A 57,671-nucleotide genomic window follows, 5' to 3' on the forward strand; every position below is an offset into this window, starting at 1 on the left:
TTGACGTTCTGCTATGCAAACGCTTACAGTTTTGTTTTTATCTTATACAATAAAGGTACCAAATCGAAAGAGGTGGCCAAAATGAGTACGAAAAAAGTATATAGTTTCTTATCACAAGCATTCATATTTTCAGCTATTATGTTAGTTTCTAATATTATTGCAACGCATTTACCAATTCCGATGCCTTCATCGGTGATCGGATTAGTTATTTTATTTAGCCTATTATGTTTAAAAGTTATTAAATTGGAACAAGTTGAATCACTCGGAACGGCTTTAACAGGTATTATCGGATTCCTTTTCGTTCCATCAGGTATTTCGGTTATTAATTCTCTCGGTGTAATGGGACAATATTTTGTACAAATTTTAACTGTAATTGTTGTCGCAACAATTATTTTACTCGCTGTAACAGGATTATTTGCACAATTTATTTTAGGAAAAGACGATAAAGAAATAGAAGATACGAAAGAATTGAAAGTAGTAAATAAAGGACGCAAGCACGGAAAAGTTGCGTAACCAATTTAGTATATATTGCTAGGAGGGAATGAACATGGCAAGCACAATGACTCCATATTTCGGAATCGTCGTTTCATTAATCGCATACGGAATCGGAACATTATTATTTAAGCATTCAAAAGGATTCTTCTTATTCACACCATTATTCGTAGCGATGGTATTAGGGATTGTCTTTCTAAAAGTAGGTAACTTTACTTTTGAAGAATATAATACTGGCGGAAAAATGATTAGCTTCTTCTTAGAACCAGCAACAATCGCGTTTGCAATTCCATTATATAAACAAGTGGATAAGTTAAAAAAATATTGGTGGCAAATTTTATCGGCTATCGTGGTTGGATCTATTTGCTCAGTAATTGTCGTGTTTATTGTTGCAAAAGCAATTGGTTTAGATACAGCAGTAATGAATTCAATGTTACCACAAGCAGCAACAACAGCAATTGCATTACCAATCTCTGAAAGTATTGGTGGTATACCAGCAATTACATCGTTTGCAGTTATTTTTAATGCAGTTATTGTATACGCATTAGGAGCATTATTCTTAAAAACATTTAGAGTAAAACATCCAATTGCAAAAGGTTTAGCACTTGGAACAGCAGGTCACGCATTAGGAGTGGCAGTAGGAATTGAAATGGGTGAAGTAGAGGCAGCTATGGCAAGTATTGCTGTAACAGTAGTTGGGGTTGTAACTGTAGTTGTCATACCGATGTTTATGCCATTCATTGGATAGTAAAACTTACTTAAAAAAACGAGAAAAGCAAGCTATTTGTAGGACAGATTTCTACTGATAGCTTGCTTTTTATGTTACAGTAGTGGTAAGACCTATGTTAATAAAATGTAAGTTTCCTTAAATCTTCATTAATACTGTGTAGAATACGTTTTGAATTAGGTCATTGTATTGTAAAATAAGAAGTAAGCTACTATAGGATCTGCTAAGAGAGACCTATAATAAGCTTATAAAAATCTTTATATGAATGAATAATTAAAGGTAGAGAAGAGAGAAAAAATCTACTTATTAACGTTTTACTTTATAGGACAGGAGAGAGTACTCGTCGATTATGCAAATAAAAAACCTGTTTCAAAGCAAAGGATTTCAGAGGTTTCTCGTATTAGTAATACTTGCTCTCGTGTTATACGGGCTGCAAAGTATGTTGAATTTAATTTTAATTACGTTTATTCTCACATATTTAATGGATCGATTCCAAAAGTTTATTTCTCGCAAATTAGATCATTTCATGCCCATTAACCGAAAAATTATTATAGCGTTTCTATATGTAATGTTAATTGGTGGAATTGCTATTACGCTATTTAAATATTTACCAGTATTAACGATACAAATTTCACAATTGATTTATCAATTTAACGTATTTTTAAGAAACCCACCGGATAGTGAATTAATTAAGTATGCAGTTAATGCTGTCAATCATATGGAACTTTCGAAATATGTAGGACAAGGCGTTGACATTTTGTATAAATCGATTACGAATGTTGGGAAATTTGGCCTTCAAGTGTTACTTTCTTTAATTTTAAGTTTATTTTTCTTATTGGAGAAAGCTCGGATCGTTGCTTTTACTGCAAAATTTAAAGAAAGCCGACTTGCAATTTTCTATACTGAAATTGAGTACTTCGGTAAGAAATTTGCACGTTCATTCGGAAAAGTAATCGAAGCACAATTTTTAATTGCAGTTGTTAACTGTGTTTTATCCGTTATTGCACTATGGATATTAGGATTCCCGCAATTATTAGGTTTAGCGTTAATGATCTTCTTACTCGGTTTAATTCCAGTAGCTGGGGTTATCATTTCGTTATTCCCGCTTTGTATGATTGCTTACAATATTGGCGGTATTATGTACGTTGTTTATATTTTAATTATCGTAACAGTAATTCATGCGCTTGAAAGTTACGTGTTAAATCCGAAGTTCATGTCGCAAAAAACAAACTTACCGATCTTCTATACATTTATGGTATTAATCTTCTCAGAACACTTCTTAGGTGTATGGGGATTAATTATCGGTATTCCAATCTTCATTTTCTTATTAGATGTCTTAGATGTGACAAGTGATGAAATAGAGAATGAAGCCAGAAAAAATAAGGTGAAGTAAAGAAAAAGCATCGATGTTCGATGCTTTTTCTTTTATAACATGATGTTTTTTATGCCATACTGTAAGCAGAAGATAGAATAGGGGTGAAATAATGGCTGTAAATGAAAAGGTAGAGTTAGCTACATTTGCTGGAGGGTGCTTCTGGTGTATGGTTTCGCCATTTGAAGAGATGGAAGGAATTATAAAGGTTGTTTCTGGTTATACAGGTGGTTATAAAGAGAGTCCAACATATAAAGAAGTATGTTCAGAAACGACGGGACATTATGAGGCAGTACAAATTACATTTGATGCAAATAAAATGCCGTATGAAGAGTTATTAAATATATATTGGAGACAAATTGATCCGACTGATATAGGAGGACAATTTCACGATCGTGGACAGTCTTACGAAACAGTAATTTTTTATCACAATGAAGAACAACATAAAAAAGCAGAGGCTTCAAAAGAAGAGCTTGCAAAGAGTGGACGCTTTTCAAAACCAATTGCTACAAAAATATTACCAGCAGCTACGTTTTATCCAGCTGAAGACTATCACCAAGGATATCATAAGAAAAATACATTCCGCTATGAGTTATACCGTAAAGGATCGGGACGAGATGCTTTTATTAAACAACATTGGCCAAAAGATAATACTCATTTAAAAGAAAAACTCAATGAGATGCAGTTTTATGTAACACAGGAAAATGGAACTGAGCCACCCTTTCAAAATGAATATTGGAATCATAAAGAAGAAGGACTTTATGTAGATATCGTCTCAGGTGAACCGCTATTTACTTCTTTAGATAAATTTGATAGCGGGTGTGGATGGCCTAGCTTTACGAAGCCAGTTATGTCAGCAAGTGTGAAAGAAAAAATGGATGTCAGTCATAATATGACGCGTACGGAAGTGAGAAGCAAAGAGGGAGATTCACATCTAGGCCATGTATTCCCGGATGGCCCAGGACCAAATGGTCTTCGTTACTGTATTAATTCCGCAGCCCTTCGATTTATCCGAAAAGAGGAATTAGAGAGAGAAGGATATGGTGATTTTCTAGTCGTATTTGGGAATAAAAAATAACCTCGCTAACTGCGAGGTTATTTTTTGTTATTTTGCTTTTTTCTTTTTGAACTTGCTTAATACTTCATAAACGATTGGAACAATAAGAAGTGTTAATAACGTTGAACTTGTTAATCCACCAATTACTGTTACACCAAGTCCTTTAGAAATTAAGCCGCTACCTTCAAATCCTAATGCAAGTGGGATAAGAGCACCGATTGTTGCAATTGCAGTCATTAAAATAGGGCGAAGGCGTGTAGCACCAGCCTCTAATAAAGCTTCACGTGTTGATAGACCTTCATTTTCTTTATGAATAACACGGTCGATAAGCACGATTGCGTTTGTTACAACGATACCGATTAACATAAGTGCACCAATCATTGCAGAGACACTTAACGTTTCACCAGAGATTAATAAGGCAACAAGAGCTCCGATAATTGTGAATGGTAGCGAGAATAAAATTGCGAATGGTGCAAGGGCACCGCCAAATGTAACGACAAGAACGAAGTATACAATGGCAATCGCAGCTAACATCGCTAAGCCAAGTTGCTTGAATGATTCTTCAATATCTTTTGTAACACCGCCCATAGAAACATCTACACCGGAAGGAAGATCCATTTTATCTACTTCTTTTTGAACAGCGGCAGATGCTTTTGAAACGTCATCAGATGTTAGTTTTGCACTTACTTCTGCATAAACACGGCCATCGCGGTGTTTCACTGTATTCGAAGTTTCCCCTTCTTTTACAGTCATAACATCTTTCACAGCCACTTCAGTACCAAGTGGCGTTGTAATTTTACGATTTGTTAAGTCATCGATTGTTGCATAATTTTGTTTTTCAGCTTCGACATATACGTTGACATCTTTACCGTCTTTTTTAATTGTTGTCAGAACAGGTCGATCATGTTGATTAGAAAGTCCCATTCCGATTTGTGCAGCTGTTAGACCCATTTTACTTAGTTTTTCCTGATCTGCGACTAAAGTGTACTCTGCATACGTTTTTGCAATACTAGAGTCAATATCCTTTAAGTCTTTATTTTTCTTCATGATATTTTGAATATCTTTGACAATAGGTTTAATGTCTTCCGAGCTATCTCCGTAAACGTATAGTTTAATTTCATTACTACCGCCACTCGCTCCGAAGTCTTGGTTTTTCCATTCGCCTTTTCCAGACATCTTCTGTAAATCTTTAACGACTTGCTCTTTTTCTTTTTCGAAGTTTTTCGTGTCGTTATCATATTGCACGAAGAACATTGCTTGATTTGATTGACCAGGACTCATTGGGTTTTCGCCACCTAATGAGAATTGAATTGTTTTGACGTCTTTATTATCTTGGAAGTGCTTCTCAGCTTTCGTTGCAATTTTTTCAACATCTTCTAACGTTTGACCTGGTTCAGGGTTGTACGTTGTAATGATCATTTTTTCTTCTTCAGATGGTAAGAAACTTACACCGATAATTGGCACAAGTGCAAGACTACCAACTAATAGAAGGACAGCAATGCTTGATGTGATGATTTTATGATTTAAAGCCCATGCAAGTATGCGTTTATACCCGTTTGCTAATTTACTTGGTTTTTCTTCATGATGTACTTCTTTTTCCCTCATGCTCTCTTTTTTAAATAAAGAGTGAGCTAACATCGGCACGATTGTAACTGCTACTAGTAACGATGCTAATAAAGCGAAGACGATAGTTAAGGCAAATGGTAAGAACATTTCACCAATCATACCTTTTACTAGTCCAAGCGGTAAGAATACAGCAATTGTTACAATGGTAGAAGACATAATTGGGATAAACATTTCCTTCGTAGCTTCACGAATTAAATCTTTTCCGCGCAGTTTCTCTTCTGATAACGACATTCGTCGGTAAATATTTTCAATAACAACAATGGAGTCATCAACAACGCGTCCAATAGCGACTGTCATTGCTCCAAGTGTCATAATATTAAGCGTAATATCCATTTGTTTTATGACTAATACAGCAATTAATAAAGAAAGTGGTATGGAAACGACAGAGATTAATGTTGTTCGGATATTTCGTAGGAACAGCATAATAATAACAATCGCAAATATAGCACCAAAAATAGCTTTGCTCAGCATTGTTTCTACTGATTTCTCAATCGGTGCACCTTGGTCGAATGTTGAAATAATCTCTAAGTCTTTATATTTTTTCTCAAGGTCTTTTACTTTATCTTTCACTGCATTTACAACATCAACAGTATTCGCGTCAGCAGCTTTCACAATTTGAATTCCAATTGCTTCTTTTCCATTTGTTCGAGAAATAGATTCTGCTTTTCCGACTTCTTTAATGTCAGCAATTTCATCTAATGTAACTGTCGGAATCCCGTTCATAGCCGCTGGATTCATTTGCGGTGTTTGTGTACCAGCTCCAGCGTTTTGACTACCTTGACCGCTCGGTGATGAAGGTATAGCTGGGATCTTTAATTCTTTTAATGCTTTCATTGTTGTAATATTTCCATCTACAACAACTGATTTTTCTGTGTCTTTAAATGTATATAAGCCAAGTGGTAAAGATACGTCCGATCCTTTAATTACATTTTTTACTGTATCTTCACTTAAACCTAATTCTTTCATCTTATCTTTCTTGAAGACAAGTTGTACTTCATCTACTTGTTGACCTGAAATTTGAACAGATGCGACCCCATCAAGTCCTTTTAATCCGGGAACAACATTTTTTTCTACATTTTCAGTTAAGGCAGCTAAAGATTCATTTTTACTTGCTACGCTTAACGAAATAACTGGAAAGGCATTGAAGTTTACACGTGAAACTTTCGGGTCTTTTACACCTTCTGGGAGTTTCACATTTGTGAGAGCTTCTTTAATTTCTGTTTCAGCCTTTTCCATATTTTTATCAAAATCATATTCTACCTGAATAGAAGATGCGTTTTGAAAAGATGATGAACTAACAACGTTTACACCACTTAAGTTTTGTAGTTGCTCTTCCATCGGTTTTGAAACTTTGTCAGCTACTTCTTCTGGTGTAGCACCAGGATAAACCGTAGTTACTGTTACAACAGGTGTTGTAATATCAGGAATTGTTTCCAGCTTCATATTCAGCCCAGAATAAATACCTGCAATGGTAACAATAATGGTTAGTAGCCAAACTGCGAACTTATTTTTTAACGAGAAATTAATAATTTTGTTCATGTTTGCGCTCCCTTTGTATTGTATTGACCAACTGGTCAGTCTAATACATAATATAACTGACTGATTGGTCAGTCGTCAATGAAAAGGGATGGTATAATAAATTCATAATAAGATGCGAGATTAAATTTAGGAGAGACATGATATGAAAGAAAAAGAGCGCTTAATTATAGAGATGGCTATGAAGTTATTTGCGACTAAGGGTGTAAATGCGACATCAGTACAGGAAATTGTGACAGCTTGTGGCATATCTAAGGGAGCTTTCTATTTATACTTTAAATCGAAAGATGAGCTTTTATTAGCAACACTTCGATATTACTATGACAAGATTCAAAATAAAATGCTGGATATTGAAAATGAATCGTTATTGCCGCGTGAAAAATTTGCAAAGCAATTGCGTTGTCAGTTTAACGATATACAAAAGCATAAAGAATTTATTATTATGCATGCGAGGGAAAATGCTATACCTTTTAATAAAGAAGTAGAAGAGTTTATGATGAGGATGAAGTTAGAGTCTCATGCATTTTATCGGAATAGTTTATTGTCTATTTATGGTGAAAAGGTTATGCCTTATTTATTAGATTTAGTCATTATGGTAGAAGGTATATGCCGTGGATATTTAGAACTAATCATTTTACAAGCACCAGAAATTGACTTATCTTACGTTTCTGCATTTATTTTGAAAAGAGTAGATGATTTAGTAGATGGATTGGTAGAATCTTCGGAAGAACCTGTGTTACATGAAGAAAAGCTTGGGGAATTTCTTTGCAAATCAGAGCTTAGTAAGGAGCAGGTTAAGGAACACTTTTTAAAAGAAATTATTGTTTTTAAACGCACATTAGCTGATCAACTAGAAGATGAGGAATTGCTTGTTACATTAGATGTTTTGGAGGCAGAAATGAGATTGCAAAATCCAAGGATACCGGTCATTCAAGGAATGTTATCTAATTTAGAGATATATCCAAATTTAAAAGAATTTCGTTTGAGGATTATGGGGTATTACAATATAAAAAGGTAACAATGATGGTTTTCATTGTTACCTTTTTTATTATGCATTCACTTTTTCTTTTGTTTGTGTAGTCTCTTCTTGCTCAATATTGATTGTTTCTTTTACGATATAAATCGGACGGTTTTTACTCTCGTCATAAATACGAGCAATATATTGGCCAACGATTCCTAGACCAAGTAACTGAATACCGCTAAAGAATGTAATAGCAACCATAATAGATGCCCAACCTGTTTGCGTACCAGTGCCAATAATTTTTACAGTAATTGTATATAGTAAGACGATTATTGAAATAAGAACTGATAATAAGCCTAAAGTCATAACGATACGTAATGGTTTTGTTGAAAATGCAATAATGCCATCTGATGCAAATTTAATCATTTTCTTTAATGGATATTTTGTTTCACCAGCAAAGCGCTCATCGCGTTCATATTCAACATACGTTTGACGGAAGCCAACCCAAGACATCATACCGCGGATGAAGCGATTTCGTTCAGTCATTTGATTGAAAACATCAGCTACTTTGCGATCGATGATTCGGAAATCACCAGTATCTTTTGGGATATCGATATCAGACATGTAGTTTAAGAATTTATAGAAATATTTAGCTGTTAAAAGTTTAAACCAAGTTTCACCTTTACGTTGTTTACGTTTCGCATAAACAACTTCATATCCTTCTTCCCATTTTGCAATAAGTTCAGGAATAACTTCAGGTGGATCTTGTAAGTCTGCATCGATAATTACAATAGCGTCACCTTTTGCAGCAGCAATACCAGCTGTAACGGCTATTTGGTGTCCAAAATTACGTGCAAAATTAACGATTTTTGTACGGTAATCATTTGCTGCAATCTCAGATAAGATTTCCATTGTACGGTCTGTGCTACCGTCGTTTACAAAGACAAACTCGTAATTAATATCATTTTGAAGCATAACGGACTTTAAACGGTTATAACATTCCTGTGCTACTTCTTCCTCGAAGTACATAGGAACTACAACCGAAATTAATTTTTGCATGTTGTATCCTCCGTATTTTTAATAAGTTGTTCAAGTTTAATTAGTAGCCTTTTCGGTTTGGTTGAATGTCCAAATTTTATTAAGGACAAAGTTTATAACCATTCCGACACCAATTGCGAAGATCTGTGCAATTAATGCATTAAAAGTAAGTTTATCTACTAATATAAATAAACATAATGTATTAAAAGCCAATACAATTAAATTTACAGTTAGAAATTTAAAGAACATTGACGTGCTTTTATTATTAGGTTTAAACACCCAATTTTTATTCCAATAGTAGCTATTGGCAACACCAATTAAATAGGCAATGGTATTCGCAATAAGGTAGTTCATCCCGAATTTTAATAATATCCAAAAGCTAATAATTGTAATGAGTGTATTAAAGATTCCTACTAAACCAAACTTTAAGAGTTTCTCCATAATAGTATCCTCAACTTTATAAAATATATAAATAAAACAGGAATGTAAAAAGGTTGTTCGTACATAACAACTATCAATTATATCATAGTTTATGCTAATATGTTATATGTTTTGGGTAGATATCATTTTAGGATATAAAATAAATCTGTTCATAATAAAAATGATTATTTTAAATTGGTATACTAGGAAATATAAAAGCAAACATGGAAATCATGATAATATTAATGTATAGTAGCTGGTAGTGTAATTTTTTTAGGAAATATAATGTTTTCCCATATAAATATGTTAAGGAGTGAGTTTTTTTGGAACGTTTTTCTGGATTGTTTTCAACCTTTTCTACACGTGCCATATACGGCATTTATAGCTTTTTCGTTGCAATATTAATTTTTGATTATTTTTCAGATACTCAAAAATATAATTATGTAATGATATTAGTTGGAGTTTTATTATTATGTACAATTGGAAACTTTATACTTAGCAGTGGATCGCTATACCTTGAAAGAGTAAATGAAAAAATATGTTTTTTTGTACTGCTAATTATTTGTGTAGCAGTGAAAACAGCGTGGATTCTTACATATAAGATTGATCCGATTGGTGATTATGAAGCCTTTTTTAATACGGCAAAAGCATTAGGTGACAACTTTGTTATTCATGATAGATATGTTGCATTATTTCCACATATTTTTGGATATGCTTCATTCTTAAGTATCTTCCTGAAAATATTTGGGGCAAACTTTATGATTCCGCCAATTATTAATGTTGTTTTAACTACAATATCGATGGGATTAATATATTTTATAGCTAGAAGAATTGGTGGAGTGAGAACAGCGATAACAGCAAGTGTTTTATGGATTCTCTTGCCATCACAAACGATGTATAACATGTTTGCACTTTCAGAACCGTTGTATTGTACAATATTGTTATTGGCCTGGGCAATTATGATAATTGTTTATGATAAAATTGAAAATATAACGATTGCAAAGGTTCTTATGTATTCAATTCTAGTAGCTGCATTACTTGTATTAATAAATATGGCAAGACCAATTGCAGCAGTGCCAATTATAGCCCTAGCAATATGGATGTTTATTATAGATACAAAGCATATTGGGAATAAAAAGCTACTTATTAACAAGGTGGCATATGTAGGGGTTATCATTATTGGATACTTAATGATGTCTTCGGCGGTAAATCATTATGTAACATTACGTTTAGGTGAAGAGATAGCAACAGTGCCGGGATACAATATTCATGTAGGATTTAATAAGGGAGCTTCAGGAACATGGAATCCAGGAGATTCAGCATTACTATATCATTATAGTGGTCAACCAGGATGGAGTGCTCAGGACGTTCAAAAGCAAATGCTTGAAGAAGCGAAAAAGAGAATAAAAAACGATGATATAGATTTCGGGAAACTAATGTATGATAAATTTATTATCTTTTTAGGGAACGATGATCAAGCTGTTAAATATGCAGATCCAATTATGGATCATAAAGTACGATATACTATAATTTCTAATGTTTTCTATTACTTTTTACTAGCTACTTCACTGTTCGGGGCGTTAGTAGCTATAAAAAATAAAAATAAATCTTCACTTCTCATTATTTGTTTATACACGATTGGGCTAACAATGGCACAAATGATAGTAGAAGTAGCACCGAGATATCATTATTCGGCTACAATACCTATGATCTTTTTAGCTGCTTTTGGCATTAATCATATTTACAATAAAAAAAGGATATAAATAAAAAGGCATGAGCTCGGTATTGCATCGAGCTCATGCCTTTTTTATTTGGCCTTATCTTATATTTTTGTAGTCTTTCTTTTAGACATGAGACGATAAACTACATATAGTCCATAACTTTGAATGATTGTAAAGCTAGGGATGATAAAGTATCGGTATCTTGTTTGATATTCGATTAAGAAGTGAATCGTTATATAGCCAATTATTAATAATAAAAATAGTGTGTAATGTGTGTTGTTTTGCTTAGTTAGTATGAGATAAAAAGTTGCTAACGTGCCAAATAACATAGTTGTAATATATATATATTTATCGTATGTCTTAAGGTCGTCTTGCAAGGTAACCATATCATTCTCTSTGTTACTTAGTGTTGCCAGACTCCATACTGGGGCGGAATCATAATCTGCCCACATAATCGTGAATTTATCACTAAATAAAGATAAAACCTTTTGTGGATCAGCTAGTCGCTCTTGAATCAATTTCTTCTCAACGGCTTCTCGTTCTTTTCCAAGCTCAAAGGACATAACATATTCTACATCTGCTGAAGAATATCCACCTCTTGTTTCGTGATTAAGTCCTACGGTGAATTTCCAGAGAGGATCCCTGTTAGATAGCGGATATTGGGTAATTCCGGCAGATATAAATGAAGAACTTATAATGTAATGAACAAGGTAAAAAATGATGAAAATCCCAGACAATTTTTTTATAGAAGTTAAAATATCCTGTTTTGATTTTCCTAATATACCTTGTAAAAAGACATAAAGAGCTACTGCAATCAAAACTAAAGCGCCAAGTGGACGCATAATATCTCCTAAAGCTAGGGAGATCCCTATAAAAATCCACATATATTTATGGGTTAGGCCTTTTGTAATTAATAAATAAAACCCAAGATAAAATAGGAATGTGGCAATATGTTGATTCGTTAGTAATGAGCTCATTACAATGCTTGGGATATATAATGCATATAGTAATCCAGCCATTCTTCCAGACCATTCATTAAAAACATATGAAGTTATTTTGTAAATTAGCAAGGTTGTTCCTGTGCAATACATTATATTTAAAAGTTTTAGAAGGAAAGGCCCTTCACCGAATAAATTAATAATGAGGGCTTGGTACATTGTAAATCCAAGTTGATAAACCCATGAAGTATAATAGTCATCTTGTGCAAAACTAAAATCGCCTTTAGTAGCTTGAATAGCACTATTGTACATCACTGAAAAATCTGATTCGATAGGAGTTGGAACGTAGAGAACCCAAATTAATCGAACAGAAAAAGCTAAAACAATAAGTGAAACGGTAAATATAAATGTAGACATATACTTATTAGAAATATAGCCAATAAGCAAAAATAGAAGGCCTATTAGAATAATAATCGGGATGATAATAAAGGAATGTGTGTCAGTTTTTTCTTGAATTACGACTATTGATTGCCACGTTATAGCAGCAGAAATAATTAGACATAGTACTAATAAGCACTTTACAAAAAGTATATTAAGCTTTAGGGGGAATGTACGTTGCATTACTAAAAACTCCTTATCATACTGTATGTTTATTTTAAAACGAAATCCCTTTACACGCTAAATAGCAGTGTAAAGGGATGTTTTTTAGGGGATTAAGAATTTTCTTGGGCCCATTTCTCTACATCCCAAGTTTTTGTTATCCACTCTTCATAAAAGTCTGGTTCGTGGCATACAAGAAGAATTGTTCCTTTGTATGCTTTCATCGCTTTTTTCAACTCTTCTTTTGCTGTAACATCAAGGTGGTTTGTTGGCTCATCAAAGAGTAGCCAGTTACTTTCTTCACCCATTAGTTTACATAAACGAACTTTTGCTTGTTCGCCACCGCTTAATTGATTCAGTGGACGAGAGATATGTTCGTTTTTTAAACCGCATTTCGCTAACATTGCACGTACTTGATGCTGGTCTAAGCTAGGGAATGTATTCCAAACATCATCAATGGGTGTTATATTATCAGCTTTTACTTCTTGCTCGAAGTATGATGGGTTTAAGAAGTCACCAAGACTTGTTTTTCCGCTTAATGGTTTAATCTTACCTAAAATCGTTTTTAACAGTGTTGACTTACCGACACCATTACATCCAACAATTGCAATTTTTTCACCACGTTCAATTGTCATTGTTAATTTCGGTAATAACGGATGTGTATATCCAATCTCTACATTTTCCCCTTCGAAGACAAATCGACTACTTGCACGACTTTCTTTAAAGGAGAACTCAGGCTTAATAGCTGTTTCAGGACGATCGATACGTTCCATGCGATCAAGTTGTTTTTGACGGCTCTTTGCACGGCCTGTTGTTGAGTAACGGGCTTTATTTTTTGCAATAAAATCTTCTTGTTTTTTGATAAACTCTCGCTGCTTTTCATAAGCATTGATATGTTGATTTTTATTGATTTCTGCCAGCTCTAAGAATTTTTCATATGTTGCTGTATAACGCGTCATTTTTGTGAATTCTAGATGGAAAATAACATCGACACATTTATTCATAAATTCCGTATCATGGGAAATTAATAGGAATGCATGTGGATATTCTTTTAAATAACTTGTTAACCAATGGATATGTTCAACGTCTAAATAGTTGGTAGGCTCATCTAATAGTAATACTTCTGGTTGCTCAAGTAGTAACTTTGCAAGTAATACTTTTGTACGTTGTCCACCACTTAATGCCGCAACATCACGATCTAGACCAATTGCATCAATTCCAAGGCCGCGCGCTGCTTCTTCAATTTTAATATCTAATAAATAGAAGCCACCTGCTTCAAGGGCATCTTGAATTTCTGCCATTTGTTCAAGAAGTTCCTCTAATTCTTCTGGTGTAGCAGTTCCCATTTTTTCTGCAACTTCATTTAAAGCTTTTTCTTTTTCAAATAAAGGTAAAAATGCATCTGCTAATACGTCACGGATCGTGCGACCAGGTGTTAAAATCGTATGTTGGTCTAAGTAACCGTAATTTGTACCAGGTGTCCATTCTACACGACCTTCGTCATGGATAAGCTGACCAGTAATTATATTCATAAATGTTGATTTACCAACACCGTTTGCTCCGACTAATCCAACGTGTTCTCCTGCGAGTAAGCGCATGGATACATCTCTAAATAATGTACGATCACCAAATGTATGGCCTAATTTTTCAACAGTTAATAAGCTCATAATGTCCTCCGTTCATTTCTAAATAGTGTCTTGAATCATGATACTAAATTCTTGGATATAATGCTATCATTTCAAAAATATATAATGTAACTGACAAGCAAGGTATGCGATTACAAAAGAATGATGGGTTGCTTTGCAAGAAACAAGCGATGCAAGAGAAATAAAAAAATAAGGTGTAACCATTTAATAAAAGTGGTTACACCTTATTTTTTATTTTAAATATCCACGAACAATACCGCGTAAGCGATTTGCGTGGAATTTACGCTTATCATTAGAAATGTTTTGTGTCATACGGAATGTTGCGGCAGCGACAGCACGTATGAAATAAGGGAATCCATAGTGTAAGCGAATAACCCTACCAAAACCACCAGCATAAGAAATAGCACGTTTTAATGATTGTTCATTAATAATTTCCTCTTTTACAGGATGATATACGAACAGATCTTTTCTAAATAAACCAGTGTAATTTTGTTTCATCCCACGTAGTACAAAGTCAGTTTCTTCACCAGCTCCATAAATCGTGCCAGAACCAACACCTAAATCTTCATCAAATGTACCTACAGCTTGTACAAATTGTTTTGTGAAGAATAGTGTGAAAGAAGGCCCCATGAATCCATACTTATTATTTAAAATAATGTCTGTATTCGGTGCGTGTATTAAAGAACCTGTACCTTCAACATTTGTAGTGTTTGTCGAGATGAAATGAACATCTTTATTAGAGTTGAAAGTTTCTAATATACTCTCTAAAACATTTGTTTCATAAATACAATCATCATCTGGAAAAGCGATGAAATCACCATCTGCTACTTTTAATCCTGCATTTCGAGCTCTCGATAGCCCTTTAATAGGTGTATAAATGTAGTTAATAGAAAATTTATCTTTATATTCATCAAATAAATCAGAGATTGGCGTATCATTTTGATCTACTACGATAAGTTCAAAGTTTTTGTAAGTTTGTTGTTCAAGTGATTTTAGTAAGTCAAGAATATCATCACGTCTGCCACAAGTAGCCATGATTAAAGAAAATTTCAAGTTTAACAGCTCCTTTTAGAGATTGAGTTTAAGCTTTTTTGAATCGTGCTAATATCTTTTCAAGTAGTGAAAAGAGAATTTCATCCTTTGTTATAAAGAGGATAAGGGCATACGTTAATCCACACGTTATTATGACTAGGATAACTTGTAGTATTTGTCCAGATACGATCATATCAATAACGAATGCTATGGGGACAAATGTTAGGGAATAAAATAGATATTTAAGTTTTTGTATATCAAATAACGTATAATTCACTTTTAATTTCTTTTTCACATAAATATATTCAAATGTGATTAAGAAACAATTCGCAATTGTTGTTGTGAAAATTGCGGTTGTTGGTGTAAGTATATGGAAGAATATTAATGCAATATTGGATGCCAAGTTGATAAATCCACAAATGAATAAAAATCGCACTAAAATGCTTTCTTTCTTTTTCACATAAATAATTTGATTCGATAAAATGGACTCAATACCGACTGTAATCATATAGAAGGCGAAAACAATTAATGTATTACCAGCCTCAGCAAATTGTTGTCCACCGTAAATAACAACAGCTCCATGAGCAATGAGCATTAAACCAATTGCGGCAGGGAATAGGGTAATGAAATATACTTTTGAAATTTTATTTAGTAAAGACTCATATTCCATTTCAGACGCGTTTCCTGATAAATAAGACAGTCTTGGAACGGTTACTTGTACAACACTTAACATAAGTGTATTAATAATCATCATAATTTGAAAAGCCATTACGTAATATGCAACTTCTTCTTTTCCAACATATACCCCTAAAACAAGACGATCTAATTGAGTATATAAAATATTAGCATTTGAAAAAATCAAGACTAATAGTAACGGTTTTAAATGAGGAATAATTGTTAAGTCGGAAAAATCAAATTTCACTTGGCGTTTCACATATATAAAGCTAATAGAGTGGTTTAAAAATGTCGATAATACTAATAAACCAGCATATGTTTTGTAATCGTCAACCCCATGAATGAAAGAGAAAAGAAGTACGACATAGATTAATCGAACGATAACTGTTTTTTTAGTGATGAAGTCATAATTTTCATATGCCTCATTGAACCATTCCACATAAAACATGTTAGATATAAAATTAAAACCGAAAATAAGAAGAACAGGAAATAAACTTTCATGTCCGTATCCAATATAACTAAAGAGCACAAAGCCTGATAAAGCTAAAATACTAGTTGTGAAGTTAATTACATAGAGACTTGTAAATAACTTAGAAACTTTCTTTTTATCGTTTTTAATTAAGCTAATTTCACGTAAACCATATTGATATACACCAAATACGGCGAACACGAAGAAGTAATTGAAAAAAGTTTCAGCAATGTTAACGGTTCCGATTGAATTGGCCCCTAATGTTCGATATGCGTAAGGACCAACTAAAATTGGAAGTATAATATTAAACGTGTTGAGCAGTATTTTATAAAAAATATTTGAAGCAATTGATTTCTGCATAATTTCACCTTTCCATTAAAATAATCCAGTTTTTTCACTAGAGTTAATTCTCTCAATATAATGAAGTGTAAGGTGTTTTCTACACTGTTTACAAATCCTTAAATTGTTTGTTGACCACCCGTATAAGTGTACCCTACATAAACTTTGTAAAGCAACTGTTGATGGGATCGAACTGTATTATAAAGTGAAACTTTAATCAGTGGGGGGGTGTACATTTCCTATTGATTATCAGCACTCATCAATTGGGCGTTTACGGGCAACAGGGCTCCCGCCTAAAGTCTTTGCTACACGGTAGTTTTACAGCCCGAAAATAGCGGGATAAATGAGATTTTATCAATTAGAAAAAGTTAATAGCGAACGGGTATGTATAAAAATATTACATAATATGTGTGAAAAGGAGTAATGGTTGTATGAAGGTGTGAAATTGTTTATAAAAAATGAGCGAATATGTGATAGCTATTCGCTCAAAAGATGTTTTAATGGTGAAGGCCTATATACTCCAAGGTTTACTTAAAGTTAAAACTTCAGCCATTTCTTTGCTTTTTACACGCCCTTTTTTTCTAATTTCTGCACGCTCAGAACCAGTTGTGTGTAGCCAATGTTCTTCTTCCGTTTCAGGTAGTACTTGTGGGACAGATGAAGGTTTTCCATCTTTTAATGCAACGAATGTAATGAAACATGTTGCAGCTATTCTACGTTCGCCTGCTAATAAATTCTCTGCAATTACTTTTACGAACACTTCCATCGAAGATTTTCCTGTATAACATACGAATGCTTCGTAACAAACAGAATCTGCTTGGTGAATTGGAGTTAAAAAATCAACAGAATCGATAGATGCCGTTACGCAATGTTTACGGCTATGTYTTGCAGCTGCAATTGAAGCGATACTATCAATTTCCGCTAATAATTTTCCTCCGAAAAGTGTTTGATGATTATTTAAATCATTCGGAAAAACACGTGTTGTTTTAATTGCTTTGGATTCTCGCATGAATTTCTTTTCCATATGGTCAGCCCCTATTTTCTGTTTTCAATCAGAATGACATGTATTGTAAGTGGAGTACAAAAAATTAAAAATCAATAGATATTTAATGAAGTAAAGAATTCCAGAAGAGGGTTAGTAAAACTTCTGTATTTGTATTCATGTAACTGAAAGAAAATTTATTACTATATAAAGTGTAGTGTAAAAGAGGATTCGCTTACATTGCAAGTGAAAAAATTAGGACCCTGTATTTGTCATAGAAATTCCCTATCAGCTGTGTACCTATTCATGATAGAATCGTTTTGTTATGAATGGAAATAGAGGTGCAATGGACATATGAAGCATATACAAACAAATTTTTCGTCTTTTTTTAGTAAAATAATGATTGGTGCGATGCTCGCATTTTTTGTTTATAGTTGTTGGTCAGCGTTTGAAACAAGTAAACAATTTTTTGGCGACAGTACAACAAGTGTAACAATTGTATTGGTTATTTTTGTTATTCTTATGTTGTTAGTGGCATCGATTTTACAGTATCGCTTTACAGAAAAACAATTTCTTGTTTTTCTTATGAGTACATCTATAATTGTGAGACTTAGTATGGTTCTATTTGTAGACGTTCCAATAATTGGTGATATGAAAGCTATGTTTGAGTCTGCAAAGCAGATTGCAATTGGTAATAACGTAGAGAGCATAGCGCAGTTACCTTTTATTATTTATGAATCAATAATTATTCGTGTATTTGGCGATACAGTATTCGCATTGCAGTTATTTAATATTTTATTTTGCACAGGGACTGCATTTTTCATTTATCGTATTGCAGCAATGGTTTTCGGAGAAGAATGCGGCCGTATTGCGTCTGTATTTTACGCTTTATATATTCCGAATATATTTATGAGTTCCTTATTAACATCAGAATCGCTCGCAATATTTTTATTTTATTTGGCTTGCTACATACTTTTATATAAAGGTTTAGATCATCCTTATATGTGGGTACTTTCAGCAATTTTATTTGCATGCAGTAATATGATTTTCCCAATAGGATTATTTCTTCCTATTTTTATTGCTGTATATGTGTTGTTAATTGAACTCTTTCAATCAGCAATGAAGCAAAAAGTACTATTAAAGATGATAGGGATACTTATTCTATTTTATAGTGCTCATTTTGGTGTGAGTTATGGAATTCAGACAATGGGAATGTCACAATATACAATTTCAAATGAGACGTATGTTCAATCTGTTTTAATTGGAAAAAGTAAAAATGAGGAAAAAATAACAAAGAATCAAAACGTAACAGAGCATATTGATCAAAAGCTAAAAGAGATTGAAGAAGAAAGATTTAAACTTTTAAAGCCAGTAATTAATCAATTCTCAGGTGAGGGAATACATTCTATTCTATTTAAATGTGAAAAACTTATATATATAGCGGTAACATTATTTATGTCGATAGCTTTATTACACTTTCTTATTAAGAAACAACAAAACGAAGGATATATGTTGTTCGTTTTGTTAATTGGCGGATACGTATTGTTAAGGCTCTTCCAAGTAGATATGGCATATTACAATCTTATTGTGCCAGCCTTGTTTATTTTGCAAAGCTTTGGTGTTTATATGAGTTATGTTTATTGTCAAAAAATATTCTTCAGAAAATAAAAAGAATCCAGTTTGGATTCTTTTTTTATGGATGGAAGATGAGGACTAAGAGTCAGCAGAGATGAAGAATCTCTACTGACATAAGCTTCACCCTATCTATTCAGTTCTAGTTGTAAACTATCAGCTGTTAGAGCCATTTTTGAGGAATCGTCTTGAATTCCTTTCATTACTTGTGAAATGGTTTCTAACTCATTTTCAATTTTTTTATTCTGTTCTTTCGAGTTAGACATGTCTTTTACAATTTCTTGGAAGTATTGATCTGTTGCAGACATACTATCCGTTCCTTCAGATACGAGGGAGCTAATTTGTTTCACTGAAGAAGAGACACGAACAATTTGTTCATTTGTTTTTTCAACGAGCTTTGTAACGTTGAATATAGATTCTTTCGTTTGCTCTGATAACTTGCGAATTTCTCCAGCTACAACAGAAAAGCCTTTGCCAAATTCCCCAGCACGTGCAGATTCAATAGCAGCATTTAGTGCGAGCAAATTTGTTTGCTCTGCAATTGATTTTACAATGTCTATAATCTCGTTAATTTTGTTAGAAATATCGAGAAGTTCATGAGTATCTGTAATAATCGTTTCCATGTTTGTTTGAATGTATTCCATTCGTTTATTCTGTTGATTTAATTGTTCTTTCCCTTTATTCGCTTTTTCTTCTGATGTTGTAGCTAATGATGTACCTGTTTTGGCAATTTCTACAATAGTTTCAGATTTAGCGGTTAACTGTTGAATAGAAGCACTCGTTTTTTCAGATACAGATGCTAGTTCTGTTGCAATATGCGTAATGGTCATAGCTGTTATTTCTTTTTCTTTTTCATGTTCTTTTTGCATTCTTTCATATTCAGATTCATAAGCCGCAATAACGAGCTCTTGTTCAAGGGTGAATAATTTGTTTATTACGTTTATAGAATAAGAAAAATCGTCAATTGTTGTAATTTTTGTTTGCAAAATCTTCATGATAGAGCGGAATAATTCTTGATAAGCGGCAGTATACCATTTTCTATGTAAACCAATTTGTACATGTCTTTTGGCAATTCTAACACGTTGTTCAATAAAATCTTCGTGCATATCTCCGCTGAATAATTCCTTTATATGTGTTTTTAAAGTTTGCTTTAGTTTTGGAATAGAGCTATAACGTTCAATAATAGTAGTTAAATTAGGCTGCTTTGTAATATTGGCATAGAATTTTTCCGTAATCCAATCAATTTCTTCATAAATAAAGGGCTGTAGTACCTTTACGATTTGTAAATCTTCTTTTGAAATATGTAGCATATCCATTTGAATTTTCAGTTCAGAATTAGTAGGCACGTTAAAAGTGATTTTTTGATCCTTACTTAATTCAAGTATACTGGCGTTTGTTTTATTTGTATGTTTTTTAAAAAACCGAAGCATCGTTCTTCCCCCTGTGTATAAAGCGTTTTCATTTTTGGTTCTAATATAATTATATATTTTTATATACAATTACTCTATATTAGTGTGTAGAATAGTATATAAATTAAGAGAATTCTGTGTAGAATTCTCTTAATGGCCTTTATTAATTTTAGCATGTGTTTTAAAGAAAACAGGGAAATGTACATTATATATTACAGTGACAACACGAATAATAAATGTTACTAATAAACAAACATAGAAAGCTAGTACGTGTGCCCCCATTGCATATGTGATTAGGAAACTAATTGCTCCTAAGATAGAAGCGATTGCGTAAATCTCTTTTCGGAATACGTAGGGGATATCTTGAGCGCAAATGTCACGCAAAATACCGCCTCCAATACCTGTAATGACTCCCATTGAAACAACTAAAAATGAGGCGTCAACATGATGTGACATTGCTGCATTTGCACCAATAGCTGTAAAAACACCTAAGCCAACAGCATCAGAAAGCATAATAACGACTTGCAGTTTATTGATACGCTCAAAAAACATACAAGTAAATAATGCTGATAATACGCTTACGAAAAAGTAAATGGGTTTAACAAATGCGACAGGAGGCAGGTTACCGATCATAATATCACGAATAATACCGCCGCCGAGCGCTGTAGCTACAGCTAAACAAAGGACACCGAATAAATCTAAATCTTTTTTTAAACCAACTAATGTACCGGAAATAGCAGCGGCGATAATGCCAAGAAACGTAAATATGTCGATTAATAACATTGCTGTAATCCCTTCCTCCTAAAGATGTTCCAGAGAAAAAATATACACTAAAGTTATGTAAATAACAACGCATTTTCTTTACATGTAGAAAAAAAGAAAAAATGAGGAAAGAAAGCGCTTGAAAATGCAAATATGCTTTTTTCTATAAGGTAAGGCTGGGGAGAAATGTGAGGCGTTTAATTAAAAAATATATGTTATAATAAATATTTGAGATAAGAAAAAAATATTAACAGTATAGATTGAAATTAGGTAATAGTTATGGAGGTTCTAGATGTTAAGCGAAAATAGTAAAAGTAATAAATTTGAAAATTTTCTATTAATCTTTATTTTGTTGCAACCAATTTTAGATTTGCTCACGGCATTCTGTATAATGGTTTTAAAAATTGATACGACCATTGGAGTTATTACACGCTTATTCGTTATGTTCCTAAGCGGGATATATATTTTAATTCAAACGAAGAAACAAGGAAATATAAAATATATATTGTATATAATCTTAGTAGGAATAGTCTTCACCATCGGATTGGTAAATAACAAGCTTACAAAAGATCCTATGGTACTTACAGAGGAAATTAAGTTTATAGCAAAAGCATTATATCCGTTTGTTATGCTTACTTGTTATGTATTTGTATTTAAGTCTTTAAAAGAGAAAAGCCATTCAAATTCAAAAATGCGTGACTATGTTACGTATGCATCGCTAATTATAGGAGTAGTCATGGTAGCTTCGATTACTACTGGAACAGATTATAATAGTTATGAATGGGTAAAGTTAGGATCACGCGGTTGGTTTTATGCAGGTAACGAGCTAGGATCTATTTTAGCCATCATGTGTCCAATTGTTATTTTGTATTCAATTGAAAGAACAAAAAGTATAGGTAAAGCGTACTATTGGATTCCTTCAATTTTAGTTGTTTATTCACTATTTGCAATTGGGACAAAGGTTGGCGTAGGAGCAATCTTTGGATCAATGGCTATCGCAGTTGTTATGTGCTTTATTCAGGCATTTACACAGCGTAAAGATGGAAAGAAACATGCCTATTTATTAAATGGTTTTCTTGCAATAACTGTATTTGTAGGCATATTGGCATATACACCTTTTTCACCGTTTATGAAAAATATGGGATTCCATTTCCAATTAATTGAACAAGAACAGAGTGCGAAAAAGGAAGAGAAAAAGAAGGAGGAAGCTAAAGAGCACAAACCTCCTGTGACAGAGCAAGAAAAAGAGAAAGAAAAAGCAAAAGAAAAAGTAGCGGAGAAGAAAGAAGAAACGCAAGCTCTTATTTTTAGTGGGCGTCAATTATTTGAACAGATGTATAAAGATTTCTATAATGAAGCCCCAATGTCTCAAAAATTATTAGGAATGGGTTATGCTGGTAACTATAAAGAACAGCCGAAATTAATTGAACGTGACTTCCACGATTGGTTCTATTCTTTCGGAATCATAGGGTTCATTTTACTTGTAATTCCATTCTTATACTTTGGTATTAAATTTATTGCATGTATATTTACTAAATTTAAACAAATATTCACAGTGAAATATGCAATGATGATTGCAGCAATACTTCTCGGATTAGGTATCTCATTCATGGCTGGTCATATTTTAATTGCACCTGGAGTGAGTTTCTACTTAGTAATAATCATGGCATATTTAATAGTTGACTTGGAAATTGAATGATAGAAAAATAAAAGCTAGCATATGTTAGCTTTTATTTTGTTATAGTAAATAAAAAGAAAAAATGGGGGATGTAAGAAATGAAAGTGTTGCATATGAATGCTGGTGCAGAAGAAGGTGGGGGGAAAACACATATTATTTCACTTTTATCTCAATTTTCAAAGGAAGAAGTGGAATTAATGGTATTTGAAGAAGGTGCGATTGCTAGAGAGGCGAGAAACCTTGGTATTCAAGTGCATGTTTTTACCCAATCATCTCGGTACGACCTATCAATTCTTTCAAAAATAAAAGCATTTATTAATGAAAATCAATTTGACATTGTGCATACACATGGCGCACGAGCAAATTTCTATCTCTCCCTCTTGAAAAAAGGTATAAAAGCGAAATGGATAATGACTGTCCACAGTGATCCAACTTTGGATTTTATGAAGAGGGGATTAAAAGGATGGGTATTTACGAAGTTAAATTTACGTTCTTTCAGGAAGGTAGATTTATTCTTTGCAATTACGGAAAACTTTAAGAGAAACATAATAAAACTAGGTGTACCAGAAGAGAAGATTTGTACGGTTTATAATGGAATCGAGTATGATAATACTCCAGCAAAACCTTATGATAAAAGTGAATTTGGCATTGATGAAGGAGTATTTACAGCTGTTCAAGTAGCGCGTCTTCATCCTGTTAAAGGTCATGATATTTTATTTGAAGCGTTACAAAAAATTAAAATTCCAAATATAAAGGTGCTCTTGCTTGGTGATGGACCTATAGAAGCAGAATTAAAAGAGATGGTGAAACAAAAGGGCTTAGAGGATAAGGTGATTTTTCTAGGTTTTCGTACAGATTCAAAAGAATTATATGCATCTGCACACATTAATTTGTTAACCTCTTATAGCGAAAGCTTCCCTCTTGTTTTATTAGAGGCGGCTAATCAACGCTTAACATCTATTGCAACAAATGTAGGTGATATGAAAAAGTTAATAGTTGATGATACGTATGGATGGATTGTACCGATTGGTGATGCAGATTCGTTAGCAAACGCGTTAGAAAATGCTTATGAAAAATGGTTGAATGGTGAATTAGAAGCGATGGGAAATCGTTTATATAATCATGCATCTACTCATTTCTCGCTAAAGAATTTGTATGAAGATACTTATAATGCATATAAAAAACTTTTACTGAAATAGAGAGGATAGTTAATCATGGAAGTAAAAACGGTTGATATTCTAGGTGTTCCTTTTTCTACAATGACAATGGATGAAACGATCCAATATTTGAAGGGACAACTAGAATTGGAGCGAACTCATACTTTTCAGGTAGTAACAGCAAATCCTGAAATTGTTATGTGTGCAAAAAAGGATGAAACATTCCATAAAACATTATTAAATACAGATTTAATTACACCTGACGGTATTGGAGTTGTAAAAGCAAGTGGTATGTTAGGTACACCTGTAAAGGAACGTGTAGCAGGTTTTGATTTAATGTGTAATCTATTTGCAAAGTTATCAGAGGAGAATAAACCGGTATCTGTTTTCTTACTTGGTGCAAAACCGCATGTTGTACAAGCTGCAGCAGATCATTTAACGAAGACATATTCAGCTGTATCTATTGTGGGTACACAAGATGGGTACTTTAAACAAGAAGAAGAAGAGAGTATCGTTTCTCGCATTCAAGAAGCAAAACCAGATTTATTACTTGTCGCGCTTGGTTTCCCAAGACAAGAGAATTTTATCCAAACTAATAAGCATCGTTTAGAAACGAAGATGGCTGTTGGAGTGGGCGGAAGTTTAGATGTATGGGCTGGAGAGGTAAAACGTGCACCAAAATGGATTCAAGCGATTAACTTAGAGTGGTTTTATAGATTGTGTAGTAATCCAACGCGCTGGCGTCGTCAGTTAGTATTAGCGGAATTTTTAAAAGAAGTCATGCGTTCGAAAAAGTAGCGGAATATCGCTACTTTTTTATTTGGTCATTTTTAATAAAGTGAGGTTTTGCTCATCCACCACTGATGGTTAACCCTCACCAATTGGACGTTTAATGGCAGTTGGTCTTCAATTTAACCTTTTTGTTTCAGCTGAATTTTGAGGTAGGAGTCTTACTGCCCTCAAATAGTGTGATAAGTATTTTACTTTTGGGGAATGATGAAGGAGAATTTTTGAACGAAAGTATTTTACTTATACAATTCACACATGTAAAATGATGTGTAAAGACAGCTGTGTAAGGAGGACTTCTTGTGGGCAAGGTGAAAGAAATTTCGAAGCGAAAGCTACTTGGTATAGCAGGGCTTGGATGGTTATTTGATGCAATGGATGTTGGAATGCTTTCATTTGTAATGGTAGCACTGCAAAAAGATTGGGGATTAAGTACGCAAGAAATGGGCTGGATAGGCAGCGTTAATTCGATTGGTATGGCAGTCGGAGCGCTCGTTTTTGGAATACTATCAGATAAAATAGGGCGGAAATCAGTCTTTATTATTACATTATTACTATTTTCTATCGGTAGTGGTTTAACTGCTTTAACGACGACACTTGCGATGTTCCTTGTTTTACGATTTTTAATTGGTATGGGGCTTGGCGGAGAGCTTCCAGTCGCATCTACATTAGTATCAGAGAGCGTTGAAGCGCATGAACGTGGCAAAATAGTTGTGCTATTAGAAAGCTTTTGGGCAGGTGGATGGCTAATTGCAGCCCTTATCTCGTATTTTGTTATTCCGAAATATGGTTGGGAAGTTGCAATGGTATTGAGCGCGGTTCCGGCACTATATGCTTTATATTTAAGATGGAATTTACCGGATTCTCCCAAATTTCAAAAGGCTGAAAAAAGACCATCTGTTATCGAAAATGTAAAGTTAGTTTGGTCTGGTGAATATCGTAAGGCAACAATTATGTTATGGATTCTATGGTTTTCTGTTGTCTTTTCTTACTATGGGATGTTCCTTTGGTTACCTAGTGTAATGGTATTAAAAGGATTTAGTTTAATAAAAAGTTTTCAGTACGTACTTATTATGACGTTAGCTCAATTGCCAGGATATTTCACGGCTGCTTGGTTTATTGAACGACTTGGTCGTAAGTTCGTTTTAGTTACGTATTTAATCGGTACAGCATGTAGTGCTTACTTGTTTGGAGTGGCAGAGTCATTAACGATATTAATCGTAGCAGGCATGTTACTATCCTTCTTCAATTTAGGTGCTTGGGGTGCATTATACGTTTATACACCGGAACAGTATCCAACGGTTATTCGTGGTACAGGTGCAGGGATGGCAGCAGCATTCGGTCGTATTGGTGGTATTCTTGGGCCGCTATTAGTAGGATATTTAGTTGCTTCACAGGCTTCACTATCACTAATATTTACGATTTTCTGTGGATCAATTTTAATTGGCGTAGTTGCTGTAATTGTACTTGGGCAAGAAACGAAGCAACGAGAATTAGTATAAGGTGAAAGTTTAATCGGTGAGGGATTTATCTCCACTGATTATTAGCCAGCACCAATTGTGTTTTTGGGGAAGTAACACTCATTTCTTCGCATTCAGTGGGTGTTACTTCCTACAAATAATGGAATGAAAGGGTAGGGGGAACCGTTGTGGTTTCCTTTTTTCTGTTTTTTTAGATAAATAATGGTATAGTAAGAAAAAGGGAATGTTTCTTATAAAAGCGAATGTATACAACAAGACATATGGACAAAAGAATTAGGTGGTTGAAGAAATGAAAATTTTACTGATCATGGAAGAAGCAGAAGAGCGAAGAAGTTTAGCTGAAAAATTTACTGAAAATATAAGGAATGTAGAATGTTTTGAAGCGAATACGGGAACAGAATCATTATTGATCATGAAAAAGCATACACCAGATTTTGTTTTCTTGAATTCAAAATTACTAGATGGAACTGGTTTTGAATATGCGAGTTTATTACGGGAAGTAAATTGTTATACGAAATTGATTTTTATGGGTGAAGATATAGAAGAGTCGATTACGGCATTTCGGTTTCAAGCATTTTATTATTTACTACGCCCATTTCGTGAGGAAGATTTGCAATTCCTTTTATATAGAATGTGTAAAGAGCAAGGCGAGAAAGCAAAGAGTTATTTGCGAAAACTACCGATAGAAGGTCAAGAGGGAATTCGGTATATTTTCCCTGAAGATATTGTATATGTAAGCAAAAATAAGGAAAACAAAACGGTTTCAATTTATACAACAAATAATCAGTATATTTCAACATATACACTTCAAGAGCTGGAAAATAAGCTAAATGTATATGATTTTTTACGTGTGCATAAAAGTTATTTAATTAATATGTCATATGTACAAGAACTAAAACCTTATTATAATGGCACATATAATCTGTATTTAGATAAATATGATGAGCAACCGATTCCAGTTAGTCGTAATTATGTGAAACGACTTCGAAATAAGATTGAATTATAGTAGGTAATGCGAATTTTTTAACATGATAAACTAAAAATCCTTCATGATAAGGAGGATTCAAATTAAATATTCAGAAAATTTAGTACAATCCCACTAAGCGATAGTATTGGGGGGATTGTATGTGAAAACATTGAAGTCGATTTTACTATGGGGAGTTATTGCAGCAGTAGGCGCAGGTGCTTTTGGTGTAATAGCTTTATCACAAGGTGAAACTATTAATGCCGTGTGGCTCTTAGTAGCTGCGGTATGTGTGTATGCAGTTGCTTACCGCTTTTATAGTAGATTTATAGCGAGAAAGGTATTTGGTTTAGATAATAATCGGCAAACGCCAGCCCATACATTAAACGATGGAAAAGATTATGTTCCGACAAATAAGTGGGTATTATTTGGGCACCATTTTGCAGCAATTGCTGGGGCAGGCCCTTTAGTAGGACCGATTTTGGCAGCGCAAATGGGATATTTACCAGGGACAATATGGATTATTGTTGGGGTAGTTGTCGCTGGAGCTGTACAAGATTTTGTAATTTTATTTGCTTCGATGAGACGGAATGGTAAATCTTTAGGAGAAATGATTAAAGATGAGATCGGTCCTGTTACAGGGCTTATTGCAATGATAGGCATTTTAGGCATTATGATTATTTTATTAGCGGTATTAGCATTAGTGGTAGTAAAGGCGCTTGTCGGAAGTCCTTGGGGAATGTTTACAATAGCAGCAACGATTCCTATTGCTATTTTAATGGGAGTGTACATGCGCTACATTAGGCCTGGCCGGGTTGGTGAAGGGTCAGTAATCGGAATTATTCTACTTATACTGTCTCTTATTGGGGGACAGTATGTAGCAGAGCATCCAACGCTTGCAAGCATGTTCACGTTTAGCGGTGAAACGATTGCTATTATGCTTATTGTATATGGATTTATCGCATCGGCCTTACCAGTTTGGATGCTTTTAGCACCACGTGATTATTTAAGCACATTTTTAAAAGTCGGAACAATTGTTGGATTAGCAATTGGTATTTTAATTGTAGCACCAGATTTACAAATGCCAGCAGTTTCGAAATTTATCGATGGAACAGGTCCTGTTTTCTCTGGAAACCTATTCCCATTCTTATTTATTACAATTGCTTGTGGTGCGGTGTCTGGATTCCATGCTCTCGTTTCATCAGGTACGACACCAAAGATGATTGAACAAGAGGGACATGCACAGCCAATCGGTTATGGGGCAATGTTAATGGAATCATTTGTAGCGGCGATGGCGATGATTGCAGCTTGTGTATTAACACCAGGAACTTATTTTGCAATTAATAGTCCCGCAGCACTTATCGGTACGGATGTCTCGCAGGCAGCTCAAGTTATTTCTTCATGGGGATTTGCTATTACACCAAATGAACTAAAAGATCTTGCTGTAAACGTTGGAGAGCAAACGATTTTATCGCGCACAGGTGGTGCACCAACGTTAGCGATAGGTATGGCATATATTTTCTCACAAGTAATAGGTGGAACAGCCATGATGGCCTTTTGGTATCATTTTGCAATCCTCTTTGAAGCTCTATTCATTTTAACGACAATTGATGCTGGAACGCGTGTAGGCCGATTTATGATTCAAGATATTTTAGGGCATGTATATAAGCCATTTGCGAAAACGGATTCTACATTAGCGAATGTGATAGCTACAACATTATGCGTATTAGGATGGGGTTATTTCTTATACCAAGGGGTAGTAGATCCGCTTGGTGGAATTAATACATTATGGCCACTTTTCGGTATTGCAAACCAAATGTTAGCAGGTATTGCATTATTACTTGGAACGACAATTTTGTTCAAAATGGGGAAAAAGGCATATGTTTGGGTGACACTTATTCCAACTGTCGGATTGCTTATTGTAACGATGACGGCGGGTTATCAAAAGCTATTTCATGAAAATCCTAAAATAGGATTTCTATCTCATGCAAAGGTGTTTCAGGGAGCATTAGATGAGGGGAAAGTGTTAGCACCAGCTAAAAATGTCGCTCAAATGAAACAAATTATTTTCAATGATTATATTGATGCAGCGCTTTGTGGAATTTTTATGATAGTTGTAATCGCTGTATTAATTTCTGCGATTCGAATTTGGATTCAAGTATTAAGAAATAAGCCGATGCCGCTAAAAGAGGCACCATATATTTCTAGAGATGAAAGTGAGTCGAGGAACTATTATGCTTAAACGACTACGAAAAGTATGGGGAAAAAGGAAACACTTTATTAGTTTACTCGTTGGGGTACCAAGCTATGAAACATATGTAGAGCATATGAAAAAGCATCATCCAGAAGAAGAGGTTGTATGTCAAAAACAGTTTTTTGCAGAAGCGCAAGAAGCTAGATTTAATGCAAAGGGTGGAAAGATATCACGGTGTTGTTAAGGAAAAGGGCGAATTTTCGTCCTTTTTTATTTTTTGCTGTTTCACGTGGAACAGCAAAAAATAAATAAAAAGCTTTGGGAATTATAGGTATTTCGTATAAAATAAAATAAGGAAAGGGATAGATAGAAAAGTAGGGAGATTATTTTATGTTAAGGGACTTATTTGTAAACACAACAATTATTCTTTCCTTTATTTTTGTTGGAGGTCAGCTTTTAAGAGATAAACCGTTAAAAGAAGGGTTCTCTTTTTGGCAGAAATGTGTAGTAGGTATTCTTACTGGAATATTAAGTGTACTGTTGATGCATTTTGGTGTACATATTGAAGATATTATGTTGGATCTACGTTATTTAGCTGTTATTTTGGCAATTATAATTGGAGGTCCGATAGCTAGCAGTATAACAGTTACTATTATATTAATTACCCGATTATTTTTTACTGAATACTCTTTAGCCTCTGAATTGGCTTGTTATACAATTGTATTGATAGGTTTTGGAATTATTTTCATTTGGCGGATGAAAGCTTCTATATTTAAAAGATGGATCTGGTTTAATGTATATAGTTTATCTATTTTAACGGTTCCACTTTCTATTTTATTTAAGGATATGTCTATAATAGTATTATATTTAGTTTGTAGTGGTGTTGCAGCATATATCACATTTATAAGCGCAAATTATGTATTGCAATCCAATGAGTTATTTCAAACGATGAAGCAATACGCAACGATAGATGCACTGACAGGTTTAGGAAACGTAAGACAGTTTGATTTAGAGATGAATCGTCATATTGGTAATAAGCGTATGAAAAATGATTCACTTTGTTTACTACTTATAGATATTGATCACTTTAAGTGTGTAAATGATACGTATGGGCATCCTGCGGGAGATGAAGTATTAAAACAAATGGGGCATATTTTACGAGAAGTTTCAATGTTTCCAGATTTGGCTTTTCGAAAGGGTGGGGAAGAGTTTGCGCTTTTGATACCGCAGAAAGGATTAGCTTATGGAATGCGTATGGGGGAAAAAGTTCGTACGGCTGTTGAAAACCATCCATTTCAATTGCTAAATGGAACAAAAATAAAAATTACAGTTTCAGTAGGAATTTCAGTGTATGAAGAATCACCAGAGCGATTTATTCAAGCTGCTGATGATGCATTATATTACTCCAAAAGAAATGGTAGAAATCAGGTTAGTTCTGCATCTTAAAGATAAGATGACCAGAAGAGCTTATAAAAAAACACCCACAGAGAGGAAATATATAAACTCTGTGGGTGTTTTTATTTATATGTTAGACAAGTTCTTTTGATGCAACGAATTTACGATATGCACCGTGATGTGTTGGGCCTACGTATTCGTTGATCTTGAATGAATAACGGATAGCAGCTGTGATAAATTCTTTAGCAGTTTTTACTGCTTCTTTCACAGTTTTTCCTTTTGCAAGTTCTGCTGTAATTGCAGCAGAATATGTGCAACCTGCGCCGTGTGTATTTGTCGTATCAATTTTTTCTGATTCTAGAAGATCGAATGTTTCTCCATCATATAGGACGTCGATTGCAGTTTCCGTACCAAGCTTGCTACCGCCTTTAATTAGGACATATTTCGCACCTAAAGCGTGGATTTTTTTTGCTGCTTCTTTCATGTCTTCAAGAGAATTAATCTTTATGCCACTTAATTGGTAAGCTTCAAATAAGTTTGGTGTTACAACTAATGCCTTTGGAACAAGAACGTCACGTAAGCAATCGTTCGTTTCAGGATGTAATGCTTCATCAGCACCTTTACATACCATAACAGGGTCAACTACTACATTTTTGAAATTATGTTTTTCGATTGTTTCAGCAACCATTTCAATAATTTCTACTGATCCAAGCATACCTGTTTTTAAAGCATCTACTCCAACACCATCAATTGTCGTTTCTAATTGTGGTTTTAATGTAGAAGCTGGGATTGGGAATACGTTATGTGCCCAACCGTTATGTGGATCCATCGTTACGATTGTCGTAAGAGATGTCATTCCGTATACACCAAGTTCTTGGAATGTCTTTAAATCTGCTTGTATACCAGCACCGCCACTTGTGTCAGAACCAGCGATAGTAAGTGCTTTATTTAATGTCATTATGAAATCCCCCTCAAGTGATATAATGAAAACTATGTTTTCACCATTATATCAATGTTACGAATAAGTACAAAGTGAAAAGTAGATGATTTACTTTAGGGGCGATTTAAAATCTTGTATGTAGGAGACGAATTATGTTTCAAGAGAATCGTACAAATGAATTAGTTATATTAAAAGAGATTGCAGAGACGTTGAACACCTCAAATGATACATATCATGTGCTGCAAGCTGTGTTGGAAAAACTGTTGAATGTAACAGGTTTAACGACAGGATGGATATTTCTTGCGGATGAAAATGGCAGATATACAAAATTAATTGATTATCAATTACCAGAGGGATTAAGATTTGAAAATAAACGACCGATGTGTGAGGGGAATTGTTGGTGTTTACACCGATTTGTGGAAGGGAAACTAGAGAAAGCCGTTAATATTATTGAATGTAAGAGAATTAATAATGCGATTGAATATAACTGGGGAGATACAGAAGGGATTGTGCATCATGCGACAGTGCCGCTAAAAGCGGGGGGAGATGAATTTGGCGTATTAAATGTGGCTAGTCCAGGTAAAACGCATTTTTCTGAAGAAGAGTTAGTGCTATTACAATCAGTTGCTTTCCAAATTGGAACAGCATTAAAACGTACAAAATTGTATGAAAATGAAAAGAGAAGGGCTCATTATTATGTAAAGTTAGACCGATTTATTCAAGCTTTAAGGACGATTCATAAATTTAATGCATTGCCAGAGGAGATTGTAAAGCAAATAGGGAAGTTATTTTTATGGGAGCAAGTTGTATTCTTTATTAGAGAAGAAAATGAACTTGCTGTAAGAGCCCCATGTAAGATAGATGAGATACAAGAGGATTTGAAGTCAGCGGCACAGGAAGCTCTGAAAAAAGAAGAGCCTGTTTTGTTAAAGAGTCAGGTTGGGAATATCGTACATCCTAATCGTGCGGTTATTGCCATTCCCATACATATTCAAGATCATATATTTGGCGTACTAAGTGTAAGTTCGAATAATGGAGAATTTGATATAAATACGATAGATGTAGTACAGGCGTTAGCCAATCATATATCGTTAATGATAGAGAACTTAAGGTTAAATGAAAAGCGCCGAGAACTTGTACGACTGGAAGAACGTAATCGTTTAGCTAGAGATTTGCATGATTCTGTTTCACAAAAGTTGTTTTCATTAACTTTTATGACGAAAGGTGCCGAAGCCGTCTTAAAGGGGAAAAACGAAAAGGTAGATCAGTCTTTGCATGAGATACGTGAGTTATCGCAAGGTGCTTTAAAAGAAATGAGGACGTTAATTTGGCAACTACGTCCAGCGGGATTAGAGAAAGGACTATTACCAGCTTTAAAACAATATGGTGAAAGTTTGGGATTGAAAATTCGGGAACAAGTTACAGGTGTTCGTGATTTGCCACGCGTAGTAGAGGAAGCGCTATGGCGAATTGGACAAGAAGCTTTAAATAACGTAAGTAAACATGCGAATGTCAGAGAAGCGGCGATTTATTTCAAAGTGACGGAGAAGAATGTATCATTAGAAATAGTCGATCAAGGAAACGGCTTTGTAGAGAAGAATATAAAAGAGAAGAAATCACTCGGTATGACTACGATGCGCGAAAGAGTAGAATTAGTCGGTGGAACAATTAAAATTGTAAGTGATAAGAAAAGAACAAGTGTAAAAGTAAATGTACCATTATGATGTGAAAATGAGGGAAGTTTGTGAAAATAAAAGTATTGTTAGTTGATGATCATACAGTTGTTTTAAAAGGATTAGCATTTTTCTTAAGTACACAGGAAGATTTAGCGTTAGTTGGAGAAGCAAATAATGGGAAAGAAGCGTTAGTGAAAGTAGGGGAGACGAATCCTGATGTTGTATTAATGGATTTATATATGCCCGAAATGGATGGTGTCGAGGCGACGGCGTGCATCAAAAAAGAATATCCAAATGTGAAAGTAATTGTATTAACTAGCTTTTCTGATCAGGCGCATGTTTTACCAGCGTTAAGGGCGGGGGCAAGTGGGTATATTTTAAAAGATGTAGAACCCGATCAGCTTGTTGAAGCTATTCGAAGCGCATATAAAGGTAATATTCAATTACATCCAGATATAGCAAATACTCTTCTCTCTCAAACATTACCTGTGGAAGAAAAGGAAGAAGAACCTTCTATTCAAGTGGATGTGCTAACGGCGAGAGAAAATGAAGTGTTGCAGCTATTAGCGAAAGGAATGAGTAATAAAGAGGTCGCTTCTGTTTTAGTTATTACAGAAAAAACGGTAAAAGCTCATGTAAGTAGTATTTTGAGTAAGTTGAATTTATCTGATCGCACGCAAGCAGCATTATATGCAGTGAAAAATGGAATTGTATAAGACAAAAGTCGTAAGACCTAGTTCGCCTTTAGAAGGTGGACTTTTTTTATGGAAAAATACGTCTATGTGAGGACGAAATTGTCTTGATATAAAGATAAAATATGTTTGTAAGCAACAAAACAACAATTACAAGGGATACCTTTTTTGAAAGCATATAACAACAGAAGAGTGAGTACTAGGAGGAAAAACAATGGCAACAGTTTTATTTGTAAAAGCAAACAACCGCCCAGCGGAACAAGCAGTTAGTGTGAAATTATACGAGGCATTTTTAGCAAACTATAAAGAAGCACATCCAAATGATACAGTAGTAGAACTTGATTTATATAAAGAAGAATTACCATATGTAGGCGTAGATATGATTAATGGTACATTCAAAGCAGGTAAAGGATTTGATTTAACTGAAGAGGAAGCAAAAGCAGTAGCAGTTGCTGATAAGTATTTAAATCAATTTTTAGAAGCTGATAAAGTCGTTTTCGGTTTCCCATTATGGAACTTAACGATTCCAGCAGTGCTACACACATATATTGATTATTTAAACCGAGCTGGCAAAACGTTTAAATATACGCCAGAAGGTCCAGTTGGTCTAATTGGAGATAAGAAGATTGCATTATTAAACGCGCGCGGCGGCGTATATTCTGAAGGTCCAGCAGCTGAAGTAGAAATGGCTGTTAAATATGTAGCAAGCATGATGGGCTTCTTCGGTGCAACAAATATGGAAACAGTAGTTATTGAAGGACATAACCAATTCCCAGATAAAGCAGAAGAAATCATTACAGCTGGTCTTGAAGAAGCAGCTAAAGTGGCAAGTAAATTTTAATTGAAAATAGAATCGTCACTCGAAAAAAGTAGCATTAACAGATAAACGTTAATGCTACTTTTTTATATTTTAAGTTCATCAGCCAGTTTTTCTAATTGAATTCGATCTTGTATGTAATAGGTTCTTCCGTCTTTTTTTAAGTAATTTTGCTGGCAAAACTGGTTTAATACGTATAAAAGATGGCGGTAGCTGACATTTAAGTATTCCGAAGCCTCGGTATGTTTTTCTGTATAACTGTTATTTTGTTCTGTTAATAGAATAAAAGCCGCTAATCGATTTTCGAACGGATAACTATTGTTTTTGGCGTAACTTTCTGTTCGGCTAATTGTTTTTTCGCCGATAAATTTACATAGTTTCTGTAGAAAGGTAGCATCTTGCAATAAAAGATGCTGACAATCTTTAAGAGGGAGCGCTAAGCACATACAATCTTCAATCACTTCCACCGTTTTCGTAACGGATTCAACGCCAATTAACCCTAATTCTCCAATGAACGAAGGTGCTTGAATAAAGTTAATTAAGGAGACCTTCCCGTTTTTGTGACTCATATATATTTTCGCTTTTCCGGAAATTAAGTAATAAAGATAAGGAACATCAACGCCTTCATTACATATCCTTTCTCTCTTTTGAAAGGAATGTAGTTCAGCATACGGTAAGACATTAAAAGAAAAAAGAGTATGGACGTTGTAAGTTTGCATGTAATGAGAGATTTCTTCGCTATTTTTGCTGACTTTCATATTTTCACCTCATGTTTAGTATGAGATATCTCCTATTATGTTTACAAGAAGGAATGATACGATTTACGTAAATTTGTTTTTGTAGAAAAGAGAGTGTGAAGGGCTTATGAAAAAATATAAAACATTGCTATTTGATGTAGATGATACATTGTTAGATTTTCAGAAGGCGGAGAAAATGGCGTTACGTATGCTGTTTGAAGAGAAAGGGATTCCTCTAACTAGCGAGGTTGAAGGGCACTATAAAAAAATTAATAAAAGTCTTTGGGATGCTTTTGAGGAAGGTGAAATGAACCGTGATGAAGTTGTAAATACGCGGTTTTCAATTTTGTTTAAAGAGTACGGGGAAGAAGTAGATGGAGTATTATTCGAAAATAATTATCGTAGCTACTTAGAAGAAGGAGACCAACTTATGCAAGGTGCGTTTGAATTTATAAGTCAAATTCAAAGTGAGTACGATTTATATATAGTGACAAACGGTATTTCTAAGACGCAAGATAAACGTTTACGTAATGCAGGATTACATGCCTTGTTTAAAGATATTTTCGTTTCTGAAGATACGGGATTCCAAAAGCCGATGAAAGAGTATTTTGATTATGTTTTTGAACGAATTCCTAATTTTTCCCCTGAAGAAGGGCTCATTATTGGGGATTCGTTAAGTGCTGATATGAAAGGTGGATATGTAGCGGGAATTGATACTTGTTGGTTTAATCCAGAAAAGAAATCAAATAATAGCGAGATTGTGCCAACATATGAAGTACAAAATTTTGAAGAGTTATACGCGTTATTGAAGCAACGTGTGTAATAAAAATAGGCAGTGGAACTTTTGTCCCTACTGCCTATTTTTATTCGTTTGCAGCTTCGTTATTTTTAGGAAGTGGAAATGCATTACCAATCGCTGCCGCTCCAAGCATCGGTAATAGTAAATTGAGCGGGAAAAACATGAGTAATAGTAATGTTATAGCAATTGGTTTTCTTAATGCATAGCTTGAAATTGCTGTCGTGACGATGGCTACCGAAGCGATTGGATCTATCGGGATAATGGAAGCTATAGCATATCCGATACTAGATCCAGCAAATATAATTGGGAAAATATGTCCACCGCGCCAACCTGTATTTAAACAAACGGCAGTAATACATAATTTTAAAACACCTGAAAGAAGTAGTACCCAGAAAGATAAATGACTCCATTCAACGACTAAATCTTTTAATTGATGTTCTCCTGAGAATAACGTGTACGGGAGAAAAGTTCCTGTAATTCCTAATAAAATACCACCGATAATTCCAAGTGATAGTTTGTATTCCCTGAAGGGATGGATTAATTTCTCTAATGTGAATTCAAATTTGAAATAAAAGAAACCAACTATAGCACCAATACTAGCAAGTGGTAGAAAGGCGATCCATTCATTAAGAGAAAGGGAACCTTCCCCAAAATCAACGATAAAGGATCCGCGATTATCGAATTTACTAAGTAATAAATAAACGGAAAAGCCAGCGAAAGTGGTAGCTAAATATACAATTGCTTTTTTTCCTTTAGAAAATTCGTTAATTTGCTCACCCTCATTTTCATTTGGAGCTAAATAACCGAATAATGGCGCGTTAAAAATTACACTTAAAGTAGCGCCAATTCCAACCTCTGTTAGTTCATTCATTCCTTTTAAGGCAAATGTAAAGCGATCCCCTACCCATGTACAAAGTCCACCGATAATTCCAACAAGTGCTGCTTCGGGACCTAAGCTAGCTCCAAATATTAAAACGATAATCGCAGTTAAAGTAGCTTTATGTACAAAACGGTATTCAATTCTACCAGTTTTTTTATATTCACCCATCACTTCCGGCATAAGACGTGGATATATGCCGAAGTATTTTTGGGTTAAACCAACGAGAATACCACCGATAGTTGTTACACAAATAGTGTAATACGGGGGAGAAGAGAAAATAGTAGGTAAGTATCCCCAAATAAAGTGAATGCCGATATTTATTGTAACTAAAAATAGCCAGACTGTAGCTCCTACTATAGAGCCTAAAAGAATGCCGTATAGGACGAGTATATAGTGCATGTCCTTTGTGTTTGTCATGTTATACCTCCGTTATGTAAGTTTTAATGTCGAAAGGATTAAATATGCTACTGTGAAAGGAATATGTATAGTATCTTTTTGAGAGGTGGGCTTATTCAATATATTGAGGTCTCGTGAGAATTTGAAATGTATACAGTTAAACTACTTACTTAATTTTATATAGTAATCGTGGGTTTTAAAAGGTCTTTTTCAAATGGATATGGAATATATTTCTTTTGTTATGCATGTCAAATTCTTTGTATTTAATTTAGAACATTCAGAAAAACTGTTTGACATTAGGAAATTATTGCTATAAAATCAACGGTAATTGCATAGTCTTATCAAGAAAAGGTGGAGGGACAGGCCCGATGAAACCTTGGCAACAGCCGTATAACGGAATTGTGCCAAATCCTGCAGGTAATAATCCTGAAAGATAAGAAAGAGCCTTTAGAGCGTGTTTTCAAACTGCTCCTTTCTTGTTTTCAGGAAAGGAGCAGTTTTTTATTTTGTATAAAAGAAAGGAGAATGAGAGATGGGAGAATCATGGGGAAAAGGAACAATTTGTGTGCAAGGTGGCTATACACCAAAGAATGGTGAACCGCGTGTTTTGCCACTTTATCAAAGTACAACGTATAAATACGATACTTCAGATGATTTAGCAGCGCTATTTAATTTAGAGGCAGAAGGATATATATATACGCGTATTGGAAATCCTACTTTAGCTGCATTTGAGCAAAAGTTAGCGGATTTAGAGGGTGGTGTAGGAGCTGTTGCAACGGCTTCTGGGCAGGCTGCTATTATGCTTGCTGTTTTAAATATTTGTAGTAGCGGAGACCACTTGCTTTGTTCTTCCACAGTTTATGGCGGAACGTTTAATTTATTTGGAGTGAGTTTGCGTAAGCTTGGTATTGACGTTACGTTCTTTAATCCGAATTTAAGTGCTGATGAAATTGTGGCCCTTGCTAATGATAAGACGAAACTTGTTTATGCAGAGTCGTTAGGAAATCCAGCGATGAACGTTTTAAATTTCAAAGAATTTTCAGATGCAGCGAAAGAGTTAGAAGTACCTTTTATCGTGGATAATACATTAGCAACTCCTTATTTATGCCAAGCATTTGAGCACGGAGCAAATATTATCGTTCATTCTACGACGAAATATATTGATGGTCATGCAAGCTCTTTAGGCGGCATTGTCATTGACGGAGGGAACTTTGATTGGACAAATGGGAAATATCCTGAACTTGTTGAACCGGATCCAAGTTATCACGGCGTAAGTTACGTTCAAAATTTTGGTGCAGCAGCGTATATTGTGAAGGCACGTGTTCAATTATTAAGAGACTATGGAAACTGTATGAGCCCATTCAATGCGTATATTAGCAATATCGGCTTAGAAACGCTACATTTAAGAATGGAGCGTCATAGTGAAAATGCTCTCGCAGTTGCTAAGTGGCTTGCTAACCATGAACGTATTGAATGGGTGAATTATCCGGGATTAGATAGCAATGAAAATTACTCGTTAGCACAAACGTATTTGAAAAAAGGTGCTAGTGGTGTTTTAACATTCGGCATTAAGGGCGGATTAGAAGCAGCGAAAGAATTTATCGCAAATGTAAAACTAGCAACTCTCGTAACGCATGTAGCGGATGCACGAACTTGTGTTATACATCCTGCTAGCACAACGCATAGACAATTAAGTGCTGAAGATCAGCGTCTAGCTGGCGTTACATCAGATTTAATTCGTTTATCGGTTGGTATAGAAGATGTTTCTGATATTATTGCAGATTTAGAAGCAGCGCTAGTCGGAGGCAAAGAACATGCCGATCATAATTGATAGAGATTTACCAGCTCGCAAAGTGTTGCAGAAGGAAAATATTTTTGTAATGACGAAGGAGCGAGCAGAAACACAAGATATCCGGGCATTGAAAATTGCTATCTTAAATTTAATGCCTACAAAGCAAGAAACAGAAGCGCAATTACTTCGTTTAATTGGCAACACACCGTTGCAATTAGATGTTCACTTACTTCATATGGAATCACATTTGTCTCGCAATGTAGCGCAGGACCATTTAACGAGTTTCTATAAAACATTTCGTGATATTGAGAATGAGAAATTTGATGGACTTATTATTACAGGAGCACCAGTTGAAACTCTTTCTTTTGAAGAGGTAGATTATTGGGAAGAGCTTAAACGTATTATGGAGTATTCAAAAAAGAATGTAACATCTACGCTTCATATTTGCTGGGGGGCACAGGCTGGCTTGTATCATCATTATGGTGTTCCAAAGTATCCTCTTAAGGAAAAAATGTTCGGTGTATTTGAACATGAAGTTCGTGAGCAACATGTGAAATTGTTACAAGGGTTTGATGAATTGTTTTTTGCCCCGCATTCTCGTCATACAGAAGTACGAGAGAGTGATATTAGAAAGGTGACAGACTTAACATTATTAGCAAATTCTGAGGAAGCAGGTGTTCACCTTGTCATTGGGCAAGAAGGAAGGCAAGTGTTTGCGCTCGGGCATAGTGAATATAGTTGTGATACGTTAAAGCAAGAATACGAACGGGACCGCCAAAAAGGGTTAAATATTGATGTGCCGAAAAATTATTTTAAGCATAATAATCCAAATGAGAAACCACTTGTAAGGTGGAGAAGCCATGGGAATCTATTATTCTCTAATTGGCTGAATTATTACGTGTATCAAGAAACCCCTTATGTATTATAAAAAAAGATTGTGTAACACGTGGCAACGTTTTCTTTGTAAAGATTAACTCATATTTTTCCGAATGTTCAAAAAACATTGTTTTTCATATTTTTTACTCATATAATTTCATCTAAACACAATTTTTGAGGGGTGGACAGTATTATGAAAGAAATTCAAGTTGGTTTATTAGGTCTTGGGACAGTTGGGAGTGGTGTAGTTCGTATCATTACAGATCATCAAGAGCGACTTATCCACCAAGTAGGTTGTCCTGTAAAAGTAACGAAAGTACTAGTACAAAATATTGAAAAAGAGAGAGAGGTAGAGGTACCTTCTACTCTATTAACACAAGATGCAAATGAAATTTTAGATAATCCAAATATTGACGTTGTCATCGAAGTGATGGGTGGCATTGATGATGCAAAAGCATATATTTTGCAAGCCTTACAGAGCGGGAAGCATGTTGTGACTGCCAATAAAGATTTAATGGCGTTACATGGGGCGGAACTCTTAGCGGTAGCAAAAGATAATAAAGCAGATTTGTTTTATGAAGCAAGTGTAGCCGGAGGGATTCCGATTTTACGAAGTATCGTAGAAGGACTTTCTTCAGATCTTATTACGAAAGTAATGGGAATTGTAAATGGAACGACAAATTTTATTTTGACGAAAATGTCAGATGAAGGGAGAGCATATAACGACGTGTTAAAAGAAGCCCAACAACTTGGATTTGCAGAAGCAGATCCAACATCAGATGTGGAAGGTTTAGATGCAGCGAGAAAAATGACCATTTTGGCTACCCTTGGTTTTTCTACAAATGTAGAGCTTGGAGATGTGAAGGTAAAAGGGATTACTTCTATTACAGAAGAAGATATTGAATACAGTAAGAGTTTAGGATACACGATTAAATTAATCGGTCTTGCGAAGCGAGATGGTGAAAAATTAGAGGTGACAGTTGAACCGACACTACTTCCAAATACACATCCTCTGGCGGCCGTACAAAACGAATATAACGCTGTATATGTGTATGGTGAAGCGGTCGGAGAAACGATGTTTTATGGGCCAGGTGCAGGAAGTTTACCGACAGCAACAGCTGTTGTTTCAGATTTAGTAGCTGTAATGCAAAATATTCGATTAGGTGTAAACGGAAATAGTGCGGTATCCCCGCAGTATAAAAAAGTATTAAAAGAGCCAGACGAAATTGTTGTGAAGAAATTTTTAAGACTTCATGTAAAAGATGAGATTGGTGTATTTGCAAAAATTACTTCATTATTCTCTGAGCGTGGCGTTAGCTTTGAAAAGATTATTCAAATGCCGCTTGAAGAGAAAGGGAAGGCTGAAATTGTAATTGTGACGCATCGTGCGTCTCTTGCTGATTATGATTATATTCTACATACGTTGCAAGGGTATGAAGAAATAGATTGTTTGAAAGCAAACTATCGAATTGAAGGGGATGCTAAGTAGTATCTCTTCTTATAAAACAGAAAGAGCCTGTTAAGCAGCTTGCTTAATAGGCTCTTTTCTATTTAAAATCTTCGTACCAATTTGAATAAATGCTTGGATAATCCAGCCTGTTGTAAAGGATAAGATGATTGTTCCAAAATAGATAGGTCCATCTAATAGGAAGCTTAATGTTAAAAATAAAAACGCTAACGAAATTTCTGTTCTTCTAAATGTCCATTTCTTTTTCTCAGCAACCGTTAAAACGAAAGCTTCTTGAGGTGCTGCGCAAAGGTTTGTAGAGACGTAAAGACCAATCCCAGCTCCAACGAATAGATTTCCGCAAATAAGTGTTATATATTTTGGAAGAGAACGGATAGCGTCCATAATAGTTGGAATGGAACCAATCCAATCAACAAAAAGGGAAATAAGAACCATCGTTACAATTGTACCAATTGTTATTTGTTTTTTATTCCAAAAGAGTACGATAAGAGTAAATGCAAAGTTAATCATGAAAATCCAAAAACCGATACTTATCCCGAAATTTTGATATAGTGCAATAAAGAAGGAATCATAAGGGCTAAGTCCAAAGGAAGTAATTGTCGTCATCATATTAATACCGATGGCGAGAGTGAGTAGACCGCCAATGAAAAATATATATTCTAATTTGAATCGAAGCATAGTTGTATATCCTTTCAAAATGTATTTGCTAGGAAAGGATATATTGTGGAAAGCTTACCAGGTCAAGGGAGAATTTTTGCAGGGAAGGGGAAAATGAGATGACGAATATAAGGAAGATTGCTGAGCTTGCTGGGGTATCTGTTTCAACTGTTTCACGTGTACTAAATAATCATCCATATGTGAATGAACAGAAACGAAAAGAAATTTTAGCAATTATAGAAGAATTAAATTATACGCAAAATGTGAATGCAATTCATTTAGTGAAAGGAAAAACGAATGTAATTGGCGTTTTATTACCGCACGTAAATGATCAATATTATAGCGCTATTATCGAGGGAATATCAAAGGAAACAGCAAAGAATAATTATAATATGATGCTTTGTCAGACGAATTATAGTGAGGAAAGGGAATTAGAAATTTTAAATATGTTAAAAATGAAAAAACTTGATGGGGTTATTATATGTTCGCGGGCGAATAGTAAGGAAAAGCTTGAAGAATATACGAAATTCGGCCCTATTGTTATGTGCGAAGAAATCGACTCGAATTTCATTTCGAGTGTGCATATTGATTACTATAAAGTGTTTTCGCGCGGAATGAAAAGCTTAATAGATGCGGGCCATACAAGTATTGGGTATTGCATTGGAAGAAGTAATAGCATTAATAGTCAGAGAAGAAAACAAGCATATGAAGATTCGCTTCAACAGATTGCTGTAACACCGATAGAGGCTTGGAAGTTTAAAGGCTGTTTTACAGTGGAAGATGGGCGTAATGTGATTAGGGAATGGACACGTATGTCAGTAAAACCAACAGCGTTTCTTGTATCTTGCAACCATATTGCCGCGGGGATGGTAACGGAAGCGAAAAAACAAGGCATTCGTATTCCGGAAGATATTACGATTATTGGTTGTGATGATCAAGATGTGGCAGATATTTTAGGCATTACGACGATTTCGTATTGTAGTAAAAATGTTGGTGTGAAGGCATTTGAATTATTATATGAAAAGATTAATGATGAGCAAATCGATATAAGGCACGTAGAGTTATTGCCAGAATTAGTACATAGGGAAACAACATAATAGATAAGGTTTGAAAATCGCTTTTCAAAATTGCGTTTGGTATAATTATGGACAATCTATGAGGGCTAAAAGGGGTTTTGATATGAGATCAAAAGTAGTAAAAGTAATTCTACTCATTACAATTGCATCTTTCTGTTTATTTGCATATGGCTTTGTTTCAGGTGTAAATGATGTATTAAATCCGAAAGCTTCAAATTTAATTAAAAAGACCGATGTAGTGGCAAAAGAGAAAAAGAAAACGGGAACGTTACAAATCGTTAGTTTAGGTGATTCATTAACACGCGGTGTTGGTGATAAAGAAGGAATTGGCTATGTTGGACGGATGAAAGAAGATTTACAAAAAAATTATAAGCAAAAGGTTGCATTAACAAACTTAGCTGTTAGTGGTGCAAAAATGCCCGACCTATTAAAACAAATTGAGAGTAGTGGCGCTCAATATTCAATTAAGCAAGCAGATGTAATCGTTTTAACAATTGGAGGAAATGATTTATTTCCAGGGTGGGAATCGCTTGAAAAGATAGATTTAGAAACATACCGTCCTGATACAGCGACGTTCCAAAATGAAGCGAAGAAAATAATAGAAGAAATTCGTAAGTTAAATACAGATAGCCCTATTTTTTGGCTTGGTTTATACAATCCTTTTGAAGATGTAGAAGATTTAAAAGGTTCTTCAAACATCGTTGTAGACTGGAATGCATCTTTAGAAAAATTAGCGATAAATAATAAAAATGTGTATATTACACCGACATTTGATTTATTCCAAAACCGTGGGAAAGATTTATTATACTCCGACCATTTCCATCCGAATGAAATAGGATATACATATATGGCGGACCGATTAGTTCAAAATGTTGCGAGTAAATTAAAACTAGAACAAGGAGGGGTAAAATGACGACGATACTTTCCGTACGTGACGTGAAGAAGGTAATTGGAAAGAAGACAATTGTAGAGAATATTTCCTTCGATGTAAAACAAGGGGAAGTGTTCGGCTTCCTAGGGCCGAATGGTGCCGGAAAAACAACTACAATTCGAATGTTAGTTGGATTGATTAAAGAAACAGAAGGCACGATTTCTATCGGCGGTTATTCTATTAAGGAGAATTTCAGAGAAGCGATGCGTCAAATTGGGAGTATCGTTGAAAACCCAGAACTGTATACCTATTTAACGGGATGGGAAAATTTAAAACAATTTGCCCGTATGTTAGGTGGTATATCAGATGAACGTATTATTGAAATTGCTCAAATGGTTCATTTAGATGAAAGAATTCACGATAAGGTAAAAACATACTCACTCGGTATGAAACAGCGTCTTGGTATTGCGCAAGCGCTTCTTGGAAATCCAAAATTGCTCATATTAGATGAGCCAACAAATGGTTTAGACCCAGCTGGGATTAGAGAACTTAGGGAATTTATACATAAGCTTGTGAAAGAAGAAAATATGAGTGTGTTTATTTCAAGTCATTTGCTAAGTGAAGTACAAATGATATGTGATCGGGTTGCGATTATTCATAAAGGAAAAATGATAACAGTTGCCAAGGTTGAAGAGTTAATTAAAACAGCAAGTGATCGTGTAGAATGGATTGTTACACCGATTTCTAAGGCGAAAAATATGCTAGAAGATGCTGAGGAAGTAAGAGAAGTGAGTATAGAAGGTAATCGATTACTATGCCGCATGGATATTGTATCTATAAGTAGTTGGAATAAACGTTTTGTAGAAAACGAGATAGATGTGCATAGTGTTAAGGAGCTTGTATTTACGCTAGAAGATTTATTTATTGAACTCACAAGGGGTGAGCAGCATGCGTGAATTTGCGAATCTAGTCTTAAATGAATCGGAAAAAATTTATCGTAAGAAACGTATTTTTGTTGTCATGCTTATTTTAGCAATCTTGATCCCACTTTTCGTGTATGCGCAGTATCGTGAAGTAGAAACGACACAAAAAAGGCTCGGTACGACGGATTGGAAAGTTTCATTACAACAACAAATTGTTGATTCTCAAAACCGCTTGAACAATTCTAGACTACCAGAAGAATGGCGTGATTGGCTAAAGGTAAGAGTGGAGCAGCAACAATATTATTTAGATCATGATATTAACCCGATGGCACCGGGCGCACCCACTTTTGTAAGGGTGTTTATTGAGCAAGGAATTACATTGTTTATTCCGCTTCTCGTCATGATTGTCGCTATCGATATTGTTTCAGGAGAGCGAAGTGATGGAACGATGAAGATGCTACTTACACGGCCGATTCGGCGCTGGAAAATACTTCTTAGTAAGTACGTGACGATGTTATTTTTCATTTCACTCATACTGCTTCTTGTCGGTTTGTTTGCTTACATATTATCTGGGCTTGTATTTGGATACTCGGGATGGAATTTGCCTGTTTTAACTGGGTTTGTTATTGATAAGGAAACGTTAAATACGAATTTTGTACACCTTATTCCACAGTGGCAATACGTCTTGATGGCGTATGGGTTAGCTTGGTTTGTTGCTATCGTTGTCGGAACTATATCATTTATGGTTTCTGTTTTAATTCGAAATACACCAGCCGGTATGGGCGTTATGTTAGCCGGATTAATCGCAGGTGGCATTTTAAGCTCGTTTGCAACATCTTGGGAGGGTGCGAAATATATTTTTAGTGTGAATTTATCATTAACAGATTATCTATCAGGAAAATTACCTGCATTACAAGGCTTATCGATGGGGTTCTCTTTAATGAATTTAACGGTTTGGGCAGTTGTATCCCTTATTATTTCGTTTGTAGTATTTACAAAACAGGATATGGTGAATTAATTGGACGGGAAGTGAAAGCATGAAAAATGTTTTAAAAAATGATTGGGAGCCATTATTGGCACCAGAATTTGAGAAAGAATATTATCGTAAGCTGGCTGATTTTTTGAAAGAAGAGTACAGTACACATGTTGTTTATCCAAGGGTAGAAGATATTTTTAGCGCTCTAGAGTATACAAGTTATGAAAATACAAAGGTCGTTATTTTAGGGCAAGATCCATATCATGGACCGGATCAAGCACATGGTTTAAGCTTTTCAGTACAGCCCGGCATTAAAACGCCACCGTCATTGCTAAATATGTATAAAGAACTTCGAGATGAATATGGTTATGAAATCCCGAATAACGGTTATTTAGTAAAGTGGGCAGAGCAAGGGGTTTTATTATTAAATACGGTATTAACAGTTCGACAAGGTGAAGCCAATTCTCATAAGGGAAAAGGTTGGGAGTATTTCACAGATCGTGTAATTGAGCTATTAAATGAACGTGAAAAACCGGTTATTTTCATATTGTGGGGACGTCATGCACAGGCGAAGAAAAAGTTAATTACGAATACGAAGCATCATATTATCGAGTCTGTACATCCGAGCCCATTATCGGCAAGACGTGGTTTCTTTGGTAGTAAGCCATACTCTAAAGTAAATACGATTTTAGCTAATATGGGCGAGAGAGAAATTGATTGGGAAATTCCAAATTTGTAAATAAAAAAGGTAGTTAACAGTCGTTAACTACCTTTTTGCTATTATTGTTGTTCGTTCTTTAATTTTGCATCTAGTACAAACGTACCGAATGGGATAACTGATGAAACAAATGCCCCAAGTGCCCATGCAATTGATTTGCGGTGTACGATTGTTACTTGAATTACCGCAAAGATGAATAGAATAAATAAAACACCATGAGCCATACCTGTAATTTTAACGGCTGTTGCAAATCCTGCAAAATATTTTAATGGCATTGCTACAAATAATAGTAATAGGAAAGAAATCCCCTCAATTAAGCCGATTGCTCTTAATCGTCCGATTGGTGTAGATAACATGAAGTAGCCTCCTTTAATGTATGCTTGTATATAGTAAATTTGTATTCTTTTTCAAAATAAAATAGTCTATTTTGTTCCATTATATACAAAAAGAAAGTTTACACTACGAGAATAGTGCAAAGTTCAAAATATAGTCACAAAAGCATGAGAATTTAAATAAAAACCTATTTGAAGTGTTTGACTTCAAATAGGTTTTATGAGTGAAAATATTAAACAAGTGCTTCTCTTTTTAGTACGAACTTCTCTACAACTTTTGCAACGCCATCGTTCATATTTGTATCTGTTACGTAGTTTGCAATTTCTTTAATATCATCTGGTGCATTGCCCATTGCAACACCAAGACCGGCGAATTCGATCATTGCCTGATCGTTATAGCTATCGCCCATTGCGATAACTTCTTCGCGCTTAATGCCAAGTTTTTGAATCAGTTGGTTTAAGCTTGTTCCTTTTGTAACACCAGCTTCAGTAAATTCTAAGAAGAATGGTTTAGAACGCATAACGCTTAATTGGCCTTCTAGTTGTTTTTGTAGTTTCTTTTCTACTACAACAAGTCGTTCAGCTTCTTTATTCATTAATACTTTTACTACAGGCTCTTTAACAGCAGCTTTAAAGTCATCTACTACAACAATTGGCATACCAGTAATATCGCCCTCAATTTCAGTATAAGGATTATTTTCTTCTGTTACGATATCATCGCCAATATAAGTATGAATCCATACATCTTCAGTCTTACTAATTTCAAATAGGTTGTGAACGATTTCAGGAGATAGCGTACTACTAAAGATTTCTTCGCTTGTTTTACAGTTAATAATTTTTGCGCCATTAAAAGATAGAATGAAACTACCGTATTCTTCTAAACGAAGTTCTTTCGCTACATTGCGCATACCAAATGTTGGACGTCCAGAAGCAAGTACAACTTTTACACCTTGCTCTTGTGCAGTCATTAGAGCCTCTTTCGTACGAGGTGAAATGGTATGGTCGTCACGTAATAAAGTATCATCTAAGTCTAAAACAATCATTTTATAAGTCATATTGAAAAGTCCTCTCTTTGTTGAAATAGAAATAAAGTTTTATGAAGATATTGGGGAATATATAGTAAGACATCGAACTTCTTTATGTGAAGCTAGGAGAAGTTCTGTATTTTTAGTATAAATTATCACGAGCACGTTGCCCATGATAATTTATACTGCTAATGCCCGATCGGTGAGAGCTAATCATTAGTAAAGATGAATAGCTCTCATTGATTAAAGTTTCACTTTATCATTATCGTAACAACTCTAAAGATAGAGTGCAATAATGGAAGTTTTCCAATTTACGATGGTTGTTTTTCTGTAGAACGAGAAAATAGTATTTCGAGCAAAATTGCCATTACAGATCCAAGAACAAGACCGTTACTTAAAAACGATGCTAGAAACGGCGGGAGTGTAGAAAATGCTCCTGCTGGAACAAACATAACTCCGACTCCTGTAAAGATTGAAAGACCTGCTACTTTAAATAACCGTTCTTTATCTTGTACTGTTTCGTATTCGCGAAAGGCAAGGCCAATCATGCTTGCAAATACAGGGTAAATGGCAGCATATCCGACTGCGACAGGTATCGCCGCAAAGAATGAAGTAATCTTTGGGAATATACTAACGAAAATAATAAAGCTTGACCCTAACATAAATGGGAGTCGTTTATAAATATTAGTCGTTGCAATAAATCCTGCTGATCCAGAAATCGCGACAGGTCCAATAGCTGAAAAAAGGCCTCCTAGCAATTGATTTATTCCTGTTATAATACCGGCTTGTTTGAAACGATCTGGTGCTGCATTCTTTTCATACTTAGAGACAATCCTTTGCACAACGCGAATACTTGCTAACATATTTGTTAGAAGTAATAGTGTAACGAAAACTACCGTAATTGCCATGTTCCATTCAATACGAGGCATTCCGAAAACAAATAGAGACGGAAAACGGATTATATCTGTCACAGGCGTTACTGGATTTGATAATCCGAAGCATGCGAATAATATCCAGCCGCAGACGATACTGAAAAGAACGGAATATTGTCCAATAATAGGTAGCTTCATGATGAAAAAGGATAGTAAAATAACAATGAGTGAAAGAATAAATACGTCAGCTTGTACCTCTGTATGTTGTCCGTCAAGACCGAACATTCCCTTTAAGAAGGACCCGCTAAGTTGCGCGACGAGAAGAAATAAATATGTTCCAATTACTGTCGGTGTAAAATAGCGCACTAGTTTATCGATGAGTCCAAAAACACTAAGAATAATACAAATGATACCACTCAATAGGAAAGCGTACTGAAGGACTTTAAGCGTTTCATTGCTGGATCCAAATAATACGACACCTAAACTTGCATAAAGGGAGAAAATACCCCACCAAAGTCCAGCAGGACCTTCTTGAATAGGAAGTTTATGCCCAAATATAGCTTGCAGTAGGCCAGCAAAGCCAAGAACAAATAATGTTCTTTGTACGAATGCAATAGCTTCAGCGCCATCGAGACCATAATTAGTTGCGACGCTAATTGGTACAATAAGGCTTCCAGCTAAAATAAATAGTGCCCATTGTAAGGCGGAAAGAAATGTTTTCATTATATCAACCTCTTTCATAGATTCCGTATCTAGTATATATGTATTTCATTTCCACTGGCAAAGATTGTAGATAGAGAAAAGAGTTGAAGCGCAATATGAATGCACGGAAGCAATTATGGATAGCAGTTATATGTATGACTTTTGTTGTAATTCTAGGAACGCTAGGATTTATGATGATTGAAGAGATTAGTTTGTTTCAAGCATTTTGGATGACGATGATTACTGTATTGACTGTTGGATACGGAGATGCCGTTCCTGTAACGCAAGCGGGGAAAGTATTTGCACTCCTTATTATACCTGTTGGTGTCGGTATTGTTACGTATGCAATTGGTGTAGTGGCAGCTATGATTATTGAAGGGAATTTATTTCATGCAGTACGGAGGAAGAAGATGGATAAACAAATAGCACAGTTACAAAATCATATTATCGTATGTGGTTGCGGTAGAGTGGGGCTTCAAGTTGTACATGAATTGCAAGAAAAGAAAATCCCATTTGTCGTTGTTGATAAAGATGAGAGTATATTGGAACAGGAAAAGCTTTTATTTGTACACGGAGATGCAACGGAAGACCAAGTGTTACATCATGCTGGAATTTCAAAGGCAGCTGGTTTAGTTGCTATCGTAGCAAATGATGCTGAAAATGTATTTATTACATTAACGGCAAGAGGGCTAAACGATGCAATTAAAATTGTGGCAAGGGCGGAAAAACCAGAAACCGAAGACAAATTAAAGCGTGCTGGGGCAAATAAGGTGATTAATCCATCTAGCATGGCAGGAATTCATATTGCAAAAGGTATTGCGAATCCGCTAACAGTTCATTATATTGATACAGTACTATATGGCATGGAACAGTCATTTGTAATTGAAGAAATTGCAGTCGGCAAGGGTTCTATTTTAGCTAGTAAATCGTTACTAGAGAGTGATGTGAGAAATCAATTTGATGTAACAATTTTAGCGATTTTGAGAAATGGGGATGTTATACATAATCCAACGGGGCAGGAAAAACTACAAGAACATGATATGATAATAGTGTTTGGTTCAGTAGAGAAGCTAGGACAATTTGAGAAAGAACTACAAAGTAAGAGGTGACAAGGAATGCAAATATCGAGCGATAAGATTTTAAATAAAATGGCGAATGAAATTGCAAAGGCAAAAAGCAGTGAAGGGCAACAATCAAAAGCGCATTTATTAGTTGTGCGAGCGTTATGTGATTTATTATTAGATGAACAAGCTGAGCCTTCTATGTATAGAGAACCTGAGATTCCATCACAAGTAATTGGATCTCAGCCTATGACGACAGTTCAACCAGTTATGCCGGTTTCTGGAGAACCTGTGTATATAAAAGAAGAAGGCGCAAACGGTAATTCTTTATTTGATTTTTAGAAGATAAATCGTTTGGCTTATATGAAAAAATTGCTTATGATAAAGGTAAAAAAAGGGGAATTAAGATGAAAATTTTCTTTTTACTAGGTTGTATTGCGGCAGGGCTATCTGTTGCGCTAGGGGCTTTTGGAGCACACGGTTTAGAAAATAAAGTTTCTGCAAAAATGTTAGAAGTTTGGAAAACAGGCGTTACATATCAAATGTTTCATGCCGGTGGACTATTCGTAGTTGCTTTATTAATGGATAAAATTCAATCATCACTTTTAACTACTGCTGGCTGGCTTATGGTAGCTGGGATTATTATGTTTTCAGGTAGTTTGTATGCATTAAGTACGACAGGTATTAAGTTCTTTGGCCCAATTACACCTCTTGGTGGTGTAGCGTTTATTGTGGCATGGATCTTAGTCGGAACTGCAGTTGTAAAAGGCTTATAAAAAAACAAAAGCTGGCATATGCCAGCTTTTTTTATGGTCTTGGAGCATAAGTTGCTTGTTGACTAGGTAAATACATAATTTCTTCTGGGAATTCTACATAATCTAAGTAAATCATTAGTAGTAAAAAACGTTTCCCCGATTGCGGTTCACTAATAACGATGTGATCACGTCCAGCTGCCTCAATAATACCTGTATAAGATTGTGTACCGAGTGAACTACCACGCTCATAAGTCATTACTACGGTGGCTTGCTTGCCTTTGTTCAAGCGAAGAATATTTTCAATATACGACTGTTCTAATGGTAACATGCCTTGAGAAACGGCATATTGAGCTTGCGCAGCTTGTTGTTGCATCGCTTGCTGTTGTTGCTGTTGCTGTGGGGTCATTTGTTGCTGTTGTGCATAAGTTCCAGATGGTTGATAAAAACCTGTTCCATAATACGGGTTTTGTTGCTGTGCCATTCAAAAATCCCTCCTCGTTTTCATTCCTTAATATACGCTAGGGCAATCCCCGGCAGATGGTTGGAAGAAGCAGTGCTTTTTAAAACGTCCAGAGTTTTGTTGGTCATACCAAGTTGGTGGGCAAGGGCCTTCAGGTCTAAAAAACCATAAGGCGAAATTTGCAGGCCAAAAACGTTGTCCTTGAATCGTTCGCCTTGCTAATGCGATATCTTGTTCTCTTGCACGCTGATAAAAATACCCTTTTTGCGTTGCCTCAAAACCGCCAGGATTTTGATAAACCATTTGACGTAAATTACGTATTTTTTTAAAATCTAAACAATTTCCGCGGACACGATTTACCCCTACGTTTCCGACCATTAACATTCCTTGTTGTCCTTCTCCTTCGGCTTCAGCACGCATCAGTCTAGCTAATAACTTTACATCTTCTTCGTTATAAGCAATAACACCCATTATGTGTCACCTCTCTTTTTGGAATACCTTGTGGAAAGAGGTTTATTTCTAGATGAAGTGTGTAACGATTACTAGTTCATACGTATGAGAAAAAGGACTCAGATATGACAACCAAACGAAGTTTTACATGGAGAGAGGAAAATAAAAAAAGCTAGCGTGAGCTAGCTTTCCATCATTAAAATACTTTAGACCATAAGTTTGAAAAGAAATCTCCGATAGAGCGCATTGTTAATACGAACCAATTTGCCTTTTCAACTTCTTCTGTCGTTTTTGCAGTAACTTTCATACTTTTACTACCGTCTAAGAAACCATATTTATCAGTTGATTCTAAAGTAATTGAGCCTACTTTGGCATCTTTCTTAATAGGAGCAACTAAATGTCCATCTTCAGCAAGAGATTTATCTACTTCAGTCCCAATTTTATAAGGATCTTTGCTACCTTTTTTCGCAATTACTGTTATTTCTTTTTCCGGTGTAACAGTCACTTGATCTTCTTTCCCTTTTACTACAGAGATTGTATTATTTTTATCAACTTTTAACTTTTGTTTTTCGAAGTTATTAAACCCGTACTCGATTAATTCACGAGATTCTGTGAAGCGCTCGTCCATTGATTTTGTTTTAATAATAACTGAAATAAGACGTACATCACCACGTTTAGCAGTAATAGTGAATCCATATCCAGCGGTATCAGAACTACCAGTTTTTAAACCATCTGTTCCTTCATAAGAGAAAGCAGCACCTGGTAACATCCAGTTCCAGTTTTCCATACGAATTGGTTTCGGATGATTATCTGGGAAGTTTCTAAATCTTTGTTTTGTATCCTCTAGCATTTCTGGATACTTTGTAATCATTGCTTTTGAAAGCATACCCATATCGCGAGCTGACATGGAATTTTCTCCATTCGGATCCGTTCCCTCAGGGTGTTTTCCTTTTAAGTCAGCGTTATTTAACCCAGTAGCGTTTACAAATTTATATTTCTTTAACCCTAGTTTTTTTGCATGTTCATTTGCAAGATTCAAGAAATTCTTCTCACTTCCTGCAAGAAGTTCTGCTAAGGCAATACTAGATCCGTTTGCAGAGAAGATAACGATAGAATGATATAATTCTCTTACAGTATATTGACGTCCCTTTTCAAACGGAACGTTAGAGAATTCATTATTACGTGAAACTTCATAAGCATAATCAGAAATGTTTACCTTTGTATCCCAAGTAATTTTTCCTTCTTTAATTGCTTCTAATACGGCATAAACAACAATTAATTTTGACATACTAGCAATAGCTAGTAATTCATCTGGATTTTGTTCATGCAGTATTTTTCCTGTATCTGCATCAAATAAAAGTGCAGCTGCCGCCTCAATGTGTATTTTTTCTTCAGCATGGGATGTTGTTACTCCTAAGGAAGAAATTGACAATAAAAGCGCTAGTAAAATAGACAAGATTTTCTTCATATAGATTATCACCTTCGCATCGTTATTAGCATGTAGCTCGTACCATTTTAGCATAAATTTGGATATAGAAAGGTTACAATTTTGTAAGGAAATTGAAAAGAATTTGTAGATTTTTGTTCGAATTTGCAGAGAAAGGAAGTATTTTGAGGAGAAATATAGAGGGTAATAAAAAAAGGAACGAAATTCGTTCCTTTTTTACGATTTGCCCCGCTATTTGCCGGGCAGTAAGATCCTCACCTAAAAATTAAGCGAAAGCAAAGAAGTTAGATGGGCGATCAACTGCTTGTAAAAGCCCGATTGGTGAAGGCTAATAATTAGTGGGGATGAACAAAACCCCCACTGATTAAAGTTTCACTCTATATGTGTAAAAACTTCTCTACCTTTTCGTCTGGTAAAATGTTTCCAACGAAAAATGTTCCGAATTCACCATAACGAGCACTTACTTCATCGAAGCGCATTTCATATATAAGTTTTTTAAATTGAAGAACATCGTCAGCGAATAATGTTACGCCCCACTCAAAATCGTCGAATCCAACTGATCCTGAAATAACTTGGCGTACTTTACCTGCGTACTGGCGACCGATTTTACTATGACTGTACATCATTTTTTTACGTTCTTCCATAGGAAGCATGTACCAGTTGTCATCACCTTGGCGACGCTTATCCATTGGGTAGAAGCAAATGTGATTTGCTTTTGGTAGTTCTGGATATAAGCGAGCTAAGATTTGTGGGTTTTGATATGGATCTTCATCAGCTGGAAGGTAGTTGCTTAGTTCAACAACAGATACGTAAGAGTATGCAGGAACCATATATTCAGCTAATGTTGTTTTATTCAATTCTGTCTCAATTTCATTTAACTCTTCCATTGTTGGACGTAAAATCATAAGCATAATATCAGCTTTTTGGCCAACAACAGTATACATTGCATGACTACCTTTTTTCGCGGTAGATACTTCGTTCCATTTTTCAACGACATTTAAAAATTCAGACACAGCTTGTCCGCGTTCGTCGCTAGATAATGTTTTCCATGCAGCCCAATCAATAGAACGTAAATCATGTAAACAATACCAGCCATCTAACGTTGTTGTTGCTTCACTCATTCTATTCACCTCAGTTAATGATAGTTTTACACGTTAACTATAGCATATATAGTTTTAAAATCATCTATATAAAGCCTTAGCGCATAAAATTGTCACATTTAAATTTACTTGAAAATAGGAGAAGATGAGGCTTAAAGGGGATTTATTTCTAGGCTGAATTTTATGAAAATATAATCATTTTAATTTTATCTATTTTTTGGGAGCTATAAGTTTAAAATATAGAGGAAAAGCAGTATTCTTAAAGATAGAGTTTTTTAACATATGTAGGAGGGTTTATTCGTGAGCAACTTATTTACAACAGTAAAAGAAAAAGTTCAAGGAAAAGGCATTTCTATCGTACTTCCTGAAGGAACTGATGAAAGAATTTTAGGCGCTGCAGAGCGTTTAGCAAAAGAAGAGTTAGTACAACCAATTTTAGTTGGTAATAAAGAAGAAATTAGCGCAAAAGCTGCTAGCATGAATTTAACATTAGCAGGCGTTGATATTTATGACCCAGCTACATACGAAGAAATGGATGCAATGGTAGCATCTTTCGTTGAACGCCGTAAAGGTAAAGCAACTGAAGAAGACGCTCGCAAAATCCTTAAAGACGAAAACTACTTCGGTACAATGCTTGTATACATGGGTAAGGCACACGGTTTAGTAAGTGGTGCAGCTCACTCTACAGCTGATACAGTTCGTCCAGCACTTCAAATCATTAAAACAAAACCAGGCGTTACAAAAACTTCTGGCGTATTTATCATGGTACGTGAAGAAGAGAAATATGTATTTGCTGATTGTGCAATTAACATTGCACCAAACAGCCAAGATTTAGCTGAAATTGGTATCGAGAGTGCGAAAACTGCTGAACTATTCGGTATTGATCCACGCGTTGCTATGTTAAGCTTCTCTACAAAAGGTTCTGCGAAATCTCCAGAAACAGAAAAAGTTGTAGAAGCAACTCGTATTGCAAAAGAAATGGCTCCTGAATTAACTTTAGATGGAGAATTCCAATTCGATGCTGCATTCGTACCGTCTGTAGCTGAGAAAAAAGCTCCAGGTTCTACAATTAAAGGTGATGCTAACGTATTCGTATTCCCAAGCTTAGAAGCTGGTAATATTGGCTACAAAATCGCTCAACGTTTAGGTAACTTCGAAGCAGTAGGACCAATCTTACAAGGTTTAAATATGCCTGTAAATGATCTATCTCGCGGATGTAACGAAGAAGAAGTGTACAAGTTAGCTTTAATTACAGCAGCTCAAGCACTTTAATTCTATAATGAATCGAAATAAAGACCGTCGCTATTATAGCGACGGTCTTTATTTTTCTAAGCCAAGTGCTTTATTGTTACGATCAATAATACGTTGTAAATTCGTCTCATATAAAGGTATTTCATCTATTGTTAATTGAGATGGTGTTAACTTTGGAGCGAATTGCTGCAGTGTTTTTAAAAGGCGCATCATTAAATCTTGTACTGTAATAGTTTCGCCAAGTAATTCTGAAAGTGAAGCCATCGTACTCGGTACAATTTCAGGATACGTAAAGCGTGTTTCTTCTCCTTGAATGGCTAGGTTGTAGAAATCACGAACGAGTGCGGCACGCTCAGAGCCACTTCCTGTAGCGCAGAGATAAATTTGGACAGCGACACCACCGCGAATACGGCGCTGTGAAATGCCAGCAAATTTTTGATTGCGAATACTTAAGTCATAGCTACCAGGACAGTAAGAACCAACAATTTCTTTTGCCTCGATTGTAACATCGTAATCGTTTAACATTTCCTTAATTAAATGCCACATTGTATCGTATCCAAGATCAATATCGATACCTTTTTCTGTCTCTTGGAATAAAAGTGATACGTTTAAAACACCTTCATCAAGTACGACTGCAAGTCCACCGGAATTACGAACGATAACATTGAAGTTGTTTTCTTGTAAAAAGGAAATACCTTCTTCCAAGTGTGGTAGGCGTGAATCTTGAATGCCAAGAACAATTGTATTGTGATGAACCCAAGAACGCATTGTTGCAGCTGATTGACCATTTCCAATGCTTGTGCACAGTGTGTCATCCATTGCGAATGACTGCA

At 35.1% G+C, this 57,671-nt stretch carries 53 protein-coding genes, 1 pseudogene and 1 riboswitch (1 of these 55 only partly in view); of the genes and pseudogenes, 31 read left to right on the forward strand and 23 right to left on the reverse strand.

Features of this window, described 5'->3' with window-relative positions:
• Nucleotides 1-81: 81 nt before the first annotated feature.
• The 4 genes from lrgA to msrB all read left to right on the forward strand — a co-directional run bounded on the left by lrgA (nt 82) and on the right by msrB (nt 3,669).
• Complete coding sequence (gene lrgA / locus AC1DMU_RS15520) at nt 82-513, forward strand: antiholin-like murein hydrolase modulator LrgA (RefSeq protein WP_000104908.1); 432 nt, start codon at nt 82-84, stop codon at nt 511-513.
• A gap of 34 nt (nt 514-547) precedes the next feature.
• On the forward strand, nt 548-1,240 hold the full coding sequence (gene lrgB / locus AC1DMU_RS15525; RefSeq protein WP_000168869.1) for an antiholin-like protein LrgB: 693 nt from the start codon (nt 548-550) through the stop codon (nt 1,238-1,240).
• 328 nt (nt 1,241-1,568) lie between these two features.
• Nucleotides 1,569-2,612, forward strand: a complete 1,044-nt coding sequence (locus AC1DMU_RS15530) for an AI-2E family transporter (protein WP_088065075.1) — start codon at nt 1,569-1,571, stop codon at nt 2,610-2,612.
• A gap of 91 nt (nt 2,613-2,703) precedes the next feature.
• Entirely contained in the window at nt 2,704-3,669 is a 966-nt protein-coding gene (msrB, locus tag AC1DMU_RS15535; protein ID WP_088065074.1) for a peptide-methionine (R)-S-oxide reductase MsrB, read from the forward strand.
• 27 nt (nt 3,670-3,696) lie between these two features.
• On the opposite strand, the gene AC1DMU_RS15540 is transcribed toward msrB, so the two are convergent.
• A complete protein-coding gene (locus AC1DMU_RS15540; RefSeq protein WP_088065073.1) occupies nt 3,697-6,813 on the reverse strand; it encodes an efflux RND transporter permease subunit in 3,117 nt (1,038 codons plus the stop codon).
• Between the two features lie 142 nt (nt 6,814-6,955).
• Between AC1DMU_RS15540 and AC1DMU_RS15545 the strand changes: the two genes are divergently transcribed.
• On the forward strand, nt 6,956-7,828 hold the full coding sequence (locus AC1DMU_RS15545) for a TetR/AcrR family transcriptional regulator (RefSeq protein WP_088065072.1): 873 nt from the start codon (nt 6,956-6,958) through the stop codon (nt 7,826-7,828).
• Nucleotides 7,829-7,858: 30 nt separating this feature from the next.
• On the opposite strand, the gene AC1DMU_RS15550 is transcribed toward AC1DMU_RS15545, so the two are convergent.
• Both AC1DMU_RS15550 and AC1DMU_RS15555 read right to left on the reverse strand, forming a co-directional pair.
• Nucleotides 7,859-8,830, reverse strand: a complete 972-nt coding sequence (locus AC1DMU_RS15550) for a glycosyltransferase family 2 protein (RefSeq protein WP_001170707.1) — start codon at nt 8,828-8,830, stop codon at nt 7,859-7,861.
• 36 nt (nt 8,831-8,866) lie between these two features.
• Complete coding sequence (locus AC1DMU_RS15555; RefSeq protein WP_000413281.1) at nt 8,867-9,250, reverse strand: GtrA family protein; 384 nt, start codon at nt 9,248-9,250, stop codon at nt 8,867-8,869.
• Between the two features lie 302 nt (nt 9,251-9,552).
• On the opposite strand from AC1DMU_RS15555, the gene AC1DMU_RS15560 reads away from it, so the two are divergent.
• Nucleotides 9,553-10,992 (forward strand): glycosyltransferase family 39 protein, encoded by a 1,440-nt coding sequence (locus AC1DMU_RS15560; RefSeq protein ID WP_088065071.1) that lies wholly within the window; start codon nt 9,553-9,555, stop codon nt 10,990-10,992.
• Nucleotides 10,993-11,051: 59 nt separating this feature from the next.
• On the opposite strand, the gene AC1DMU_RS15565 is transcribed toward AC1DMU_RS15560, so the two are convergent.
• The 5 genes from AC1DMU_RS15565 to AC1DMU_RS15585 all read right to left on the reverse strand — a co-directional run bounded on the left by AC1DMU_RS15565 (nt 11,052) and on the right by AC1DMU_RS15585 (nt 17,673).
• A complete protein-coding gene (locus AC1DMU_RS15565) occupies nt 11,052-12,509 on the reverse strand; it encodes an ArnT family glycosyltransferase (protein WP_476941528.1) in 1,458 nt (485 codons plus the stop codon).
• A gap of 92 nt (nt 12,510-12,601) precedes the next feature.
• Nucleotides 12,602-14,155 (reverse strand): ABC-F family ATP-binding cassette domain-containing protein, encoded by a 1,554-nt coding sequence (locus AC1DMU_RS15570; RefSeq protein WP_087981892.1) that lies wholly within the window; start codon nt 14,153-14,155, stop codon nt 12,602-12,604.
• Nucleotides 14,156-14,365: 210 nt separating this feature from the next.
• The gene (locus AC1DMU_RS15575) at nt 14,366-15,187 is read right to left on the reverse strand and encodes a glycosyltransferase family 2 protein (RefSeq protein ID WP_087981893.1); all 822 of its coding nucleotides are present in this window, start codon (nt 15,185-15,187) and stop codon (nt 14,366-14,368) included.
• A 28-nt stretch (nt 15,188-15,215) separates the two neighbouring features.
• Nucleotides 15,216-16,670 carry an oligosaccharide flippase family protein gene (locus AC1DMU_RS15580; RefSeq protein ID WP_087981894.1) on the reverse strand — a complete coding sequence of 485 codons (1,455 nt, stop codon included), beginning with the start codon at nt 16,668-16,670 and terminating at the stop codon, nt 15,216-15,218.
• A gap of 490 nt (nt 16,671-17,160) precedes the next feature.
• Nucleotides 17,161-17,673: an acyl-CoA thioesterase gene (locus tag AC1DMU_RS15585; protein WP_476941529.1), complete on the reverse strand. Its 513-nt coding sequence runs from the start codon at nt 17,671-17,673 to the stop codon at nt 17,161-17,163.
• Between the two features lie 312 nt (nt 17,674-17,985).
• Between AC1DMU_RS15585 and AC1DMU_RS15590 the strand changes: the two genes are divergently transcribed.
• On the forward strand, nt 17,986-19,299 hold the full coding sequence (locus AC1DMU_RS15590) for an ArnT family glycosyltransferase (protein ID WP_088065069.1): 1,314 nt from the start codon (nt 17,986-17,988) through the stop codon (nt 19,297-19,299).
• Nucleotides 19,300-19,391: 92 nt separating this feature from the next.
• Here the strand turns inward: AC1DMU_RS15590 and AC1DMU_RS15595 are convergent, their stop codons facing one another.
• The 3 genes and pseudogenes from AC1DMU_RS15595 to AC1DMU_RS15605 form a co-directional block, all read right to left on the reverse strand.
• Entirely contained in the window at nt 19,392-20,132 is a 741-nt protein-coding gene (locus AC1DMU_RS15595) for a methyl-accepting chemotaxis protein (RefSeq protein WP_371399406.1), read from the reverse strand.
• A 63-nt stretch (nt 20,133-20,195) separates the two neighbouring features.
• Nucleotides 20,196-20,693 (reverse strand): annotated as a pseudogene (locus tag AC1DMU_RS15600) (protoglobin family protein); the annotation flags it as partial.
• A 129-nt stretch (nt 20,694-20,822) separates the two neighbouring features.
• Nucleotides 20,823-21,455 (reverse strand): trimeric intracellular cation channel family protein, encoded by a 633-nt coding sequence (locus AC1DMU_RS15605; RefSeq protein ID WP_000924376.1) that lies wholly within the window; start codon nt 21,453-21,455, stop codon nt 20,823-20,825.
• Between the two features lie 271 nt (nt 21,456-21,726).
• On the opposite strand from AC1DMU_RS15605, the gene AC1DMU_RS15610 reads away from it, so the two are divergent.
• From AC1DMU_RS15610 to AC1DMU_RS15645, 8 genes are all read left to right on the forward strand, one after another.
• The gene (locus tag AC1DMU_RS15610) at nt 21,727-23,133 is read left to right on the forward strand and encodes an O-antigen ligase family protein (RefSeq protein WP_088065068.1); all 1,407 of its coding nucleotides are present in this window, start codon (nt 21,727-21,729) and stop codon (nt 23,131-23,133) included.
• Between the two features lie 77 nt (nt 23,134-23,210).
• Complete coding sequence (locus AC1DMU_RS15615) at nt 23,211-24,311, forward strand: glycosyltransferase family 4 protein (RefSeq protein ID WP_088065067.1); 1,101 nt, start codon at nt 23,211-23,213, stop codon at nt 24,309-24,311.
• A gap of 15 nt (nt 24,312-24,326) precedes the next feature.
• Nucleotides 24,327-25,067 carry a WecB/TagA/CpsF family glycosyltransferase gene (locus tag AC1DMU_RS15620; RefSeq protein WP_046955475.1) on the forward strand — a complete coding sequence of 247 codons (741 nt, stop codon included), beginning with the start codon at nt 24,327-24,329 and terminating at the stop codon, nt 25,065-25,067.
• A gap of 290 nt (nt 25,068-25,357) precedes the next feature.
• A complete protein-coding gene (locus AC1DMU_RS15625; protein WP_088065066.1) occupies nt 25,358-26,557 on the forward strand; it encodes an MFS transporter in 1,200 nt (399 codons plus the stop codon).
• Between the two features lie 268 nt (nt 26,558-26,825).
• Nucleotides 26,826-27,542: a LytR/AlgR family response regulator transcription factor gene (locus tag AC1DMU_RS15630; RefSeq protein WP_048542790.1), complete on the forward strand. Its 717-nt coding sequence runs from the start codon at nt 26,826-26,828 to the stop codon at nt 27,540-27,542.
• Between the two features lie 121 nt (nt 27,543-27,663).
• Nucleotides 27,664-29,742 carry a carbon starvation protein CstA gene (cstA, locus tag AC1DMU_RS15635; RefSeq protein WP_088065065.1) on the forward strand — a complete coding sequence of 693 codons (2,079 nt, stop codon included), beginning with the start codon at nt 27,664-27,666 and terminating at the stop codon, nt 29,740-29,742.
• Complete coding sequence (locus AC1DMU_RS15640) at nt 29,735-29,938, forward strand: YbdD/YjiX family protein (protein WP_000919820.1); 204 nt, start codon at nt 29,735-29,737, stop codon at nt 29,936-29,938. Before cstA ends, AC1DMU_RS15640 begins: the two co-directional genes overlap by 8 nt.
• A gap of 146 nt (nt 29,939-30,084) precedes the next feature.
• Entirely contained in the window at nt 30,085-31,140 is a 1,056-nt protein-coding gene (locus AC1DMU_RS15645; RefSeq protein WP_088065064.1) for a GGDEF domain-containing protein, read from the forward strand.
• An 82-nt stretch (nt 31,141-31,222) separates the two neighbouring features.
• Here AC1DMU_RS15645 and pdxK read toward each other — a convergent pair whose 3' ends face one another.
• On the reverse strand, nt 31,223-32,047 hold the full coding sequence (gene pdxK, locus AC1DMU_RS15650; RefSeq protein WP_088065063.1) for a pyridoxine/pyridoxal/pyridoxamine kinase: 825 nt from the start codon (nt 32,045-32,047) through the stop codon (nt 31,223-31,225).
• A 134-nt stretch (nt 32,048-32,181) separates the two neighbouring features.
• Here pdxK and AC1DMU_RS15655 point away from each other — a divergent pair, with 134 nt between their 5' ends.
• The 3 genes from AC1DMU_RS15655 (at nt 32,182) to AC1DMU_RS15665 (ending at nt 35,238) form a co-directional block, all read left to right on the forward strand.
• Nucleotides 32,182-33,753: a GAF domain-containing sensor histidine kinase gene (locus AC1DMU_RS15655; RefSeq protein ID WP_088065062.1), complete on the forward strand. Its 1,572-nt coding sequence runs from the start codon at nt 32,182-32,184 to the stop codon at nt 33,751-33,753.
• 20 nt (nt 33,754-33,773) lie between these two features.
• On the forward strand, nt 33,774-34,421 hold the full coding sequence (locus tag AC1DMU_RS15660; protein WP_088065061.1) for a response regulator: 648 nt from the start codon (nt 33,774-33,776) through the stop codon (nt 34,419-34,421).
• A gap of 190 nt (nt 34,422-34,611) precedes the next feature.
• Nucleotides 34,612-35,238, forward strand: coding sequence for an FMN-dependent NADH-azoreductase (locus AC1DMU_RS15665; RefSeq protein WP_000246726.1), 627 nt, complete (start codon nt 34,612-34,614; stop codon nt 35,236-35,238).
• Nucleotides 35,239-35,300: 62 nt separating this feature from the next.
• Here the strand turns inward: AC1DMU_RS15665 and AC1DMU_RS15670 are convergent, their stop codons facing one another.
• A complete protein-coding gene (locus AC1DMU_RS15670) occupies nt 35,301-35,972 on the reverse strand; it encodes a transcriptional regulator YeiL (RefSeq protein ID WP_087981907.1) in 672 nt (223 codons plus the stop codon).
• A 106-nt stretch (nt 35,973-36,078) separates the two neighbouring features.
• Here AC1DMU_RS15670 and AC1DMU_RS15675 point away from each other — a divergent pair, with 106 nt between their 5' ends.
• The gene (locus AC1DMU_RS15675; RefSeq protein WP_048542774.1) at nt 36,079-36,774 is read left to right on the forward strand and encodes a YjjG family noncanonical pyrimidine nucleotidase; all 696 of its coding nucleotides are present in this window, start codon (nt 36,079-36,081) and stop codon (nt 36,772-36,774) included.
• Nucleotides 36,775-36,814: 40 nt separating this feature from the next.
• On the opposite strand, the gene AC1DMU_RS15680 is transcribed toward AC1DMU_RS15675, so the two are convergent.
• A complete protein-coding gene (locus AC1DMU_RS15680) occupies nt 36,815-38,047 on the reverse strand; it encodes a chloride channel protein (RefSeq protein WP_088065060.1) in 1,233 nt (410 codons plus the stop codon).
• Between the two features lie 314 nt (nt 38,048-38,361).
• Nucleotides 38,362-38,466: riboswitch (SAM riboswitch) on the forward strand.
• 92 nt (nt 38,467-38,558) lie between these two features.
• Between AC1DMU_RS15680 and AC1DMU_RS15685 the strand changes: the two genes are divergently transcribed.
• From AC1DMU_RS15685 to AC1DMU_RS15695, 3 genes are all read left to right on the forward strand, one after another.
• Nucleotides 38,559-39,857, forward strand: a complete 1,299-nt coding sequence (locus tag AC1DMU_RS15685; protein WP_000504750.1) for a bifunctional O-acetylhomoserine aminocarboxypropyltransferase/cysteine synthase — start codon at nt 38,559-38,561, stop codon at nt 39,855-39,857.
• Entirely contained in the window at nt 39,841-40,746 is a 906-nt protein-coding gene (gene metA / locus AC1DMU_RS15690; protein WP_088065059.1) for a homoserine O-acetyltransferase MetA, read from the forward strand. The genes AC1DMU_RS15685 and metA overlap by 17 nt, the downstream gene beginning before the upstream one ends.
• A gap of 141 nt (nt 40,747-40,887) precedes the next feature.
• Nucleotides 40,888-42,183 (forward strand): homoserine dehydrogenase, encoded by a 1,296-nt coding sequence (locus AC1DMU_RS15695; RefSeq protein ID WP_000659102.1) that lies wholly within the window; start codon nt 40,888-40,890, stop codon nt 42,181-42,183.
• 30 nt (nt 42,184-42,213) lie between these two features.
• Here the strand turns inward: AC1DMU_RS15695 and AC1DMU_RS15700 are convergent, their stop codons facing one another.
• A complete protein-coding gene (locus AC1DMU_RS15700) occupies nt 42,214-42,840 on the reverse strand; it encodes a YczE/YyaS/YitT family protein (RefSeq protein ID WP_088065058.1) in 627 nt (208 codons plus the stop codon).
• A gap of 98 nt (nt 42,841-42,938) precedes the next feature.
• Between AC1DMU_RS15700 and AC1DMU_RS15705 the strand changes: the two genes are divergently transcribed.
• Genes AC1DMU_RS15705 through AC1DMU_RS15725 form a run of 5 tightly spaced genes read left to right on the forward strand, consistent with a single transcriptional unit; the run spans nt 42,939 to nt 47,404 of the window.
• Nucleotides 42,939-43,916, forward strand: coding sequence for a LacI family DNA-binding transcriptional regulator (locus AC1DMU_RS15705; RefSeq protein WP_088065057.1), 978 nt, complete (start codon nt 42,939-42,941; stop codon nt 43,914-43,916).
• 10 nt (nt 43,917-43,926) lie between these two features.
• Nucleotides 43,927-44,808 carry an SGNH/GDSL hydrolase family protein gene (locus AC1DMU_RS15710; protein ID WP_142291835.1) on the forward strand — a complete coding sequence of 294 codons (882 nt, stop codon included), beginning with the start codon at nt 43,927-43,929 and terminating at the stop codon, nt 44,806-44,808.
• Entirely contained in the window at nt 44,805-45,722 is a 918-nt protein-coding gene (locus tag AC1DMU_RS15715; protein ID WP_088065055.1) for an ABC transporter ATP-binding protein, read from the forward strand. The genes AC1DMU_RS15710 and AC1DMU_RS15715 overlap by 4 nt, the downstream gene beginning before the upstream one ends.
• Nucleotides 45,715-46,707, forward strand: a complete 993-nt coding sequence (locus tag AC1DMU_RS15720; protein WP_088065054.1) for an ABC transporter permease subunit — start codon at nt 45,715-45,717, stop codon at nt 46,705-46,707. The genes AC1DMU_RS15715 and AC1DMU_RS15720 overlap by 8 nt, the downstream gene beginning before the upstream one ends.
• A 19-nt stretch (nt 46,708-46,726) precedes the next feature.
• Nucleotides 46,727-47,404: a uracil-DNA glycosylase gene (locus tag AC1DMU_RS15725; protein ID WP_088065053.1), complete on the forward strand. Its 678-nt coding sequence runs from the start codon at nt 46,727-46,729 to the stop codon at nt 47,402-47,404.
• Between the two features lie 41 nt (nt 47,405-47,445).
• Here the strand turns inward: AC1DMU_RS15725 and AC1DMU_RS15730 are convergent, their stop codons facing one another.
• The 3 genes from AC1DMU_RS15730 to AC1DMU_RS15740 all read right to left on the reverse strand — a co-directional run bounded on the left by AC1DMU_RS15730 (nt 47,446) and on the right by AC1DMU_RS15740 (nt 50,335).
• Nucleotides 47,446-47,739 carry a DUF3817 domain-containing protein gene (locus AC1DMU_RS15730; RefSeq protein ID WP_000953389.1) on the reverse strand — a complete coding sequence of 98 codons (294 nt, stop codon included), beginning with the start codon at nt 47,737-47,739 and terminating at the stop codon, nt 47,446-47,448.
• A gap of 209 nt (nt 47,740-47,948) precedes the next feature.
• The gene (locus AC1DMU_RS15735) at nt 47,949-48,770 is read right to left on the reverse strand and encodes a Cof-type HAD-IIB family hydrolase (RefSeq protein ID WP_087981923.1); all 822 of its coding nucleotides are present in this window, start codon (nt 48,768-48,770) and stop codon (nt 47,949-47,951) included.
• Nucleotides 48,771-49,051: 281 nt separating this feature from the next.
• Nucleotides 49,052-50,335, reverse strand: a complete 1,284-nt coding sequence (locus AC1DMU_RS15740; RefSeq protein ID WP_046955487.1) for a purine/pyrimidine permease — start codon at nt 50,333-50,335, stop codon at nt 49,052-49,054.
• Between the two features lie 95 nt (nt 50,336-50,430).
• On the opposite strand from AC1DMU_RS15740, the gene AC1DMU_RS15745 reads away from it, so the two are divergent.
• The 3 genes from AC1DMU_RS15745 (at nt 50,431) to AC1DMU_RS15755 (ending at nt 52,151) form a co-directional block, all read left to right on the forward strand.
• Nucleotides 50,431-51,423, forward strand: a complete 993-nt coding sequence (locus AC1DMU_RS15745; protein ID WP_000993991.1) for a potassium channel family protein — start codon at nt 50,431-50,433, stop codon at nt 51,421-51,423.
• Between the two features lie 6 nt (nt 51,424-51,429).
• The gene (locus AC1DMU_RS15750; protein ID WP_001167358.1) at nt 51,430-51,717 is read left to right on the forward strand and encodes a YwdI family protein; all 288 of its coding nucleotides are present in this window, start codon (nt 51,430-51,432) and stop codon (nt 51,715-51,717) included.
• A 65-nt stretch (nt 51,718-51,782) separates the two neighbouring features.
• Nucleotides 51,783-52,151, forward strand: a complete 369-nt coding sequence (locus AC1DMU_RS15755; protein ID WP_000688322.1) for a DUF423 domain-containing protein — start codon at nt 51,783-51,785, stop codon at nt 52,149-52,151.
• A 31-nt stretch (nt 52,152-52,182) separates the two neighbouring features.
• Here the strand turns inward: AC1DMU_RS15755 and gerQ are convergent, their stop codons facing one another.
• The 4 genes from gerQ to hemQ all read right to left on the reverse strand — a co-directional run bounded on the left by gerQ (nt 52,183) and on the right by hemQ (nt 55,608).
• Complete coding sequence (gerQ, locus tag AC1DMU_RS15760) at nt 52,183-52,611, reverse strand: spore coat protein GerQ (RefSeq protein WP_000068635.1); 429 nt, start codon at nt 52,609-52,611, stop codon at nt 52,183-52,185.
• Between the two features lie 27 nt (nt 52,612-52,638).
• Nucleotides 52,639-53,061, reverse strand: a complete 423-nt coding sequence (gene cwlJ, locus AC1DMU_RS15765; protein ID WP_000538157.1) for a cell wall hydrolase CwlJ — start codon at nt 53,059-53,061, stop codon at nt 52,639-52,641.
• Nucleotides 53,062-53,236: 175 nt separating this feature from the next.
• Nucleotides 53,237-54,508 carry a serine hydrolase gene (locus tag AC1DMU_RS15770; protein ID WP_088065052.1) on the reverse strand — a complete coding sequence of 424 codons (1,272 nt, stop codon included), beginning with the start codon at nt 54,506-54,508 and terminating at the stop codon, nt 53,237-53,239.
• A 356-nt stretch (nt 54,509-54,864) separates the two neighbouring features.
• Nucleotides 54,865-55,608, reverse strand: coding sequence for a hydrogen peroxide-dependent heme synthase (gene hemQ / locus AC1DMU_RS15775; protein WP_001287602.1), 744 nt, complete (start codon nt 55,606-55,608; stop codon nt 54,865-54,867).
• Between the two features lie 279 nt (nt 55,609-55,887).
• Between hemQ and pta the strand changes: the two genes are divergently transcribed.
• Entirely contained in the window at nt 55,888-56,859 is a 972-nt protein-coding gene (gene pta, locus AC1DMU_RS15780; protein WP_000067226.1) for a phosphate acetyltransferase, read from the forward strand.
• 48 nt (nt 56,860-56,907) lie between these two features.
• Here the strand turns inward: pta and lipL are convergent, their stop codons facing one another.
• A protein-coding gene (lipL, locus tag AC1DMU_RS15785; protein WP_046955490.1) for an octanoyl-[GcvH]:protein N-octanoyltransferase crosses the window boundary here: on the reverse strand, nt 56,908-57,671 show its 3' portion. The gene runs 82 nt beyond the window's last position; only the last 764 of its 846 coding nucleotides appear in the window; its start codon lies off the right edge, out of view — the gene reads right to left on this strand; it ends in the stop codon at nt 56,908-56,910.

The sequence above is a fragment of the Bacillus sp. 01N45 genome, assembly GCF_056399205.1.

Bases quoted from the DNA above. Each gene is read 5' to 3' on its own strand.
- lrgA (WP_000104908.1), top strand. From the start codon at position 82: ATGAGTACGAAAAAAGTATATAGTTTCTTATCACAAGCATTCATATTT.
- lrgB (WP_000168869.1), top strand. From the start codon at position 548: ATGGCAAGCACAATGACTCCATATTTCGGAATCGTCGTTTCATTAATC.
- AC1DMU_RS15530 (WP_088065075.1), top strand. From the start codon at position 1,569: ATGCAAATAAAAAACCTGTTTCAAAGCAAAGGATTTCAGAGGTTTCTC.
- msrB (WP_088065074.1), top strand. From the start codon at position 2,704: ATGGCTGTAAATGAAAAGGTAGAGTTAGCTACATTTGCTGGAGGGTGC.
- AC1DMU_RS15540 (WP_088065073.1), bottom strand. From the start codon at position 6,813: ATGAACAAAATTATTAATTTCTCGTTAAAAAATAAGTTCGCAGTTTGG.
- AC1DMU_RS15545 (WP_088065072.1), top strand. From the start codon at position 6,956: ATGAAAGAAAAAGAGCGCTTAATTATAGAGATGGCTATGAAGTTATTT.
- AC1DMU_RS15550 (WP_001170707.1), bottom strand. From the start codon at position 8,830: ATGCAAAAATTAATTTCGGTTGTAGTTCCTATGTACTTCGAGGAAGAA.
- AC1DMU_RS15555 (WP_000413281.1), bottom strand. From the start codon at position 9,250: ATGGAGAAACTCTTAAAGTTTGGTTTAGTAGGAATCTTTAATACACTC.
- AC1DMU_RS15570 (WP_087981892.1), bottom strand. From the start codon at position 14,155: ATGAGCTTATTAACTGTTGAAAAATTAGGCCATACATTTGGTGATCGT.
- AC1DMU_RS15580 (WP_087981894.1), bottom strand. From the start codon at position 16,670: ATGCAGAAATCAATTGCTTCAAATATTTTTTATAAAATACTGCTCAAC.
- AC1DMU_RS15590 (WP_088065069.1), top strand. From the start codon at position 17,986: ATGAAGCATATACAAACAAATTTTTCGTCTTTTTTTAGTAAAATAATG.
- AC1DMU_RS15595 (WP_371399406.1), bottom strand. From the start codon at position 20,132: ATGCAAAAAGAACATGAAAAAGAAAAAGAAATAACAGCTATGACCATT.
- AC1DMU_RS15605 (WP_000924376.1), bottom strand. From the start codon at position 21,455: ATGTTATTAATCGACATATTTACGTTTCTTGGCATTATCGCCGCTGCT.
- AC1DMU_RS15610 (WP_088065068.1), top strand. From the start codon at position 21,727: ATGTTAAGCGAAAATAGTAAAAGTAATAAATTTGAAAATTTTCTATTA.
- AC1DMU_RS15615 (WP_088065067.1), top strand. From the start codon at position 23,211: ATGAAAGTGTTGCATATGAATGCTGGTGCAGAAGAAGGTGGGGGGAAA.
- AC1DMU_RS15620 (WP_046955475.1), top strand. From the start codon at position 24,327: ATGGAAGTAAAAACGGTTGATATTCTAGGTGTTCCTTTTTCTACAATG.
- AC1DMU_RS15630 (WP_048542790.1), top strand. From the start codon at position 26,826: ATGAAAATTTTACTGATCATGGAAGAAGCAGAAGAGCGAAGAAGTTTA.
- AC1DMU_RS15640 (WP_000919820.1), top strand. From the start codon at position 29,735: ATGCTTAAACGACTACGAAAAGTATGGGGAAAAAGGAAACACTTTATT.
- AC1DMU_RS15645 (WP_088065064.1), top strand. From the start codon at position 30,085: ATGTTAAGGGACTTATTTGTAAACACAACAATTATTCTTTCCTTTATT.
- pdxK (WP_088065063.1), bottom strand. From the start codon at position 32,047: ATGACATTAAATAAAGCACTTACTATCGCTGGTTCTGACACAAGTGGC.
- AC1DMU_RS15655 (WP_088065062.1), top strand. From the start codon at position 32,182: ATGTTTCAAGAGAATCGTACAAATGAATTAGTTATATTAAAAGAGATT.
- AC1DMU_RS15665 (WP_000246726.1), top strand. From the start codon at position 34,612: ATGGCAACAGTTTTATTTGTAAAAGCAAACAACCGCCCAGCGGAACAA.
- AC1DMU_RS15670 (WP_087981907.1), bottom strand. From the start codon at position 35,972: ATGAAAGTCAGCAAAAATAGCGAAGAAATCTCTCATTACATGCAAACT.
- AC1DMU_RS15675 (WP_048542774.1), top strand. From the start codon at position 36,079: ATGAAAAAATATAAAACATTGCTATTTGATGTAGATGATACATTGTTA.
- AC1DMU_RS15680 (WP_088065060.1), bottom strand. From the start codon at position 38,047: ATGACAAACACAAAGGACATGCACTATATACTCGTCCTATACGGCATT.
- AC1DMU_RS15685 (WP_000504750.1), top strand. From the start codon at position 38,559: ATGGGAGAATCATGGGGAAAAGGAACAATTTGTGTGCAAGGTGGCTAT.
- metA (WP_088065059.1), top strand. From the start codon at position 39,841: ATGCCGATCATAATTGATAGAGATTTACCAGCTCGCAAAGTGTTGCAG.
- AC1DMU_RS15695 (WP_000659102.1), top strand. From the start codon at position 40,888: ATGAAAGAAATTCAAGTTGGTTTATTAGGTCTTGGGACAGTTGGGAGT.
- AC1DMU_RS15700 (WP_088065058.1), bottom strand. From the start codon at position 42,840: ATGCTTCGATTCAAATTAGAATATATATTTTTCATTGGCGGTCTACTC.
- AC1DMU_RS15705 (WP_088065057.1), top strand. From the start codon at position 42,939: ATGACGAATATAAGGAAGATTGCTGAGCTTGCTGGGGTATCTGTTTCA.
- AC1DMU_RS15715 (WP_088065055.1), top strand. From the start codon at position 44,805: ATGACGACGATACTTTCCGTACGTGACGTGAAGAAGGTAATTGGAAAG.
- AC1DMU_RS15720 (WP_088065054.1), top strand. From the start codon at position 45,715: ATGCGTGAATTTGCGAATCTAGTCTTAAATGAATCGGAAAAAATTTAT.
- AC1DMU_RS15725 (WP_088065053.1), top strand. From the start codon at position 46,727: ATGAAAAATGTTTTAAAAAATGATTGGGAGCCATTATTGGCACCAGAA.
- AC1DMU_RS15730 (WP_000953389.1), bottom strand. From the start codon at position 47,739: ATGTTATCTACACCAATCGGACGATTAAGAGCAATCGGCTTAATTGAG.
- AC1DMU_RS15735 (WP_087981923.1), bottom strand. From the start codon at position 48,770: ATGACTTATAAAATGATTGTTTTAGACTTAGATGATACTTTATTACGT.
- AC1DMU_RS15740 (WP_046955487.1), bottom strand. From the start codon at position 50,335: ATGAAAACATTTCTTTCCGCCTTACAATGGGCACTATTTATTTTAGCT.
- AC1DMU_RS15745 (WP_000993991.1), top strand. From the start codon at position 50,431: ATGAATGCACGGAAGCAATTATGGATAGCAGTTATATGTATGACTTTT.
- AC1DMU_RS15750 (WP_001167358.1), top strand. From the start codon at position 51,430: ATGCAAATATCGAGCGATAAGATTTTAAATAAAATGGCGAATGAAATT.
- AC1DMU_RS15755 (WP_000688322.1), top strand. From the start codon at position 51,783: ATGAAAATTTTCTTTTTACTAGGTTGTATTGCGGCAGGGCTATCTGTT.
- gerQ (WP_000068635.1), bottom strand. From the start codon at position 52,611: ATGGCACAGCAACAAAACCCGTATTATGGAACAGGTTTTTATCAACCA.
- cwlJ (WP_000538157.1), bottom strand. From the start codon at position 53,061: ATGGGTGTTATTGCTTATAACGAAGAAGATGTAAAGTTATTAGCTAGA.
- AC1DMU_RS15770 (WP_088065052.1), bottom strand. From the start codon at position 54,508: ATGAAGAAAATCTTGTCTATTTTACTAGCGCTTTTATTGTCAATTTCT.
- hemQ (WP_001287602.1), bottom strand. From the start codon at position 55,608: ATGAGTGAAGCAACAACAACGTTAGATGGCTGGTATTGTTTACATGAT.